Origin of the sequence: Aeromicrobium tamlense, assembly GCF_013408555.1 — a bacterium.
GTDB classification, from domain to species: domain Bacteria; phylum Actinomycetota; class Actinomycetes; order Propionibacteriales; family Nocardioidaceae; genus Aeromicrobium; species Aeromicrobium tamlense.
Map to the genome: position 1 here is coordinate 2978837 of NZ_JACBZN010000001.1, position 56520 is coordinate 3035356.

The 56520-nt window shown below is 71.7% G+C and carries 53 protein-coding genes and 1 riboswitch (1 of these 54 running past the window's edge); of the genes, 22 read left to right on the forward strand and 31 right to left on the reverse strand.

The window, feature by feature from the left end:
• Window positions 1–100: 100 nt before the first annotated feature.
• Window positions 101–925: an alpha/beta fold hydrolase gene (locus tag BJ975_RS14560; protein ID WP_179427212.1), complete on the forward strand. Its 825-nt coding sequence runs from the start codon at window positions 101–103 to the stop codon at window positions 923–925.
• A 106-nt stretch (window positions 926–1031) separates the two neighbouring features.
• Here the strand turns inward: BJ975_RS14560 and BJ975_RS14565 are convergent, their stop codons facing one another.
• Genes BJ975_RS14565 through BJ975_RS14575 form a run of 3 tightly spaced genes read right to left on the reverse strand, consistent with a single transcriptional unit; the run spans window position 1032 to window position 3491 of the window.
• The gene (locus BJ975_RS14565; RefSeq protein WP_179427214.1) at window positions 1032–1754 is read right to left on the reverse strand and encodes an amino acid ABC transporter ATP-binding protein; all 723 of its coding nucleotides are present in this window, start codon (window positions 1752–1754) and stop codon (window positions 1032–1034) included.
• The gene (locus tag BJ975_RS14570) at window positions 1754–2620 is read right to left on the reverse strand and encodes an amino acid ABC transporter permease (protein ID WP_269304568.1); all 867 of its coding nucleotides are present in this window, start codon (window positions 2618–2620) and stop codon (window positions 1754–1756) included. Before BJ975_RS14570 ends, BJ975_RS14565 begins: the two co-directional genes overlap by 1 nt.
• 4 nt (window positions 2621–2624) lie before the next feature.
• Window positions 2625–3491, reverse strand: coding sequence for an ABC transporter substrate-binding protein (locus tag BJ975_RS14575; protein WP_179427216.1), 867 nt, complete (start codon window positions 3489–3491; stop codon window positions 2625–2627).
• Window positions 3492–3586: 95 nt separating this feature from the next.
• On the opposite strand from BJ975_RS14575, the gene BJ975_RS14580 reads away from it, so the two are divergent.
• Entirely contained in the window at window positions 3587–4126 is a 540-nt protein-coding gene (locus BJ975_RS14580; protein ID WP_179427218.1) for a PadR family transcriptional regulator, read from the forward strand.
• Here BJ975_RS14580 and BJ975_RS14585 read toward each other — a convergent pair.
• Window positions 4095–4322 carry an SCO4848 family membrane protein gene (locus BJ975_RS14585; RefSeq protein WP_218845954.1) on the reverse strand — a complete coding sequence of 76 codons (228 nt, stop codon included), beginning with the start codon at window positions 4320–4322 and terminating at the stop codon, window positions 4095–4097. The two genes, BJ975_RS14580 and BJ975_RS14585, sit on opposite strands and share 32 nt — an antisense overlap.
• 33 nt (window positions 4323–4355) lie before the next feature.
• Here BJ975_RS14585 and BJ975_RS14590 point away from each other — a divergent pair, with 33 nt between their 5' ends.
• The 5 genes from BJ975_RS14590 to BJ975_RS14610 all read left to right on the forward strand — a co-directional run bounded on the left by BJ975_RS14590 (window position 4356) and on the right by BJ975_RS14610 (window position 8753).
• Entirely contained in the window at window positions 4356–4769 is a 414-nt protein-coding gene (locus tag BJ975_RS14590; protein ID WP_179427222.1) for a nuclear transport factor 2 family protein, read from the forward strand.
• A complete protein-coding gene (locus BJ975_RS14595; protein ID WP_179427224.1) occupies window positions 4766–6787 on the forward strand; it encodes an oxidoreductase in 2022 nt (673 codons plus the stop codon). Before BJ975_RS14590 ends, BJ975_RS14595 begins: the two co-directional genes overlap by 4 nt.
• Before the next feature lie 45 nt (window positions 6788–6832).
• Complete coding sequence (locus BJ975_RS14600; protein ID WP_179427226.1) at window positions 6833–7357, forward strand: DUF1697 domain-containing protein; 525 nt, start codon at window positions 6833–6835, stop codon at window positions 7355–7357.
• Window positions 7358–7428: 71 nt separating this feature from the next.
• On the forward strand, window positions 7429–7953 hold the full coding sequence (locus BJ975_RS14605) for a hypothetical protein (protein WP_179427228.1): 525 nt from the start codon (window positions 7429–7431) through the stop codon (window positions 7951–7953).
• A complete protein-coding gene (locus BJ975_RS14610; RefSeq protein WP_179427230.1) occupies window positions 7950–8753 on the forward strand; it encodes a Sir2 family NAD-dependent protein deacetylase in 804 nt (267 codons plus the stop codon). The genes BJ975_RS14605 and BJ975_RS14610 overlap by 4 nt, the downstream gene beginning before the upstream one ends.
• Here BJ975_RS14610 and serA read toward each other — a convergent pair.
• A complete protein-coding gene (serA, locus tag BJ975_RS14615; protein ID WP_179427233.1) occupies window positions 8746–9990 on the reverse strand; it encodes a phosphoglycerate dehydrogenase in 1245 nt (414 codons plus the stop codon). The genes BJ975_RS14610 and serA overlap by 8 nt on opposite strands.
• Window positions 9991–10041: 51 nt before the next feature.
• Window positions 10042–10129: riboswitch (ZMP/ZTP riboswitch) on the reverse strand.
• Between the two features lie 50 nt (window positions 10130–10179).
• A complete protein-coding gene (locus tag BJ975_RS14620; RefSeq protein ID WP_179427235.1) occupies window positions 10180–10608 on the reverse strand; it encodes a PaaI family thioesterase in 429 nt (142 codons plus the stop codon).
• A gap of 93 nt (window positions 10609–10701) precedes the next feature.
• Between BJ975_RS14620 and BJ975_RS14625 the strand changes: the two genes are divergently transcribed.
• From BJ975_RS14625 to BJ975_RS14655, 7 genes are all read left to right on the forward strand, one after another.
• Window positions 10702–10995 (forward strand): metal-sensitive transcriptional regulator, encoded by a 294-nt coding sequence (locus BJ975_RS14625; RefSeq protein ID WP_179427237.1) that lies wholly within the window; start codon window positions 10702–10704, stop codon window positions 10993–10995.
• A 5-nt stretch (window positions 10996–11000) separates the two neighbouring features.
• Window positions 11001–11228: a heavy-metal-associated domain-containing protein gene (locus tag BJ975_RS14630; RefSeq protein ID WP_179427239.1), complete on the forward strand. Its 228-nt coding sequence runs from the start codon at window positions 11001–11003 to the stop codon at window positions 11226–11228.
• The gene (locus BJ975_RS14635; RefSeq protein ID WP_179427241.1) at window positions 11228–13381 is read left to right on the forward strand and encodes a heavy metal translocating P-type ATPase; all 2154 of its coding nucleotides are present in this window, start codon (window positions 11228–11230) and stop codon (window positions 13379–13381) included. Before BJ975_RS14630 ends, BJ975_RS14635 begins: the two co-directional genes overlap by 1 nt.
• 148 nt (window positions 13382–13529) lie before the next feature.
• Window positions 13530–13943: a hypothetical protein gene (locus BJ975_RS14640; protein WP_179427243.1), complete on the forward strand. Its 414-nt coding sequence runs from the start codon at window positions 13530–13532 to the stop codon at window positions 13941–13943.
• Window positions 13944–14037: 94 nt separating this feature from the next.
• On the forward strand, window positions 14038–14328 hold the full coding sequence (locus BJ975_RS14645) for a YbaY family lipoprotein (RefSeq protein WP_179427245.1): 291 nt from the start codon (window positions 14038–14040) through the stop codon (window positions 14326–14328).
• A gap of 4 nt (window positions 14329–14332) precedes the next feature.
• Window positions 14333–16309, forward strand: coding sequence for an ABC transporter ATP-binding protein (locus BJ975_RS14650; RefSeq protein ID WP_317628260.1), 1977 nt, complete (start codon window positions 14333–14335; stop codon window positions 16307–16309).
• Between the two features lie 60 nt (window positions 16310–16369).
• Complete coding sequence (locus BJ975_RS14655; RefSeq protein ID WP_179427247.1) at window positions 16370–17713, forward strand: nitrogen regulation protein NR(II); 1344 nt, start codon at window positions 16370–16372, stop codon at window positions 17711–17713.
• 57 nt (window positions 17714–17770) lie between these two features.
• On the opposite strand, the gene BJ975_RS14660 is transcribed toward BJ975_RS14655, so the two are convergent.
• Window positions 17771–23803 carry an Ig-like domain-containing protein gene (locus BJ975_RS14660; RefSeq protein WP_179427249.1) on the reverse strand — a complete coding sequence of 2011 codons (6033 nt, stop codon included), beginning with the start codon at window positions 23801–23803 and terminating at the stop codon, window positions 17771–17773.
• Window positions 23804–24115: 312 nt separating this feature from the next.
• Window positions 24116–25513, reverse strand: a complete 1398-nt coding sequence (locus BJ975_RS14665; RefSeq protein WP_179427251.1) for an NAD-dependent succinate-semialdehyde dehydrogenase — start codon at window positions 25511–25513, stop codon at window positions 24116–24118.
• A 53-nt stretch (window positions 25514–25566) separates the two neighbouring features.
• Between BJ975_RS14665 and BJ975_RS14670 the strand changes: the two genes are divergently transcribed.
• Entirely contained in the window at window positions 25567–27243 is a 1677-nt protein-coding gene (locus BJ975_RS14670) for an alpha/beta hydrolase (RefSeq protein ID WP_179427253.1), read from the forward strand.
• A gap of 75 nt (window positions 27244–27318) precedes the next feature.
• On the opposite strand, the gene BJ975_RS14675 is transcribed toward BJ975_RS14670, so the two are convergent.
• Complete coding sequence (locus BJ975_RS14675; RefSeq protein WP_223303165.1) at window positions 27319–27960, reverse strand: DedA family protein; 642 nt, start codon at window positions 27958–27960, stop codon at window positions 27319–27321.
• Window positions 27961–28029: 69 nt separating this feature from the next.
• Between BJ975_RS14675 and BJ975_RS14680 the strand changes: the two genes are divergently transcribed.
• Complete coding sequence (locus BJ975_RS14680) at window positions 28030–29394, forward strand: hypothetical protein (RefSeq protein ID WP_179427257.1); 1365 nt, start codon at window positions 28030–28032, stop codon at window positions 29392–29394.
• A gap of 3 nt (window positions 29395–29397) precedes the next feature.
• Here the strand turns inward: BJ975_RS14680 and BJ975_RS14685 are convergent, their stop codons facing one another.
• From BJ975_RS14685 to BJ975_RS14705, 5 genes are all read right to left on the reverse strand, one after another.
• Window positions 29398–30528 (reverse strand): MalY/PatB family protein, encoded by a 1131-nt coding sequence (locus BJ975_RS14685; protein WP_218845956.1) that lies wholly within the window; start codon window positions 30526–30528, stop codon window positions 29398–29400.
• A gap of 19 nt (window positions 30529–30547) precedes the next feature.
• The gene (locus BJ975_RS14690; protein WP_179427259.1) at window positions 30548–31300 is read right to left on the reverse strand and encodes an MFS transporter; all 753 of its coding nucleotides are present in this window, start codon (window positions 31298–31300) and stop codon (window positions 30548–30550) included.
• A gap of 52 nt (window positions 31301–31352) precedes the next feature.
• Window positions 31353–31928 carry a uridine kinase family protein gene (locus BJ975_RS14695; protein WP_179427261.1) on the reverse strand — a complete coding sequence of 192 codons (576 nt, stop codon included), beginning with the start codon at window positions 31926–31928 and terminating at the stop codon, window positions 31353–31355.
• A 244-nt stretch (window positions 31929–32172) separates the two neighbouring features.
• Entirely contained in the window at window positions 32173–32832 is a 660-nt protein-coding gene (locus tag BJ975_RS14700) for a response regulator transcription factor (protein WP_179427263.1), read from the reverse strand.
• Entirely contained in the window at window positions 32829–34010 is a 1182-nt protein-coding gene (locus BJ975_RS14705; RefSeq protein WP_179427265.1) for a sensor histidine kinase, read from the reverse strand. The genes BJ975_RS14700 and BJ975_RS14705 overlap by 4 nt, the downstream gene beginning before the upstream one ends.
• A 66-nt stretch (window positions 34011–34076) precedes the next feature.
• Between BJ975_RS14705 and BJ975_RS14710 the strand changes: the two genes are divergently transcribed.
• A complete protein-coding gene (locus BJ975_RS14710) occupies window positions 34077–34919 on the forward strand; it encodes an MOSC domain-containing protein (RefSeq protein WP_179427267.1) in 843 nt (280 codons plus the stop codon).
• Between the two features lie 131 nt (window positions 34920–35050).
• Here the strand turns inward: BJ975_RS14710 and BJ975_RS14715 are convergent, their stop codons facing one another.
• From BJ975_RS14715 to BJ975_RS14730, 4 genes are read right to left on the reverse strand one after another with little or no spacing between them, the layout of a single operon-like run.
• Complete coding sequence (locus BJ975_RS14715; RefSeq protein ID WP_179427269.1) at window positions 35051–35737, reverse strand: NAD-dependent deacylase; 687 nt, start codon at window positions 35735–35737, stop codon at window positions 35051–35053.
• On the reverse strand, window positions 35734–36510 hold the full coding sequence (locus tag BJ975_RS14720) for an inositol monophosphatase family protein (RefSeq protein WP_179427271.1): 777 nt from the start codon (window positions 36508–36510) through the stop codon (window positions 35734–35736). The genes BJ975_RS14715 and BJ975_RS14720 overlap by 4 nt, the downstream gene beginning before the upstream one ends.
• 38 nt (window positions 36511–36548) lie before the next feature.
• Window positions 36549–37160, reverse strand: coding sequence for a GyrI-like domain-containing protein (locus BJ975_RS14725; RefSeq protein WP_179427273.1), 612 nt, complete (start codon window positions 37158–37160; stop codon window positions 36549–36551).
• 8 nt (window positions 37161–37168) lie between these two features.
• Complete coding sequence (locus BJ975_RS14730; protein ID WP_179427275.1) at window positions 37169–38341, reverse strand: helix-turn-helix domain-containing protein; 1173 nt, start codon at window positions 38339–38341, stop codon at window positions 37169–37171.
• 86 nt (window positions 38342–38427) lie between these two features.
• Here BJ975_RS14730 and BJ975_RS14735 point away from each other — a divergent pair, with 86 nt between their 5' ends.
• Complete coding sequence (locus BJ975_RS14735) at window positions 38428–40092, forward strand: FAD-binding dehydrogenase (protein WP_179427277.1); 1665 nt, start codon at window positions 38428–38430, stop codon at window positions 40090–40092.
• Window positions 40093–40264: 172 nt separating this feature from the next.
• Window positions 40265–41143 carry an SGNH hydrolase domain-containing protein gene (locus BJ975_RS14740; protein WP_179427279.1) on the forward strand — a complete coding sequence of 293 codons (879 nt, stop codon included), beginning with the start codon at window positions 40265–40267 and terminating at the stop codon, window positions 41141–41143.
• Here the strand turns inward: BJ975_RS14740 and chrA are convergent.
• On the reverse strand, window positions 41138–42334 hold the full coding sequence (gene chrA, locus BJ975_RS14745) for a chromate efflux transporter (RefSeq protein WP_179427281.1): 1197 nt from the start codon (window positions 42332–42334) through the stop codon (window positions 41138–41140). The genes BJ975_RS14740 and chrA overlap by 6 nt on opposite strands.
• 169 nt (window positions 42335–42503) lie before the next feature.
• Between chrA and BJ975_RS14750 the strand changes: the two genes are divergently transcribed.
• Window positions 42504–43313 (forward strand): cutinase family protein, encoded by an 810-nt coding sequence (locus BJ975_RS14750; protein WP_179427283.1) that lies wholly within the window; start codon window positions 42504–42506, stop codon window positions 43311–43313.
• 37 nt (window positions 43314–43350) lie between these two features.
• On the opposite strand, the gene BJ975_RS14755 is transcribed toward BJ975_RS14750, so the two are convergent.
• The 3 genes from BJ975_RS14755 to dnaB form a co-directional block, all read right to left on the reverse strand.
• Complete coding sequence (locus BJ975_RS14755) at window positions 43351–43998, reverse strand: class F sortase (RefSeq protein ID WP_179427285.1); 648 nt, start codon at window positions 43996–43998, stop codon at window positions 43351–43353.
• Between the two features lies 1 nt (window position 43999).
• Window positions 44000–44794, reverse strand: coding sequence for a hypothetical protein (locus BJ975_RS14760; RefSeq protein WP_179427287.1), 795 nt, complete (start codon window positions 44792–44794; stop codon window positions 44000–44002).
• A 206-nt stretch (window positions 44795–45000) separates the two neighbouring features.
• Entirely contained in the window at window positions 45001–46338 is a 1338-nt protein-coding gene (dnaB, locus tag BJ975_RS14765) for a replicative DNA helicase (RefSeq protein ID WP_179428345.1), read from the reverse strand.
• A 478-nt stretch (window positions 46339–46816) separates the two neighbouring features.
• Between dnaB and BJ975_RS14770 the strand changes: the two genes are divergently transcribed.
• Both BJ975_RS14770 and BJ975_RS14775 read left to right on the forward strand, forming a co-directional pair.
• Window positions 46817–48124 carry an MATE family efflux transporter gene (locus BJ975_RS14770; protein ID WP_317628258.1) on the forward strand — a complete coding sequence of 436 codons (1308 nt, stop codon included), beginning with the start codon at window positions 46817–46819 and terminating at the stop codon, window positions 48122–48124.
• A gap of 63 nt (window positions 48125–48187) precedes the next feature.
• Window positions 48188–48586: a hypothetical protein gene (locus tag BJ975_RS14775; RefSeq protein WP_179427289.1), complete on the forward strand. Its 399-nt coding sequence runs from the start codon at window positions 48188–48190 to the stop codon at window positions 48584–48586.
• Between the two features lie 79 nt (window positions 48587–48665).
• Here BJ975_RS14775 and BJ975_RS14780 read toward each other — a convergent pair whose 3' ends face one another.
• The 9 genes from BJ975_RS14780 to BJ975_RS14820 all read right to left on the reverse strand — a co-directional run.
• Window positions 48666–49445: a siderophore-interacting protein gene (locus tag BJ975_RS14780; protein WP_179427291.1), complete on the reverse strand. Its 780-nt coding sequence runs from the start codon at window positions 49443–49445 to the stop codon at window positions 48666–48668.
• On the reverse strand, window positions 49445–51142 hold the full coding sequence (locus BJ975_RS14785; RefSeq protein WP_179427293.1) for an ABC transporter family substrate-binding protein: 1698 nt from the start codon (window positions 51140–51142) through the stop codon (window positions 49445–49447). Before BJ975_RS14785 ends, BJ975_RS14780 begins: the two co-directional genes overlap by 1 nt.
• Window positions 51139–51585: a 50S ribosomal protein L9 gene (rplI, locus tag BJ975_RS14790; protein WP_179427295.1), complete on the reverse strand. Its 447-nt coding sequence runs from the start codon at window positions 51583–51585 to the stop codon at window positions 51139–51141. The genes BJ975_RS14785 and rplI overlap by 4 nt, the downstream gene beginning before the upstream one ends.
• 18 nt (window positions 51586–51603) lie before the next feature.
• Window positions 51604–51840, reverse strand: a complete 237-nt coding sequence (rpsR, locus tag BJ975_RS14795) for a 30S ribosomal protein S18 (RefSeq protein ID WP_067861076.1) — start codon at window positions 51838–51840, stop codon at window positions 51604–51606.
• A 36-nt stretch (window positions 51841–51876) separates the two neighbouring features.
• Window positions 51877–52452 carry a single-stranded DNA-binding protein gene (locus BJ975_RS14800; protein WP_179427297.1) on the reverse strand — a complete coding sequence of 192 codons (576 nt, stop codon included), beginning with the start codon at window positions 52450–52452 and terminating at the stop codon, window positions 51877–51879.
• A 76-nt stretch (window positions 52453–52528) separates the two neighbouring features.
• A complete protein-coding gene (gene rpsF, locus BJ975_RS14805) occupies window positions 52529–52822 on the reverse strand; it encodes a 30S ribosomal protein S6 (protein ID WP_179428349.1) in 294 nt (97 codons plus the stop codon).
• A gap of 128 nt (window positions 52823–52950) precedes the next feature.
• Window positions 52951–55509, reverse strand: coding sequence for an ABC transporter permease (locus BJ975_RS14810; protein ID WP_179427299.1), 2559 nt, complete (start codon window positions 55507–55509; stop codon window positions 52951–52953).
• Window position 55510: 1 nt separating this feature from the next.
• Window positions 55511–56254, reverse strand: a complete 744-nt coding sequence (locus tag BJ975_RS14815; protein ID WP_179427302.1) for an ABC transporter ATP-binding protein — start codon at window positions 56252–56254, stop codon at window positions 55511–55513.
• A 52-nt stretch (window positions 56255–56306) separates the two neighbouring features.
• Window positions 56307–56520, reverse strand: the final stretch of a protein-coding gene (locus tag BJ975_RS14820; protein WP_179427304.1) for an aldo/keto reductase. It continues 860 nt past the right edge of the window; the window shows 214 of its 1074 coding nt (coding positions 861–1074); the start codon falls outside the window, past its right edge — the gene reads right to left on this strand; its stop codon occupies window positions 56307–56309.

Here is a 56520-nt window from a genome sequence, read left to right on the forward strand (position 1 = left end):
GTGTGGCCCGGTTCACAGCGCGCGCGAACTGTGCGATGCTGCATGCGACATCGTGAGTGTCACATCGGTCGTGCCGGTGTGCGATCCCCCGAGGAGTCCCATGAAGTGCGAGCTGGCGTACACGCGACGCGGGCAGGGCGAGCCGCTCGTCCTCCTGCACGGCATCGGCCACCGGCGGGCTGCGTTCGACCCGGTGATCGACGAGCTGGCGCAGCACTACGACGTCATCGCGGTCGACCTGCCGGGCCTGGGCGACTCCCCCGCCCTGCCCGCCGGCACCGGCTACAGCGCCGAGAACGTCGTCTCGGTGCTCGCCGAGAACTTCGAGCGCTGGGGCGTGGACCGGCCGCACGTCGCGGGCAACTCACTCGGTGGCCTGATCTCGATCGCGCTCGCCCAGCACGGGCAGGTGCGCTCGGCCACCGGCCTGTCGCCGGCCGGCTACTTCCGGCCGTGGAGCCTGCTGCAGGCCACGCTGACGCTGCTGCCGCTCAAGCTCGGCTCGTACCTGCCGAAGCCGGTGCTGCGCCTCGCGGCGAGCGTTGCTATCGGACGCTTCCTCATCGGCTTCGTGCTCTACCGCCACCCGGGCCGGTACTCCGCCGAGCGCGTCTACGGCGACGCGCTGGCGATGAGGAGCGGCAAGGGCTTCTGGCGCTACTTCCTCCGGTGCGTCCCGCTGGGGTTCACCTCGCCCGCGGCGTTCCGCGGCTCGGCGAAGGTCCCGATCACGATCGCCTGGGGCGACCACGACCTCATCCTGCACCAGTCCCAGGCCAAGCTGGCCGCCAAGCGGATGCGAGGCGCCGAGTTCGTGACCCTGAAGGACTGCGGCCACGTCCCCATGGGCGACTCCCCCGAGCAGGTCGTGGCGGCCATCCGCCACACCACCGCCCGCGCCGCCGCGAGCGCCCCCGCCGCCTGACTCACGCCTCCGGCGCGCGAGATCTGTAGCGGTATCCACCGTTCTTCCGGTGGATCCGCCGAAAAGGCGTGGACAGCGCTACACATCTGGCGCCCCGGAGGGGCGGTCAGCGGTGACGGGCGAGGAAGGCCGCGGTCCGCGGGTCCTGCGGCGCGGTGAAGAGCTGCTCGGGCGGCCCGGCCTCCACGATGCGGCCCTCGGCGAGGAACACGATCCGGTCGGCGCACTCGCGGGCGAAGTCCATCTCGTGGGTGGCCATGACGATGGTGCGGCCCTCGTCCTTGAGCTGGCGGATGACGTCGAGCACCTCGGCCACGAGCAGCGGGTCGAGCGCCGACGTCACCTCGTCGAGGAGCAGCAGCTCGGGGTCCATCGCGACCGCGCGCACCAGCGCGACCCGCTGCTGCTGACCGCCGGACAGCGAGTCCGGGTAGGACCCCGCCTTCGCCTCCAGCCCCACGCGGGCCAGCAGCTCGTGGGCACGGCGCACGGCCTCGGCCTTCGAGACGCCCTTGACCCGGCGCGGCCCGAGCGTGAGGTTCTGCAGCACGCTCAGGTGCGGGAACAGGTTGAAGGCCTGGAACACCATCGCGATCCGGGCGCGGGTGGCGTTCTCGTCGATGGCCGGATCGGTCAGCTCGAGGTCGCCCAGGAAGATGTCGCCGTCGTCGGTCTGCTCGAGCAGGTCGATGCAGCGCAGCAGCGTGGACTTGCCCGAACCGGACGCGCCGATGAGGCAGACGACCTCACCCGGCTCGACGGTCAGGTCGATGCCGTCGAGGACGACGTGGTCGCCGAACGACTTGCGGACTCCTGCGACGCGCAGCATCAGCTGCCTCCCTGCCGGCGCATGGAGCGGATCGTGAGCCAGTCGGTGAACCGCGCCAGCGGGATCGTCACGACGATGAAGAACAGGGCGGCCACGCACAGCGAGGTCACGTTGAAGGTGCTGGCCTGGTAGACCGAGGCCGCGCGCAGCGCCTCGACGAGACCGATCGTGGACACCAGCGCGGTGTCCTTCTGCAAGGACACGAAGTCGTTCATCAGCGGCGGGGTCACGTTGCGGACGGCCTGCGGCAGGATCACGCGGGTCAGGGTCTGGCCGTAGCCGAGGCCGAGGGCGCGCCCGGCGGCCCACTGGGTGGGGTGCACCGAGAGGATGCCGGCGCGGATGACCTCGGCGACGTAGGCGCCGTAGCTCAGGGTCAGCGCGATGACGCCCAGCCAGAACAGGCTCGTGGGCACGCCCGCCAGGCCCAGCGCCGGGAAGCCGAAGCCGACGAGCATCACGACGAGGATGGTGGGGATGCCGCGGAACACGTCGGTGTACGCGGCGGCGAGGATCTTGAACGGCGCCATCGCGGGCGACGGGATGACGCGGACCACCGCGACCAGCAGCGCCAGCGGCAGCACGAGGGCCTCGACCGTGAGGAACAGCCGCACGTTGAGCCAGAAGGCGTCCCAGATCGCGGGGAAGGACTCGCGGGCGTGGTACCCGCTGAAGAAGGTCTCGCGGACGCGCGGCCAGCCGGGCGCCGACGTGATCACCCAGGCCAGCAGGCCGAGGACGACGAGGCTCGAGACGGTTCCCACCGCCGCGCGGCGCAGCGTGCGACGACGCCGGAAGGCGTTGCGCTGCTGCTGCCGCGCGGACAGCGGGGGTGGGCCGAGGGGCCCGGGGTCGGCGTGGGTCACCGGGTCACTTCAGGACGGGGACGTCCTGCGACTCGGCCAGCCACTCCTGCTCGAGGTCGGCGAGCGTGCCGTCCTCGGTCAGGGCCGTGACGGCCTCGTCGACACAGGAGGTCAGCTCGCTGCCCTTCTCCAGCAGGAGGCCGAACTGCTCGGGCTCGCCGCCGTCGAAGTCGAACTGACCCGCGATCGTCGCGTCCTCGAGCTCGGCGGCGACGAGGTAGAAGGCGCTGGGCAGGTCGGCCACGATGCCGTCGACCTGGCCGTTGGCCAGCGCGAGCGCGGCCTTGGTGGTGTCGTCGTAGACCAGCGGGGCGTCCTGCGTCTCGAGCGACTCGATCGCCTTGAGCGACGTGGTGCCGATCTGTGCGCCCAGGCTCGCGGTGCGGAAGTCGTCGAGGCTCTTGGCATCGGCGAACTTCGAGTCCGAGCGCACGATGATCGCCTGCGCGGCCGAGTAGTACGGCTTGCTGAAGTCGACGGCCTGCTGGCGGTCCTTCGTGATCGAGATCTGGTTGATGTCGAAGTCGAAGGCCTTCTTGCCGGGCTGGTACGAGGTGTTGAACGGCACCTTGGTCCACGCGACCTGGTCGGGCTCGAAGCCCATCTGCTCGGCCACGGCGTAGGCGACGGCGGACTCGAAGCCCTTGCCGTTGCTGGGGTCGTTGTCGACGAACCACGGCTCGAAGGCGGGGTCGTCGGTGGCGATCGTGAGGGTGCCGGACTTGACGAGCGGCAGCTGGTCGACCGCGCAGTCGGCGGTCGCGCCGGCGGTGGAGTCCGAGGACGCGTCGTCGGAGTCGTCGGCCGGGCCGCAGGCGGCCGCGACGGAGAGGAGGAGCGCCAGGGGGACGGCGAGCAGGGAACGCTTCATGGTGCCCATCGTAATGTGCGTGAGACCCGGTCTTGCCCAGCGGACTCTTATGAACCTCGTTGCATATGGGCGTTGGGCGCCCTAGGCTCCCGCCCATGGCCCTGGACCACGCGATCCTCGTGTCGCTCACCGAGCGCGCCGCGAGCGGCTACGACCTCGCCCGGCGCTTCGACGCGTCCATCGGCTTCTTCTGGCCCGCCAGCCACCAGCAGATCTACAAGGTGCTGGCGCGGATGCAGGAGGCCGGCTGGGTCGAGGGCACGCTCCAGGAGCAGGACGGCCGGCCCGACAAGCGCACCTACGCGATCACCGCCGCCGGCGAGGCCGAGCTCGACCGCTGGGCCGCCGAGCGCAGCGGTCGCGAAGCCCTCCGCAGCGACTTCGCCGTCAAGCTGCGGGCCTTCCGCGACCCCGAGGCGATCCTGGCCGACACCCGCGACCGCCGCGCCGCCCACGTGGAGCGGCTCGCCGAGTACGAGGCGAGCGAGGCCCGCTTCTACCCCGACCCCTCCGCCCTCGAGGGCGCCGACCTCGGCTCGTGGCTCGCGCTGCGCGGCGGCATCGTCGGCGAGCACCAGGGCATCGCGTGGTGCGACGAGATCCTCACTGCCCTCGAAGGGCGCGAATCCCGATGACCAGCACGATCACGCCCAGCGTCATCGCCGTGCCGATCAGCACGAGGTGCACCCAGAAGAACGACGTCGGCTCCTGCCACCTCGCCCCGCCCCACGCACGGTCGTCGTCGACGATCGCCTTGAAGAACCGGGGCCAGATGACGACGTTGAAGACGCCGGCCGCGATGAGCAGCCAGGACGCGAGCTTTCCGATCACCACCCCATCCTCCCAACCGAAGGGAAACCGCCCATGAAGGCCTTCCGCGAGCTCGTCGAGAGCAGCATCGAGTCCGGCTCACTGGCCGGCGTCGAGGACCTGCTGGCCGACGACGTCGTCTTCCGCAGCCCTGTCGCGCACAAGCCGTACCCCGGCAAGGCGATCACCACGGCGATCCTGAACGGGGTCGCGCGGGTCTTCGAGGACCTCCACTACGTCAGCTCCATCGAGGAGGGCAACCGCAGCGCCCTCGTCTTCGAGACGCGGATCGGCGACACCACCATCAACGGGTGTGACTTCATCACGACGAACGACGAGGGCCTCATCACCGAGTTCACCGTGATGGTCCGCCCGATGAAGGGCGCCACCGCCCTCATGGAGGCGATGGCCGCGCAGTTCCCGCAGATCGAGGCCGACGCGATCGCGTTCACGGAGCGGCAGCGGTGAGTGAGTTCCCGCACCTGCTGAGCCCGCTCGACCTGGGCTTCACCACGCTGCGCAACCGCGTGGTCATGGGCTCGATGCACACGGGCCTGGAGGACCACGCGAAGGACATCCCGAAGCTCGCGGCCTACTTCGCCGAGCGCGCCAAGGGCGGCGTCGCGCTGTCGGTCACGGGCGGCTTCGCGCCCAGCTGGCGAGGCTGGCTGCTGCCGTTCGGCTCGGAGATGTCGCGCAAGCGCCATGCCGACAAGCACCGGCTCGTCACCGACTCGGTGCACGAGCACGGCGGCAAGATCGCGCTGCAGGTCCTGCACGCCGGGCGCTACGGCTACTCCCCCTTCAAGAAGGGCGTGTCGTCGGTGAAGTCGCCGATCACGCCGTTCAAGGTCTCGCCGATGTCGACGCGCGAGGTCGACCGCACCGTCAGCGACTTCGCTCGGACGGCGGCGCTGGCCCAGCGCGCCGGCTACGACGGCGTCGAGATCATGGGCTCCGAGGGCTACCTCATCAACCAGTTCCTCACCGCGCGCACGAACGACCGCACCGACGCGTGGGGCGGTTCGGCCGCGAAGCGGATGCGCTTCCCGATCGAGATCGTGCGCCGCACGCGCGAGCTCGTCGGCGAGGACTTCATCGTGCAGTACCGCATCAGCCTGCTCGACCTCGTCGACCAGGCGCAGACGTGGGAGGAGACCGTCGAGCTCGCGCAGGCGCTGGAGGCCGAGGGCGTCACGATCTTCAACACCGGCATCGGCTGGCACGAGGCGCGCATCCCCACGATCGTCACGAGCGTGCCGCGCGGCGCCTTCACGTGGGTCACGGCGAAGCTGCGGGCCGAGGTGGGCGTGCCCGTCGTGGCGTCCAACCGGATCAACACCCCCGAACAGGCCGAGGCGATCCTGGCCGCCGGCGAGGCCGACCTCATCTCGATGGCGCGGCCGCTGCTCGCCGACGCCGACTTCGTCAACAAGGCCGCCGAGGGCCGCTCCGACGAGATCATCACGTGCATCGCCTGCAACCAGGCCTGCCTGGACCACACGTTCAAGAACCAGCGCGCGAGCTGCATGCTCAACCCGCGCGCCGGCCACGAGACCGAGCTCGTGCTGCTCCCGACGCGGAGCGCGAAGCGCGTGGCGGTCGTCGGCGCGGGTCCGGCCGGGCTCGCCGCCGCGGTCGAGCTCGCGGGTCGCGGTCACGAGGTCGAGCTGTTCGAGGCGCTGCCCGAGATCGGCGGCCAGTTCCGGCTCGCGATGCAGATCCCCGGCAAGGAGGACTTCGCCGAGACCGTCCGCTACTACTCGGTGATGCTCGAGCGCCGCGGCGTGACGGTGCACTTGGGCCGACGGGCGTCCGTCGAGGACCTCAGCGGCTTCGACGAGGTCGTCCTCGCCACCGGTGTCGAGCCGCGCGTTCCCGAGATCCCGGGCGTCGACCACCCCTCGGTGGTGACGTACCAGCAGCTGATCCGCGAGCAGGTCGTCGCGGGCGAGCGCGTGGCGGTCCTCGGCGCCGGAGGCATCGGCTACGACGTGTCGGAGTTCCTGCTGCACGAGCCCGGCGAGTCGCTCGAGCACTGGATGGGCCGCTGGGGCGTCACCGATCCCGCCCTCGAGCGCGGCGGCCTGGCCACGAAGACGGCGGCCCCGCCGCGGCGCGCCGTCACCCTGCTGCAGCGCAAGAGCAGCACGTTCGGCAAGGACCTGGGCAAGACGACCGGCTGGGTGCACCGCACGACGCTGAAGGACTCCGGCGTCGAGTTCGTCGGCGGCGTCCGGTACGACCGGATCGACGACGAGGGCCTCCACGTGACGATCGGCGCCGACGGGGACTCCCCCGCGTCGCGCGTCATCCCCGCCGACACGATCGTGCTGTGCACCGGGCAGGAGTCCGTGCGCGACCTCGTCGAGCCCCTCGAGGCCGCCGGCGTCACCGTCCACGTCATCGGCGGCGCCGACGTCGCCGCCGAGCTCGACGCCAAGCGGGCCATCAAGCAGGCCACCGAGCTGGCGGCCCGGGTCTGACGGCTTCCCCGGGAATCTGTCCACCGCCGACGGCACACTGAGGGCATGACGAGGCGCGTGGTGCTGCTGCGGGCGGTGAACGTCGGGGGCGCGAAGCTGCCGATGGCCGAGCTGCGTGAGGTCGCCGAGGGGCTCGGGGCGCGCGACGTCTCCACCTACATCGCCTCGGGGAACCTGCTGGTCGACGTCGAGGACCCGGCGGCGTTCGACCGCGCGCTCGAGCAGGCCGTCGAGGAGCGCTTCGGGTTCTTCCGCGAGGCGATCAGCCGTTCGCCCGCGGAGCTGCGCGCGGCTCTGGAGGCGCATCCGTTCGAGGTGGTCGAGAAGCGGTTCTCCTACGTCACGTTCCTCGCCGCAGAGCCGACGGCCGCCGCGATCGCGAAGGCGCGGACCTTCGAGACCCGCGACGACCGCTGGGAGGTCATCGGCCGCGAGCTGCACATCCGGTACGCCGACGGCGCCGGGCGACCCCAGATGAAGGACGCCTCCATCGGGCGCGCGCTCGCGGTGCCCGGCACCGCCCGCAACCTCAACACCGTGGAGAAGCTGATCGGGCTCACCGAGGGCTGATCCTGTGGACGACGGGATGCGCCGGGCCCTCGCGGGCTGACATCGTCACCGGCACCCGTCACACTGGAGGAGTGCCCGTCATGGACCTGGAGTCGACCATCACCTGGGTGGGATTCGCCGCGTTCGCCGTCGCGCTGTTCGGCTACCTCGCCACGATGAAGCGCGACCTGCGGGCCGAGATGGTCACGATCGCGCAGGGGCTCGAGGTGCGGACCGACACCCGCTTCACGGCGGCCGACCGTCGTCTCGACGACGTCGTGGCACGGTTCGACGCGCGGTTCGATGCCTCCGACACCCGATTCGACCGGCTTGGGAACAGGTTCGACCGCCTGGAGATTAGGTTCGACGGCCTGGAGGAGCGCTTCGACCACCTCGAGAACAGGTTCGACCGGTTCGAGGAGCGGTTCGATGCCTCGGAGGCGCGTGCCGACACCCGCTTCGCGGGGATGGACGCGCGGTTCGACGCGCTCGACCGGCGCGTGTCCGACCTGCGCGACGACGTGCGCGCCGGGTTCGCGGCCACCGACCTGCGGCTCACGACGCTCGAGCAGCGCACCTTCGACATCGGTGCCCGGCGCCGCCCGGGGGCCGGGTGAGCGACTGGTTCGACCGACGCTGGCTGGTGCTGACCGGGGCCGGCGTCAGCACCGACTCGGGCATCCCGGACTACCGGGGTCCCGACGCCGTCCCGCGCCAGCCGATGACCTACCAGGACTTCATCGCCACGCCCGCCCATCGCCAGCGCTACTGGGCGCGCGCCCACCTCGGCTGGAGCCGGATGGGCGGCGCCGAGCCGAACGTCACGCACCGCTTCCTCGCCGAGCACCAGGACCGCCTGGTCGGCCTCATCACCCAGAACGTCGACGGCCTGCACGAGAAGGCGGGCTCGCTCGACGTCGTCGACCTGCACGGCCGGCTCGACCGGGTGATCTGCCTCGACTGCGGCGACGTCACCAGCCGCGCCGAGGTGCAGGCCCGGCTCGACGCCCTCAACCCCGGCTGGACCGATCAGGAGGTCACGATCGCGCCCGACGGCGACGTCGACCTCGAGGACACGGCCGGGTTCGTCGTCGCCGACTGCACCCAGTGCGGCGGCCGGCTCAAGCCCGACGTCGTCTTCTTCGGCGAGTCGGTGCCCAAGCCCAAGGTCAACCACTGCTTCGACCTCGTCGAGCGCGCCGGTCGCGAGGGCGCCGCGCTCGTGGTGCTGGGCTCGTCGCTGCAAGTGATGAGCGGGCTGCGGTTCGTCCGGCGCGCGGCGAAGGACGGCACCGAGATCGTCATCATCAACCGCGGCCCCACCCGGGGCGACGAGCTCGCTGACGTGCGCATCGACGACGGCGTCGCCGAGACGCTGCAGCGGCTGTCGCTCCGGGCCGGGGAGCGGCTCAGCTGAGCTGGCGCAGGCGCACGGTCTCGGGCAGCGCGGCGAGCTCCTTGAGCACGTCGGCGCCGACCTCGGCCGAGACGTCGGTGACCACGTAGCCGAGCTCGCCGCGGGTGGCGAGCTGCTGGCCCTCGATGTTGACGCCGTGGTCGCCCAGGATCGTGTTGATCGTGGCGAGCACGCCGGGCGCGTTGTGGTGCACGTGCGCGAGGCGGTGACGGGCCGGGTCGCTCGGCAGGTTGAGCTCGGGGAACGTCACCGACAGGTTCGTCGTGCCGGCCTTGGCGTAGGCGCGCAGCTTCGAGGCGACGAAGCGGCCGATGTCCTGCTGCGCCTCCTCGGTGGAGCCGCCGACGTGCGGCGTGAGGATGACGTTCGGGACGCCCCGCAGCTCACTCTCGAACGGGTCGCCCTGGGCCTTCGGCTCGACCGGGAACACGTCGAGCGCGGCGCCCGCGATGTGGCCCGACTCGAGGTGCTGGCGCAGGGCCGCGGTGTCGACCGCGATGCCGCGCGACAGGTTGAGGAACAGCGAGCGCGGCTTCATCGCACGCATCTGCTCGTCGCCGAACAGGCCCGCGTTGCCGGGACGGCCGTCGACGTGCAGCGAGACCACGTCGGCGATCGCCAGCAGCTCGTCGATCGTCGCGCACTTCTTGGCGTTGCCGAGCGCGAGCTTGTCGTCGATGTCGTAGAACACGACCGACAGGCCGAGGGCCTCGGCGATCACCGAGAGCTGGCTGCCGATGTTGCCGTAGCCGACGATGCCGAGCGTGCGGCCGCGCACCTCGTGGCTGCCCGCGGCCGACTTGTTCCAGACGCCGTGGTGCATGGCGGTGGACTTCTCGTGCAGGCGGCGGGCGAGCGAGATGATCTCGGCGATCGCCAGCTCGACGACGCTGCGCGTGTTGGAGTACGGCGCGTTGAAGACGGCGACGCCGTGGCGCTTCGTGGCCGCGAGGTCGATCTGGTTGGTGCCGATGCAGAAGGCGCCGATCGCGAGCAGGTCGGGAGCGTTCTCCAGGACCTTCTCGGTGATGTAGGTCGTCGAGCGGATGCCGAGCAGGTGGACGCCCTTGATCGCCTCGATGAGCTCGTCCTCGGTGAGCGCGGCGCTGCGCGTCTCGACCTGGTAGCCCTTGTTGCGCAGGAAGTCCGCGCCGTCGGCGTGGATGTTCTCGAGGAGCAGGACCTTGACGTCCTGGTCGTCGATCGTGGTCAGCGGTTCGTGAACGTCGAAGCTCATGCTCATCATCGTCATCGTGTGTGGCCTCCGGGTCAGCGGTCGATCGGGCTGACGCGGGGCCCAGGCGAACGGTCCCGTAAGTCGTGCTGCCCGCGGCTCCCTGGTGGTAGCCACCTCAACGCCAGTCGCGCGCGGACCTCTCCATCCTAGCGGCTCGGGCCAGTCGGCCCGATCGCGTCCGGGAGGCGGTCAGTCCTTCAGGTTGCCCTGCATGGCCGCGACGGCCTCCGGCGGGACCTCCTGGTCGAGGTTCGCCAGGCGGACCTGCCCCTGCGCGATCAGCCTCCCGTCCTGGTTGACCGAGTCCAGGTGCCACAGCTGCTGCGTGCGGCCGCGGTGGATCGGCGTGGCGGTGGTGGTGATCGTGTCGCCGTTGCGGGCCTGGCGCAGGAAGTCGGTGGAGTTGTTCGTGCCGACGACGACGCCCTTCGTGCCCAGCCAGATCTGCCCGGCCATGCTGGCGGTGGACTCGTGCACCGCGCAGTAGATGCCGCCGTGCGGGATGCCGAACGGCTGCAGGTGGTCGTCGGTGATCGTGAAGCGGACGACCACCTTGTCGGGGGTCAGCTCGACGTGCTCGACGCCGAGCACTCCGTCCAGGCCGGGGATGTCGCTCATGGTCCGGACTCTAGCCAGACCGACTCGCACCGCGTCACCGAGTGGCGCATACTCGGGCTTGATACGGGTACCCCCTAGGGGTATGTTGAAGCCATGAGCCACGAGCACCCCGGATACGCCGACGACAAGGCGGCCGTCCTCAAGCGACTGGCGCGGATCGAGGGACAGGTCCGCGGCATCAACCGAATGGTCGAGTCCGACACCTACTGCATCGACGTGCTGACCCAGATCAGCGCGACCACGAAGGCCCTCGAGGCCGTCGCCCTGAAGCTGCTCGACGAGCACCTCGCCCACTGCGTCGCGGACGCCGCGGCCAAGGGCGGACCCGAGGCCGACCAGAAGATCAAGGAAGCATCCGACGCCATCGCGCGTCTGGTGAGGAGCTGAGAGCCATGACCACCACCACCTACACCGTCACCGGCATGACCTGCGGCCACTGCGCCGCGGCCGTCACGCAGGAGATCACCGCGCTCGACGGCGTCGAGGACGTCGCGGTCGACGTGGCGTCGGGCGCCGTCACGGTCACCAGCCAGGGTCCGCTCGACGAGGCGCAGGTCGCGTCCGCGGTGGACGAGGCCGGCTACGCGCTGGCGGGTCCGCGCGACCTGCCGCTGGTCTGATGACCACGCACGAGACCGAGGCGGACCCCACCACCACCTACCGCCTCGACATCGGCGGAATGAGCTGCACCTCGTGCGCGATGCGCATCGAGAAGAAGCTGAACCGCCTCGAAGGCGTGGAGGCGAGCGTCAACTACGCCACCGAGAAGGCCACGGTGCACGCCCACCACGGGGTCGACCCGCAGGCGCTCGTCGAGACCGTGGAGAAGACCGGCTACACCGCGCAGGTCCACGACCCGCACGCCGGCCACGAGGGTCACGCCGCCCACGGCGGCCTCCACTCGGCCGAGTCGATGCGGAAGCGCCTCCTGGTCGCGACGATCCTGAGCGTGCCCGTGACGGCCATCTCGATGATCCCGGCGCTGCAGTTCGCCGGCTGGCCGTGGGTCGTGCTGGCGCTGACCACGCCAGTGGTGCTGTGGGCCGCCTACCCGTTCCACTGGTCGGCCGCGCTGAACGCGCGCCACGGCGCCGCCACGATGGACACCCTCGTCAGCATCGGCGTGGGCGCGGCCTACGTGTGGTCGCTCGTCCAGCTGTGGCTCGGCGTGACCGGCCACGGGGTCGAGCACGGCCACTACTACTTCGAGACCGCGGCGGTCGTGACGACGTTCATCCTCGCCGGCCACTACCTCGAGGCGAACGCGAAGCGCCGCTCGAGCGCCGCCCTGCGCACCCTGATGGACCTCGGTGCGAAGCACGTCGCGGTGCTGCGCGACGGCCGTGAGGTCGAGGTCCCGATCGAGGAGCTGCACGCCGGCGACGTGTTCGTCGTGCGTCCCGGCGAGAAGGTCGCCACCGACGGCGAGGTCGTCGAGGGCGGGTCGGCCGTGGACGAGTCGATGCTCACCGGCGAGTCGGTGCCCGTCGACGTCACGGTCGGCGACACCGTCACGGGCGCCACGGTGAACCAGTCCGGACGACTCGTCGTGCGCGCCACGGCCGTCGGCCAGGACACGCAGCTGGCCCAGATGGCCCGCCTCGTCGAGGAGGCCCAGGAGGGCAAGGCGGAGGTGCAGCGGCTGGCCGACCGCATCTCGGCGTGGTTCGTGCCGGGCGTCCTCGTCCTGGCCGCGCTGACGCTGCTGGTGTGGCTGCTGGTCGCGCCGGGCATCGCCGCGTTCGAGGCCGCCGTCGCGGTGCTGATCATCGCCTGCCCGTGTGCCCTCGGCCTGGCCACGCCCACCGCGCTCATGGTCGGCACGGGCCGCGGCGCCCAGCTGGGCATCCTGATCAAGGGGCCGCAGATCCTCGAGTCCACGCGGACGATCGACACGATCGTGCTGGACAAGACGGGCACCATCACGACCGGCACGATGAGCGTCGCGCACGTCGATCCCGAGTCCGGGGTCGAGGCCGACGAGCTGCGCCGTCTGGCCGCCTCGGTCGAGTCCGCCTCGGAGCACCCGGTGGCACGCGCGATCGCGACGCTGGCCGACCCGCTCCCGGTGTCGGAGTTCCGCAACCACGCGGGGCAGGGCGTCGAGGCGACCGTCGAAGGGCACGTCGTCCGCGCGGGCCGTCCCGCTTGGATCGGCGCCGCCGACCGTCCCGACCGCACGGGCACCGTCATCGCCGTCTCGCGCGACGGGCAGGTGCTCGGCACGATCACCGTGGCCGACCGGGTCAAGGACTCGTCACGGCAGGCGGTGGCCGACCTGCGCCGGCTGGGCCTCGAGCCGATCCTGCTGACGGGCGACAACGAGCGCGTGGCCACGGCGGTCGCCGCCGAGGTGGGCATCGACCGGGTGCACGCCGAGGTGACGCCCGAGGACAAGCTCGACGTCGTCCGCGAGCTGCGCGAGCAGGGCCGCGTCGTGGCGATGGTCGGCGACGGGGTGAACGACGCCGCCGCGCTGGCCGGTGCCGACCTCGGCATCGCGATGGGCACCGGCACCGACGTGGCGATCGCCGCGAGCGACCTCACGCTCGTGCACGGCGACCTCGCCACCGCGGTGACCGCCGTCGAGCTGTCGCGCGCGACGCTGCGCACGATCAAGGGCAACCTGTTCTGGGCCTTCGCCTACAACGTGGCCGCGATCCCGCTCGCCGCACTGGGCTTCCTCAGCCCGATGATCGCGGGCTTCGCGATGGCCGCCAGCTCGGTGTTCGTGGTGACGAACTCGCTGCGGCTGCGGCGCTTCGCGCGCTGAGCCGCTCCCCCGCCGCCATCCCCCCGATTCCGGGGGGATGGTGGCGTTTCGGGCAGGCCCACGGCGCGCCCGTGCGCCGCGCATGACACGATCGTCGGTGAAACGCGGCCGCCGCATCGGGTCGGTGCCGCACCGACGAGGGGGACACATGAACGTTCGCAAGCCTGCCGCCGCACTCGCCGCCGCGGTCCTGACCCTGGGACTCTCCGCCTGTGGTGGCGGCCAGTCCGTCGAGGACGCCTGCAAGGTGGCCGAGAAGGAGGTCAAGGACGCGATGGGTGACCTGAGCGGCATCGACCCCACCGACAGCGACAAGGCGACCGACACGATCGCCTCGATGGCCGACGCGCTGAAGAAGACGCAGAAGGACCTGGAGAACAAGGAGGTCAAGGACGCCATCGGCGATCTGTCGGCCGAGTTCGACAAGCTCGAGGGCGCCTTCGCCGACCTCAAGGCCGCCGGCCAGGACACCGAGAAGCTGCAGGAGGTGTCGCAGGAGATGAGCACGCTCTCCACCGACATCCAGGCCAAGGGCGAGAAGCTCGACGAGCTCTGCGGCTGAGCAGCACCAGACGACGCCGCGGTGTCCCCTCGGGGGCTCCGCGGCGTCGTCGTCCGTGGCGGCGTGTGTCGGCGCTCCGGACTACGCTGGCGGCATGCCCCTGCTGACCGTCTCCGGTTCCCTGTCCGTGCGCGAGAAGATCGCCATCCCGCCCGGCGGGGTCGCCACGGTCAAGGTCGTCGACGCCGACGGCGAGGTGCTGGCCGCCACGGCGCTCGAGGCCGAGCACGTGCCGCTGGGCTTCGAGGTCGCGATCGACCCCGAGGTCGTCTCGGGCGACCTGTTCGTGTGGGCGCTGCTGCGCACCGACGTGGGCGCCTGGGGCACCCTCGAGCTCGTCCCGGCCGACCTGGAGACCATCGACCTGACCCGGATCGGGGACTGACGCCGTGCCCCGACCGGGCCCGGCCGTCACGCATCTGAGCGATGCCGAGATCGCCGCGAACAACCGCCCGGTCCTGCGCCGCATCGCCGCCCTGCTGCGGCCCTACCGCTCCAAGATGGCCGCCGTCGCGGTCATCGTCGTCCTGTCGGCGCTGCTGACCTCGATCGTCCCGTTCCTGACCCAGGCGGTCTTCGACGACGCCCTGTTCGGCGAGGGCGGCCCCGACCTCGGCCTGCTCGGCTGGCTCGTCGCCGGCATGTGCGCCCTGCCGATCCTGGCCTCCACGCTCAACATCGCGCAGAACTGGCTGACCTCCACGATCGGCAACTCGGCGATGGCCGACCTGCGCAGCGAGCTCTTCGCGCACCTGCAGAAGATGGAGCTGGCGTTCTTCACCACCACGAAGACCGGCGCCATCCAGTCGCGCCTGGCCAACGACGTGGCCGGCGTCCGCACGGTGCTCACCGACACCGCCACCTCGATCCTGCAGAACACCGTCACCGTCACGGCGGCGTTCATCTCGATGGTGATCCTGTCGTGGGAGCTGACGATCCTCACGCTGATCCTCATGCCGCTGTTCGTGTGGCTGCAGCTGAAGGTCGGCCGGCGCCGCCAGCAGCTGGCCCGACGCACGCAGGAGTCGCTCTCGGAGATGACCGCGATCACCGAGGAGTCGCTCAGCGTCTCGGGCATCCTGCTGGCCAAGGTGTTCAACCGCAGCCGCTCCGAGGCCGAGCGCTACCGCGACGCGAACCTCGAGCAGACCCGCCTGCAGGTCGAGCAGGCGATGACCGGCCGGCTGTTCTTCGCCACCGTGCAGACGTTCTTCGCCATCACCCCGGCGATCATCTACCTCTTCGCCGGCTTCATCATCGCGGGTCGGATCCCCGGCGACTCCGCGTCGCTCACGGCCGGCACCCTCGTCGCCTTCACCACGGTGCAGGCGCGGCTGCAGATGCCCTTGCTCCAGCTGATGCGGGTCTCGCTCGACGTCCAGACCTCGCTGGCGCTGTTCCGCCGCATCTTCGAGTACCTCGACCTCGAGCCCGCCATCGTCGACCGGCCCGGCGCGCGCGACGTGAAGCCGTCCGAGCTGGAGGGCCGGATCGAGTTCCGCGACGTGTGGTTCCGCTACCCCGAGCCGCGCGCGCTCACCGGCGAGACGGCCAGGGACCGCTTCGGCGACTCCTCCGGCGAGATCGAGGCCACGTCCACGGCGCAGGCCGACGCGTGGGCGCTGTCCGCGCTGTCGCTCACGATCGAGGGCGGTCAGTTGGCCGCGATCGTGGGGCCCTCGGGGTCGGGCAAGACCACCGCCACGTACCTCGTGCCGCGCTTCTACGACGTCGACCGCGGCCAGGTGCTGATCGACGGGATCGACGTCCGCGACATCACGCTGTCGTCGCTGGCCGACTGCGTGGGCATGGTGACGCAGGAGCCCTACCTGTTCCACGGCACGATCCGCGAGAACATCGCCTACGCCAAGCCCGGGGCCACGCCCGACGAGATCGTCGCGGCCGCCACCGACGCCAACATCCACGACCGGATCATGGGCTTCCCGGACGGCTACGACACCGTCACGGGCGAGCGCGGCTACCGGCTGTCCGGCGGCGAGAAGCAGCGCATCGCGATCGCGCGCGTGCTGCTCAAGAACCCGCGCATCCTCATCCTCGACGAGGCCACCAGCGCCCTCGACAACGAGACCGAGCGGCTCGTGCAGGAGGCGCTGGAGCGCGCCACCACGGGCCGCACCACGCTCGCGATCGCGCACCGGCTCAGCACGATCCAGAACGCCGACGTGATCTTCGGCCTGGTCGACGGCCAGGTCGTCGAGCGGGGCACCCACGCCGAGCTGGTCGACGACGAGGCCGGACTGTACGGCCGGCTCTACCGCGAGCAGTTCTCCACGCACCGTCCCGCACCCGCCGCGGCACGTCCGCTGGGAGCCGTGGGGCACCTGCGTGCGGATGTCTCCCTCTGATTCCAGCGGGACGGACCAAAGTCGTGGCCACGGCCACCGCGGACTGCCAGAATCCACTCCATGACCGCCACCTACCTGGTGACCTCGGCACTGCTGGTGCTGTCGGTCCTGGCGGTACGGCACCACCGGCCGTCGGTGTCGGTCCCGGTGGTCGTCCTCGTGCTGGCGACGGCCGCGTGGAACGTCCTGCGGGCGATGCGCGGCCCCGGCGACACCGACCCGAGCGTCCTGGTGGCCGCGAACATCGTCGTCGTCCAGGTCTGCGCCGTGGCCTTCTACGTCGCGTGCCGGCGCCTGGTCCAGGGCCGGTGGCTGGTCTCGCCGTGGCTGTGGATCGGCGCCGTCTGGATCGCAGCGGTGAGCTTCATCGGCATGGTGCCGGCGGTGGGCATCACCGACGGCGACCACTACTACGACAGCCCGGTCTACGTCGTCCACCTGGCGTACTCGTTCACCCTGCTCGGCGGCGGCGTGCTCACGCTCAGCACCCGCCAGCACGACCCGTCGCGGCACGTCCGCCGGGTCGTCGTGGCCGCCGAGGTCGCGGCCGTCCTCATCATCACCTTCCAGGTCCTGCGCCCCACCCTCACCCCGCTGGCGATCTCGGGCCTGGCGTTCGTGATGGTCTGGACGACGGGCCACATCGCCGCGTGGTCGCGGTCGGCGTCGCGCGCCGACCGCCTGATGGACTCGATCGGCGTCTTCATCTTCGTGATCGACCGTGCCGGGATGCTCCAGGACTGGAACGGCCCGGCCGCGAGCCTGCTGCGCCTCATGGGCCGCACCGCCTCGCACGGGATGGACCTCGCCCAGGCGCTGTCGATGCCCTCGCACTTCTCCGACGGATCCACGGTGTCGCTGCACGTGCAGGGCGCCGAGCTGCGCACGGCGCTGTCGGTCCACGCGGTCGACCCGCTCGCCCGCGGCGGCGACCTCGTCCTGATGTTCCGGCCCGTGCGCTCGTCGCTGGAGAGCTCGTCCTTCCCCACCGTGTCCGGTGTGCTCAAGGGCCACGACCCGGCCACGCAGACCCTCGGCCGCAAGGCGGCGCTGGAGACCGTGCGGGCGGCCGCCGTCGACGGCACCCCGGTGATCCGCGTCGTCGTGGTGCCGCGCGGCCCGCGACGCGCCGACGAGGCGATGTTCCTCATCGCGCGACGCCTGGAGGCGCGCGCCGCCGATCGCGGCTTCCCCGACGTCGAGTGGGCCCGCCTCGACACGTGGACCTTCGTCTCGCCGCTCATCGACGAGAGCTTCGAGGTGCTGACGGTGACGGTGCCCGTCGACGACCTCGGGCTCGACATGGAGGTGACCCTCCACGAGCCGGTGCCCGGCGAGTCCCCCGCCGCGTTCGTGCGCCGCGTGTCCGACGCCTACGGCCACGACACCGCCCAGGGCAGCTGAGTCCCCCGCACACGACGAAGCCCGCCACGACCGAGGTCGTGACGGGCTCCGTGCGGCTCAGGCGGACTCGCCCCTGCGGCGGCGTGCGGCGCCGGTGAGGCCGAGGCCCAGACCCAGCGCGACGACGCCCAGGGCGGCGATCGCGGCGGTGGGACCGCCCGTGTCGGCCAGCGCGTCCTGGTCGCGGTCGGTGCCGGCGCCGTCCTCGTCACCGTCGTCGTCGCCACGGCTGTCGTCGCCACCGTCGGTCGCGCCGTCGGTGTCGTCGCCGTCCTGGTCCACCGCATCGGGATCGGCGGTGACGTCGACCGTGACGGTGGCCGTGTCGCAGACCGGGGTCGGCGTGGAGTCGTCGCAGCGCTCGTACTCGAACGAGTCCGTGCCGACGAAGCCCTTGGCCGGCGTGTAGCGCACCGTGCCGTCCGCCAGGACCTCCGCGACGCCGTGCTCGGGCTGCGTGGTGATCCGCGCGGCCGTGAGCGGGCGACCCGTCCGGCTGGTGTCGTTGTCCTCGACCGCGATGACGACCGGGCGACCCGTGATGGTCGTGGCCTTGTCGTCACCCGTCTCGACGGCGTTGACCCGGACGGTCACGGGGATCGTGACCGTGTGGCACTGCGTGGGACGCGAGGCGTCGCACACCTCCAGGTCGAACGCGTCGCTGCCGGAGTAGCTGTCGTTCGGCGTGTAGGTCACGGCACCGGTCTCCGGGTCGACGGCGACCTCACCGTGGGCCGGACGCCCGACGACACCCACCGAGCGGGGATCCAGCGCCGCGCCCTCGGAGGTCACGATGTCGGCCAGCGGGACCGTCAGCGCCTCGTCCTGGTCGGTCTCGGCACCCTCGGCGGCGACCGGCTGGTTGGTGAACGCGTTCGTGACGGTCACCGTCACCGTGGCGGTGTCGCACACGGCGGTCGGCGTGGACGTGTCGCACACCCGGTACTCGAACGTGTCCTCGCCCGAGAAGCCGCGCTCCGGCGTGTAGGCGATGCGGCCGTCGGCCTCGACGCGCGTCTCGCCGTGAGCCGGGGCCGTGATGACCACCGGGTCCGCGAGCGCCTGGCCGGAGGCCGAGTCGTCGTTCTCCTTCACGTCGACGAGCACCTCGGTGGCGAGCGTCGTCGTGGCCGAGTCGTTCGCCGCGGCGACCGCGTTCTCGGACACCTCGACCACGATGGTCACGGTGGTGCACTGGGCCGGGACCGAGGTGTCGCAGACGCGGACCTCGAACTCGTCCGTGCCCGAGTAGCCCGGGTCCGGCGTGTAGGTCAGCTCGCCCGTGGTCGGGTCGACCGTCACGTCACCGTGCTCGGGATCCTTCGGGATCGTGACCGTGGTCGGGTCGAGCGGCTTGCCCGAGGGATCCACGACGTCGCCCAGCGGGATGTCCTTCGGCGTGTTCTGCGGCGTGGCGACGCCGTCCTCGACCGCGGTCTCCGGGGCGAAGACGTTGTCGACCGTGACCGTCACCGTGGCGGTGTCGCACACCGCGGTCGGCGTGGACGTGTCGCAGACCCGGTACTCGAACGTGTCCTCGCCCGAGAAGCCGTCCTCCGGCGTGTAGGTGATCCGGCCGTCGGACTCCACCACGGCCGAGCCGTGAGCGGGATCCGTCGTCACGGTCGGCGCCGCGAGCGACTGGCCCGACTCGCTGTCGTCGTTCGACCGGACGTCGATCGTGCGGGGCGTCTCGACGGACGTCGAGGCCTCGTCGGCGGCGGCCGTGACCGTGTTCGCGCCGACCGTCACCGTGACGGTGACCAGCGTGCACTGCACCGGGCTCGAGGTGTCGCACACGCGGACCTCGAACTCGTCGGCACCGGTGTAGCCGGCGGCCGGCGTGTAGGTGAGCTCGCCCGTCGTCGGGTCGACCGTGACGGTCCCGTGCGAGGGAGCGCCGGGGACGGTCACGCGCGTCGGGTCCAGCGGACGGCCCGAGCTGGAGACGACGTCGTCCAGGTCGATCGTCTTCGCGGTGTTGTGCGGCGTCGAGACGCCGTCCTCGGCCGCGGTCCCGTCGGTGAAGACGTTGTCGACGGTCACCGTGACGGTGGCGGTGTCGCACACGGCGGTCGGCGTGGACGTGTCGCAGACGCGGTACTCGAAGGTGTCCTCGCCCGAGAAGCCGTCGGCCGGCGTGTAGGTGATCCGGCCGTCGGACTCCACCACGGCCGAGCCGTGGGCGGGATCCGTCGTCACGGTCGGCGCCGCGAGCGACTGGCCCGAGGCGGTGGTGTCGTTGCTGCGGACGTTGATCATCCGCGGCGTCTCGACCGTCGTCCTGGCGGTGTCGTCGTCAGCGGTGACCGTGTTCGCGCCCACCGTGACGGAGATCGTGACGGTGGTGCACTGGACGGGGTCGGACGTGTCGCACACGCGGACGTCGAACGCGTCGTCGCCGGTGTAGCCGTCGTCCGGCGTGTAGGTCAGCTCGCCCGTGGTCGGGTCGACCGTGACCTCACCGTGGGACGGCTCGTCCGAGACGGTGACCTTGGTCGGGTCGAGCGGCTGGCCGGTCGCGGAGACCACGTCGGCCGGTGGGATGTCCTTGGCCGTGTTCTGCGGCGTGGTCACGCCGTCCTCGACGGCCGTCTCGCCGGCGAACACGTTCGTGACCGTGACCGTGACCGAAGCGGTGTCGCACACCGCGGTCGGCGTCGAGGTGTCGCACACGCGGTACTCGAACGTGTCCTCGCCCGAGAAGCCGGCGTCCGGGGTGTAGACGACGCGGCCGTCGATCGTGACCGAGGTCGTGCCGTGCTCGGGCTCCGAGGTCACGGACGGCAGGGCGAGCGCCTGGCCCGAGGCCGAGGTGTCGTTCTGGCGCACCAGCACCGGCACGGAGGTGCCGACCGACGTGGTCGCGGTGTCGTCGACCGCGCCCACGGTGTTGGCCGAGACCGTCACCGTGATCGTGACCGTGGTGCACTGCGAGGGGCTCGACGTGTCACACACGCGGACGTCGAACTCGTCGTCACCGGAGTAGCCCGGATCCGGGGTGTAGGTCAGCTCGCCCGTGACCGGGTCGACCGTCACGTCACCGTGCGCGGGGGCGCCGGGGACGGTGACCTTGGTCGGGTCCAGGGGACGGCCCGTCGCCGACGCGACGTCGTCGAGCGGGATGTCCTTGGCGGTGTTCTGCGGCGTGGTCACGCCGTCCTCGACGGCGGTCTCGTCCACGAAGACGTTGTCGACCGTGACGGTCACCGTGGCCGTGTCGCAGGCGGCGGTCGGCGTCGTGGTGTCGCAGACGCGGTACTCGAACGTGTCCACGCCGGAGAAGCCGTCGGCCGGCGTGTACGTGATCCGGCCGTCGGACTCCACCACCGCGGAGCCGTGGCCCGGCGCGGTCGTGACCGTCGGCGCCGCGAACGGCTGGCCCGAGGCGCTGGTGTCGTTGGTCCGGACGTTGATCGTCCGCGGCGTCTCGACGGACGTCGTGGCCTCGTCGTCGACGGCCGTCACCGTGTTGGCGGTGACCGTGACGGAGATCGTGACGGTGGTGCACTGCGCGGGGTCCGAGGTGTCGCAGACGCGCACCCGGAACTCGTCGGCACCGACGTAGCCGGGCTCCGGCGTGTAGGTCAGCTCGCCCGTGGTCTCGTCGACCGTCACCTCACCGCGGGCGGGCTGGTTCGCGACGGTGACCGTCGTCGGGTCGATCGGCTTGCCGGTCGCGGAGACCACGTCATCGAGCGGGATGTCCTTCGGCGTGTTCTGGCGCGTCGTGACGCCGTCCTCGGCCGCGGTCTCCTCGGCGAAGACGTTCGTCACCGTGACGGTCACCGTGGCGGTGTCACAGATCGCCGTCGGGGTCGACGTGTCGCAGACGCGGTACTCGAACGTGTCCACGCCCGAGAAGCCCGCGGCGGGCGTAAAGGTGATCCGGCCGTCGGACTCCACCACGGCCGACCCGTGGGCGGGATCCGTCGTCACGGTCGGCGCCGCGAAGGGCTGGCCCGAGGCGCTGGTGTCGTTGGTCCGGACGTTGATCGTCCGCGGCGTCTCGACGGACGTCGTGGCCGAGTCGTCCTCGGCGGTCACGACGTTCGGGGTCACCGTGACGGCGATCGTGACGGTGGTGCACTGGGCCGGGTCCGAGGTGTCGCACACGCGCGCCTCGAACTCGTCGTCGCCGATGAAGCCGGCGGCGGGCGTGTAGGTGAGCTCGCCCGTCGTCGGGTTCACGCTGACGGTGCCGTGCGCCGGACCGCTGGGGATCGTCACGCGGGTCGGGTCGAGCGGGCGGCCCGACGCGGAGACCAGGTCGGCCAGCGGGATCCGCTTCGGCGTGTTCTGCGGCGTCGTGACGCCGTCCTCGACCGCGCTCTCGTCGCTGAAGACGTTCGCGACCGTGATGGTGATCGTCTGGGTGACGTCCTGGCCGGAGGCGTCGCGGAGCGTGTACGTGAAGCTGCCGGTGCCGGAGAACCCGGCGGTCGGGCGGAAGGTCACGACGCCCGCGTCGAGGCTGACGGTGCCGTTCTGGGCGCCGCCCACGGCGTGCAGCGTGAGGCCCGAGCCCTGGCCGAGCGCCTCGAGGGCGCCCGCCGTGATCGTCACCGGGGTGCCGACGGTCGTGGACCGGCTGTCCGGGTCCGCCTCGGGCGTGACGTTGATGATGACGGTCACGAGCGTGCCGTCCGAGGTCCGGTAGGTGAAGGAGTCGGGTCCGGAGTAGCCCGCCGGGGGCGTGTACGTGTAGCGACCGCCGGCGTAGGCGATCGTGCCGCCCTGGACCGAGGTGCGGTCGTACGTGCCGTTCGAGCTGTCGGTGACCGTGGCCGGGACGTCGACCTGCGTCGCGATGACGACCTGGGTCTCGGCCGAGGTCGGCGGCGCGGGATCGGGATCCTCGTTGCCGATCGCGTAGGCGCGGTTGATCAGCGGGCCGGGGGTCGAGGGCGCGGTGGCGCGCACGGTGACGACCGCCTCCTGGCCGACCTCGAGGTAGCCGCCGTTGCAGGTCGCGATCTTCTGCGTCGTGCCGGTCACGACGCACGACGTGTCCGTGCTGGTGACGGAGAGGTTGGCGAGGTCGTTCGGGAGGATGTCGTTGAGGACGAAGCCCGACGTGTTGCCCGGGCCCTCGTTCTTCACGACGACGCGCCACGTGATCGGGTTGCCGACGACGACCGTGGCCGGGCCGGTCTTCGTCACGCTGAGCTTGGACGGGAGCGCGGTGGAGCAGTTCGTCGCGTCGCTGCGCTGGTTGGCCGGCGCGGTGACGCGGCTGATCAGCTCGAAGGTGGGCGACGCCTGGTCGGCGTTCCGGATCGCGATCTGGTACATGAAGCCGTTGGTCGCGATGAGGGCGAGGTTGCCGTTCGTCATCGTGAACGCCGAGCCGTAGGAGTTCGTCGGCATGACCGCGGTCGGGACGGCGAAGCTCGTGACCGCACCCGTGGTCGGGTTGATCCGGTAGAGCGTGGAGGACTGGCCGTAGTTCGCGGCCCACAGGTAGCCCTTGAGGAACGTCAGGTCGGCGAAGCGGATGCTCTGCGACAGCGTGATCGTGGTGCGCGTCGGGCGCGGGGTGCTCGTGGCGCTCGTGACGTTCTTCAGGCCGGCGATCTTCTGGATCGTGGTGGTGCCGGCGTTGCCCGAGGCCACGTAGTAGTTGCCGTCGGCGTCGAACTCGCCGCTGTCCCACAGGGTGCTGGGAGGTGCGCCCAGGGCGGTGTTCGCATCGCCGAGCGGCGTCACGACGCCCGAGCGGTTGATGCGCGCGAACGAGCCGCGGATGTTGGTGCCCGAGGTCTGGCCGTAGAACGTGCCGTAGAGGTATTCGTCGGTGGGGTTGAACGCCAGACCGTTGAACACGTTCTGACCGGTGAAGTTCGACCCGATCTGGCTCCACTGCGAGCCGCCGGTGGTCGTGTACGAGCCGGAGTTGAGCTTCACCGTGCCGACCGGCTCCTCCGCCTGGGCGAAGAAGCGCGGGACCGTGCAGTCGAACGCCGGCGCCGGCGCCGCCTCCGCGGCCGGTGCGGGCGCCAGGACCGTCATGGTCCCGGCGAGGCTGAGGGCGATCAGCATGAAGGCTGAGGCACAGGTGAGCAGTCGGCTGCGCAGGCGGAACGCCATGGACATACGAGACCTCTCGGGCGGGAGATGCAGAGCACGCAGGAAGGCGCGAGATCGCACCGTCCGGCGCGACCTGGACCGTCATTGCCGCGGCCCCGAAGGAGCGCGATCCGACTCCCTCAGGATCCGCTCGCCCGGGACGCTACCTGTGACAGAGGGTGCTGATGGTGTTTTCGGGGCGCGGTCGGCGAAGACCATCCTCAAAGGGTCCCAAAGAACTACACCATCAGGACCAAAGTGTCATGACGCACACCACACGAGTCACAGGAGGCGCACTCAGAACCACCCGTCGCGTGTCGGCGACGCTGGCGGCTACGGCGCGAGACCCACGTACTTCGTCTCGAGGTACTCCTCGATGCCCTCGTCGCCACCCTCGCGACCGAAGCCCGAGGCCTTCATCCCGCCGAACGGCGCGGCCGGGTTAGACACGACGCCCTGGTTGATCCCGACCATGCCGGTCTCGAGGCCCTCGTAGACCTTGATGGCGCGCGAGTAGCTCTGCGTGAACGCGTAGGCCACGAGGCCGAACTCGGTGTCGTTCGCCATCCGCAGCGCCTCGTCGTCGTCGGTGAACGTGAAGATCGGCGCGACCGGGCCGAAGATCTCCTCGCGCCAGACGCGGGCCTCGGTCGGGACGCCGGTGAGCACCGTCGGCGGGTAGAAGTAGCCCGCGCCGGCCGGCACCTCGCCGCCCGTGAGCACCTGCGCACCGTGCTCCTTCGCGTCGTCGACGAGCTCGGCCACCTTGTCGCGCTGCTTCGCCTCGACCAGCGGACCGACCTCGGCCTGCTCCATCCGCTCGGCGAAGCGCCGCGAGAACTCCTCGGCCAGCGACTCGTGCACGATGAAGCGGTTGGCCGCGGTGCAGGCCTCGCCGATGTTGCGCATCTTGGCCAGCATGGCGCCGTCGACCGCCTTCTCCAGGTCGGCGTCCTCGAAGACCAGGAACGGGGCGTTGCCGCCGAGCTCCATCGAGACGCGCAGCACGCCCTCGGCCGCCTGCTCGATCAGGGTGCGGCCCACCTCGGTGGAGCCGGTGAAGGTCAGCTTGCGCAGCCGCGGGTCACGGATGATCGGCTCCATCACCTCGCCCGTGCTCTTCGTGGTGACGATGTTGAGGACGCCGTCGGGCAGGCCCGCCTCGGTGAGGATCTCGCCCAGGGTCAGCATCGTGAGCGGCGTGAGCGACGCCGGCTTGACCACCATCGTGCAGCCGGCCGCGATCGCCGGGCCGATCTTGCGGGTGCCCATCGCCAGCGGGAAGTTCCACGGCGTGATCATGAGGCACGGCCCGACCGGCTGCTTGAGCGTGAGCAGGCGGGTGGCGCCGTTCGGCGCGACCGAGTGCCGGCCCGCGATCCGCACGGACTCCTCGGCGAACCAGCGGAAGAACTCGGCGCCGTAGGCGATCTCGGCCTTGGACTCGCTGACGGGCTTGCCCATCTCGGCGGTCATCTGCTCGGCCAGCTCGTCGGTGCGCTCGGTGATGATCTCGAACGCCCGCCGCAGGATCTCGCCACGATCACGCGGGGCCGTGCGCGCCCAGTCGGCCTGCGCGGCCACGGCGGCGTCGAGCGCGGCCCGGCCGTCGGCGGCCGAGGCGTCGGCCACCGTGGCCAGCGTCTCCCCCGTCGCCGGGTTCTCGACCTCGAACGTCGCGCCGCCCTCGGCGTCGCGCCACTGTCCTGCGATGAAGAGCTGGTGGGTCATGTGTCGACGCTACCCCGCACGCGAGAACCCTTCGACCTGTCAGAATGCGGACCGTGCTCGACACCTTGCGGGGGGTGCTGCGTCCGACCCTCCCGGGTCTGGTCGGCGCCCTCGTCTTCGCCCTGCTCTCGCTGACCCCTTCGCTGCTGCCTCGCCCGGCGCTGTTCCAGGGGCTCGTCACCGGCATCACGGCGGTGATCGGCTACGGGCTGGCGGTCGCCCTGGCGTGGGTCTGGCGCGCGTTCGCCGACCGCGAGGCGCGCCGGCCGTCGCGACGTGCGTGGCTCTGGACCGTGGGCGTCGGCGTGATCGCCCTCGGCGTCGCCGACATCGTCAGCGTCCGCCAGCAGGACCGGGTGCGCGAGCTCATGGGCATGGGCGACGCGAGCGCCTGGCGGTTCGTGACCGTGCCGCTCGTGGCGGTCGTCGTGTTCTGCCTGCTGCTCGCCGCCGGGCGTGGCCTGCGCCGTGCCGCCCGGTGGCTGTCGGACCTGCTCGCCCGGCGCATCGGTGCGCAGGCCGCGCGGGCCACCGGCTTCGTGGTGGTGGCCGCCCTGACGTTCTTCACGCTGAGCGGCGTCGTCTACGACAACGTCATCGCCGCCGTGGACTCCTCGTTCGCGCTCGGCGACCAGCAGGTCTCCTCGCGCCTCGACCCGCCCGAGAGCCCGCTGCGGTCGGGCAGCCCGGAGTCCGAGCTGGCGTGGGAGGACCTCGGCCGGCAGGGTCGTCGCTTCGTGGCGCGGGGGCCCAGCGGCGACGAGATCGCCGCGTTCACCGGCCGGCCGGCGCTCGACCCCATCCGCGCGTACGCCGGCACCGCGAACGCCGAGGACGTCGAGGAGCGGGCGCGGCTCGCCGTGGACGACCTCGAGCGGGCCGGCGGCTTCGAGCGGGCGAACCTGCTGGTGGCCGGCACGACCGGCTCGGGCTTCATCGAGCCGAGCGCCTCGAACTCCTTCGAGTACCTGACCGGCGGCGACTCCGCGATCGTGTCGATGCAGTACTCGCACCTGCCGTCGTGGGTGTCCTTCTTGGTCGACCAGCGCGCCGCGCGCAACGCCGGGCGCGCGCTGTTCGACGCGGTCTACGAGCGCTGGAGCGCGCTGCCCGCCGACTCCCGGCCGCGGCTGTACCTCTTCGGCGAGAGCCTCGGCTCGTTCGCGCTCGAGACCGCATTCAGCGGCGAGGCCGACCTGCGCAACCGCACCTCGGGCGGCCTGTTCGTCGGACCGCCCGGATTCAACTCGCTCTACACCGAGTTCCGCGAGCAGCGCGATCCCGGCAGCCGCGAGATCGAGCCGATCTTCCGCGACGGCCGCACCGTGCGGTTCACGAACGACCCGTGGGGGCCGACGATCCCGCTGACGCGACCGTGGGACGGGCCGCACGTGCTGTACCTCGTGCACGCGTCGGACCCGATCACGTGGTGGAGCCCCGACCTGATCTGGAGCAAGCCGGACTGGCTGTCCGAACCGCGCGGCTCGGACGTCGCGAGCGCGATGCGCTGGTACCCGATCATCACGTTCTGGCAGACCTCGGCGGACATGGCCGTGGGGATGGCCGTGCCGTCGGGCCACGGTCACGACTTCGTCGGCGAGCACGTCGCCGGCTGGGCCTCGGTGCTCCAGCCCGAGGGCTGGACGTCGGCCGACCTGCGCCGCCTCCAGCAGCAGATCGTCGACGCCGACACCGAGAACGCGGGCGTCCCCCCGTCGCTGCGCGACTGAACGAGGTTTCCTGTCACTTCACGTGGTTCGCAAACCTCGTGAAGTGACAGTTTCCCCGGTTAACCGGGGAAACTGTCAGCGCTCGCGCGGGTCGCGGAGCTCACGGACGCGCGTGACGACGAACCAGCCGCAGACGACGAGGACCGCGAGGATCACGAGGCGCTGGAACCAGTCGGCGTAGGGCTCGATGACGTGCCAGTTCTCGCCGAGGGTGTACCCGGCGCCGACGAAGATCGAGTTCCAGAGGAGGCTGCCGAGCGTGGTCAGCAGGAAGAAGATGCCGAAGGGCATCCGCTCGACGCCGGCCGGGATCGAGATGAGGCTGCGGAAGATCGGCACCATCCGGCCGAAGAAGACCGCCTTCGTGCCGTGCTTGGCGAACCAGGCCTCGGTGACCTCGAGGTCGCGGACCTTCAGCAGCGGCGTCTTGGCGAACACCAAGGCCGTGCGGTCGCGGCCGAAGGCCCGCCCGAGCCAGTACATGATGCACGCGCCGATGACCGATCCCGCCGTGGTGGCGAAGAGCGCGCCCGCGAGCGTGAAGCGACCCTGGCTGGCCGCGAGGCCCGCCATCGGCAGCACGATCTCGCTGGGAATCGGGGGGAAGAGGTTGTCCAGACCCACGGCGAGGGCGGCTCCGAGCAGGCCCATGCGGTCCATCAGGTCGACCATGAACCCTGCCAGTCCATCGATCTGCTGGTCGCCCGCCTGCGTCATCACCCGGCAGAGCATAACGAGCGGTGCACAGCGTGTCGCCGTTCAGACGCGGCGGGTACCGTCGCCCGGGTGCACCTGATCCGCAGAGCCCTCGCCACCGCCGGTGCGGCGGTCCTGCTGACCACCGTGCTGGCCGCCTGCGAGGGCGGACCTCCCGACGCCGAGCAGGTGACCGCCGCGGAGCCCGACGGACTCACCGCCGCCTCGGCCGACGACGTCGTCGCCGTCTCCCGCTTCCTGCTCGACTCCGCGTCCGCCGTCGTCCTCGTGCCCGAGCGGGAGTCCGACGAGGCGTTCGCGCGCGCCCGCGATCTGGGCGTCCCGGCGCTGCCCGACACCGAGGAGGGCCGCGCGGAGGCCGAGCGCCTCGGCGCCCGGATCCTCGGCCCGGACGAGGACGCCGGCGCGGAGGCCGAGCCGGTGGAGCGCTCGGAGGACGTCACCGTCGCCACCACCCGCAGCCCGTCACGCGCGCTGGTCGACCTCGTCGCACTCGGTGGCGCGACGCTCGTCCGGATCGCCTCCGACCCCCGCCGCCACGCGCCGTCCGCGCGGCTGCTCCGGAGCGACCCCGACGGACCGCTGCTGACCCTCGGTGCCTCGGGCTACGCGGTCCGCGTCGTCCGCGCGAACGCCGAGGCGGTCGGCGGCGGCTGGTTCGCCACGCGCGGCAAGCACCTGCTGGCGATGTACGGCCATCCCTCGGGCCCGGCGCTCGGCGTGCTGGGCGAGCAGGGCACAAAGGCGTCGGTGGCGCGCGTCGAGCGACTCGTGCGCAAGTACCGCAAGGTCGCGCCCGACGAGCACTTCGTCCCCGCCTTCGAGATCATCACCACCGTCGCGGCCGGGGAGAAGGGCCCGCGCGGCGACTACTCCGCCCGCACGTCCGTGAAGGACCTCGAGCCGCTCGTCGACGCCGCCGAGAAGGCCGGCATCGTGGTGATCCTCGACCTCCAGCCCGGCCGCTCCGACTTCCTCTCGCAGGCCAAGGAGTACGAGTCCCTGCTGCGCCGGCCCCACGTCGGCCTCGCCCTCGACCCGGAGTGGAGGCTCGGCCCGAAGGGCAAGCCGCTGCAGCGGATCGGCCACGTGCAGGCGCGCGAGATCAACCGCACGTCGGCGTGGCTGGCCGAGCTGACCCGCCGACACACCCTGCCGCAGAAGGTCTTCGTGCTGCACCAGTTCCAGACCCAGATGATCCGCGACCGCGAGAAGGTCCGCACCGATCACCCCGAGCTCTCGACCGTGATCCACGTCGACGGCCAGGGCAGTCCGGGCGCCAAGTTCGGCACGTGGGGCGTCATCCGCAGCGACGCGCCGAAGAACGTCTCGTGGGGCTGGAAGAACTTCGTCGACGAGGACGAGCCGATGCTCGACGTGGCCCAGACCTGGAACCGCGTGCGCCCTCACCCGGCGCTCATCACCTACCAGTGACGGTCAGAGCGTCGACGAGATCCGCTCGAGGACCTGCGCGAGACGCTCGGGACTCGTGCCGAAGTTGAGCCGCGCGTACGTCGAGGAGTCCAGCGGCGTGTGCGCCGTGAAGTCGGGCCCGGCCGAGAGCCGCACCCGTCCGCGCTCGAGGATCGCGCCCGCCGGGTCCGCGGCGACCGACGTGCCCGCGAAGTCCAGCCACGCGAGGTAGGTGGCCTCGGCAGGCACGACGCCGACACCCACCTCGCCGGCCCACGCGGTGATCGTGTCGCGGTTGCGCTGCAGCACCTCGACGAGGCCGGCGAGCCACGGGTCGCCCTCGGTCCAGGCCGCCACCGCGGCCGCGCGCGACAGGGTGCTCACGCCGCCGAGGTAGGCGAACGGCAGCGCCGCGAGCGGCTCGCGCACCCGCGCCGGGCCGAGGTGGGCGACGGCGCAGTGCAGGCCGGCGAGGTTGAACGCCTTCGACGCCGAGGTCACCGTGACGGTGCGGTCCTCGACGTCGGTGCCGAGCGACGCGAACGGCACGTGCCGCCGGCCGTCGAAGGCGAGGTCGGCGTGGATCTCGTCGGCGAGGACGACGAGGTCGAGCTCGGCCGCCGCATCCGCGACGGGCCGCAGCTCGTCGGCGTCGAGCATCCGGCCCAGCGGGTTGTGGGGGTTGACCACGACCACCAGCCGGACGCGCTCGCGCTGCCAGGTCTCGACGAGCTCGTCGGCGGTGGCGCCGAACGGGATCGGCACGACGCGACGGCCCGTGTCGTGGACCGACTCGAGGAACACCGGGTACGCCGGCACGTGCAGCGCGATCCCGTCACCGGGCTCGGTGAGGAGGTCGGTCAGCACCTGGAACGCCTGGATCACGTCCGTGAACAGCCGACCGCCGCCGCCGGCGGGCGTCCAGCCATGGCGCTCGGCCATCCGCGTCTCGAAGGCCGCCACGAGGGGGTCGGGCGCCTCGAAGTCGGGGTAGCCGACGTCGCCGCGGGCCAGCTGCTCGTGGACGCGGCGCGTCACCACCTCGGGGACCGCCACGTCCATGTCGGCGACCCACGCGGGGATCACCCCGGCGGGGGTCGTCGTCCACTTCAGGTTGTCGCGGTCGCGCAGCGCCTCGTCAGTCCGGTCGAACACGGCTCGAGTCTGCCTGACGTCAGTCGGCGAGGGCGCGCTTGGACTGCCATACCGTCTGCACCACCAGCAGCACGATCGCGACGATCGCGATCACGAGTGCCAGGGTCGACTCGCCCGCGACGGACGCGATGATCCCGATCAGCGCCCACACGACCGCAGCCGCGTAGAAGGGGCTGCGCGGCAGCTGAGCGTTCACGCCCAGGGCGAAGAGCGCGGCGCCGGCGAGCAGTGCCAGCTGCCAGCCGTGCTGGGCGGGCTGGGCGAGGTCGAGCTCGATCACGCCGGTGCCGAGGTTGAGGAACACTGCCGCGCTCACCCAGCCGGCGTAGACGCCCGACGTCGCGCGGGCGAGCCACGTGGTCCAAGCGGGGTCGTGCAGTCGGGCGCGAGCCGCCAGGCGTGCGGCGTCGATCGCGACGACCGTCATGAACGCCAGGACGAGGAACGTGGCCCAGCTGATCCCCGCCGCCGAGACGGCGATCCACACCGCCGCGCCGAGGTACAGCGCGATGAAGTCGCCGACGAAGCGGCGGCTGCCCACCCCGTCGCCCTTCCACAGCGTGACGACGGCGTGCGCCAGGGCGAGTCCGTAGATCAGGCTCCAGATCGAGAAGGCCCAGCCCGCGGGGGTGATGAGCAGGTCGTCGCTGCCGTCGCCGGGCTGCGACACGTCGGCCAGCGCCTGCACGACCGGGGCGGCGATCTGCGCGATGGCCGCCGCGAGCAGTGCCCAGCCGAGGCGTCGGTCGGTGTGCACGTCCGTGGAGGTCATGCCCTCCACGCTAGGCGCGGCCCACCGGCCCTGCATGGTGGCGAGGAGCGGCTCAGTCCCTCGGGAAGAGCACGTCGGCGACGTCCCGCGGCGCGAAGCGCTCCTCGAAGTCGCGCTCGTTGGGCTCCCAGACCTCGGACCACACGCGGTCGTGGTCGTTGCCCTCGGCGCGGTCGCGCAGGATCCCCCGCTGGGTCGCGGTCCACAGGTCGAGGTCGCACCAGACGGTCAGGTCCAGCAGCGGCAGCGTGACGGGGTGGAAGAGCCCCACGAGGTCGACCACCAGCACGTCGGCGCGCGGTACCGGCTCGGGATCGGACAGCCGGCCGAGGTTCCAGTCGTAGCGCCGGAACTCGCCCGGCACGCCGTCGCGGAAGGGACGCAGCACGTCCTCGACGAGCCGCTCCCGCTCGACGCCGTCCCAGTCCGGCGAGCGCCGATGGACGCGGGCGGGGTCGAGGAAGTCGTCGCCGCGCAGCCGCACGGCGTCGGGCAGGGCCGAGACGAGGGTGCGCGCCAGCGTGGACTTCCCGGAGCCGCCGTAGCCGGAGATGCCGACCACGATCGGCCGGGCGAGCTCTCGCCGTCGCTGCAGCACGACGTGGGCCAGCTCGTCCAGATCGCTCATCGTCGTCCAGCCTCACCGGGCCGGGCGGACGGCGCAACCTCGGGCACGCATCGGCCGGGACGTGCAGCGCGCGTCCCGGTCGATGCGTCCCCCCGAGTAGGTCCCTCCCGAAGATTCGGGCGTGCCGCGGAGTGGTCCGACACCATGCAAGGTCGTCCCGACCGGAGCGAGCCCCGGCGTCTCCACAGACCCGGTTCCATCCTCACCGGGTCCCACCGTGCGCGAAACCCCCGGAACCGGGGGGTCACTCCTCGTCGAGGACGTCTCCCGGGGCCAGGCCCACGGCACGCTCGATGTCGCCGGGGCTCGTGTGCTGGAGGTAGTCGCGCAGCTTGCGGCAGGCCACGCGGTAGTGCTCGCGGGCCGTGTCCTCGGTGATGTAGAGGGTCGAGGCGATGTCCGCCCAGTGCCGGCCGCGGGCGCGACCCGAGATCACCTGGCGCTGGCGCGCGCTGAGGTCGAGCTTGGCGCCGCGACGGTCGAGCAGCTCGGTGAGCCCGACGAGCGACTGCGTGACCACGACACGGTCGGCGTGCACGTCCTGCACCGCCTGCATCGTCACGTGGGGCGGGTCGGCCTTGTGGACCACGCCCTGCGCGCCGGCCCGCAGGCACAGCGCCAGCACGATCGGTCGCCGCTCGTCGGTGTAGAGGCAGACCTTGAGGCCCCGCTCGCGCAGCGCCCGGATCGCCGCGCGGCCCTGCTTGGTCGTGGTCGAGGTCGCGCGCTGCGGTCCGCGCAGCAGCAGGTCGAGCACGACGACGTCGCAGTCGACGCCGGAGGCCTCGAAGTCCTCCACGGTCGGGAACGTCGCGACGACGTCGAGGTCGGGGTGCACCGTGGCGAAGCCGCCCCGGATCACCGTGCTGTCGTCGATCACGACCACGCGGATCCGCTCGGTCATCGGTCCTCCTCGTGCACCGGGCCGGTGATGGTCACCGAGGTCCCGCGGCCGGGCGCCGAGCGCAGGTCGACCGAGACGCCGACGTCGCGCAGCGCCTGTCCCACCTGCGTGTCGAGGCCGAAGCCGAGTGGCTGGCTGTCCTGGTCGAAGCCCACCCCGTCGTCGGACACGACGACCTCCCACGTCTCGCCGTCGGTGTCGGCGTGCACGACCACCTGGTGCGCCCGGGCGTGCAGGCGGACGTTGTGCAGGACCGTCGTGACGGCGCGGCCGGCGGCGACCCAGACGTCCTCGTCCAGCTCGACGTGGGCGCCGAGCGCGACCGCCGGCTCGAGAGGGAGGTCGTCGAAGCCCTCGAGCGCCGTGGCCAGCATCGCGCCCACCGTACGCACGGCGGGGTGCGCGGGTGCGGACTCGGCGCCGAGGTAGGTGCGCAGCCGCTTCGCCTCGCGATCGGCCTGCACGCGCAGCCCCGGCAGCACCTCGGCGGGCGTGTCCTCGTCGGACAGCAGGCGCAGGATGCTCGAGGCGTCGTGGACGGTGAGCTGGTAGCGCTCCAGCTCCAGCGCGCGGGTCGCCGCCACGGCGTCCTCGCGCGAGCGGTCGGCGTCGCGGGCGAGCGCGCGCAGGTAGTAGGTCAGCAGCGCGACGACCGCGGCGTAGCCGGGCACCGTGAGGGCGTTGCTGAGGTTGGTCTCCCACGAGGTCGTCCCGGCCGCGGAGGTCCAGACCAGGTACCAGCCGCCGAGCGCGAGGCCGTGCCCCACCGCCACGGCGGGTCGCATCCAGGCTGCGGCGAGCGCGGCGACGTTGATCGCGAAGCCCGACGCCCACGCCTCCCACGTGCCCACGACGTGCGAGCCGGGCAGCAGCAGGTTCATCGCCGGGATCGCGATCCACGCGAGCAGCACGTCGGGCCCGTGCCACAGGCCGCGACGGACCGTTCCGGTGACGAGGCACTGGGTCATCAGCAGCACCGAGACGGCGATGACGCACAGGGACAGCACCCAGTACGCCACCGCGTGCACCGAGATGCTCGCGCCGGACGTGACGCTGAGCAGGATCTGCACCACCACGATCGCCCGCATCGTGGGCGCGACGAGCGCGATGCCCCACTCCGCACGGCGCGCGGAGGATCGTGACGACGCGCGGCTCAGCGCCTCGGATCGACTGCCCACGCCTGCCATCGTCGCAGACCGGCACGGCGCGGTCGTTCACTCCCGTCCCACCCGTAGCCTGTTGCGGTGCGACTGACCTCCCTGCACCGCTACCCCGTGAAGTCAGCCCGGGTCGAGGACCTGGCGACGGCCGAGGTCGAGCCGTGGGGCCTGGCCGGCGACCGGCGCTGGATGGTGGTGGACGAGCGCGGCCACTTCATCTCGGCGCGCGAGTCGCACCGGCTGCTGACCGTGCACCCGCGTCTGGACGGGTCCGGCCTGCAGCTCAGCGCGCCCGGGGTGGAGTCGATCGAGGTCGCGCCGCCCGACCCGGCACGGCAGGTCCCGGTCACGCTGTGGAAGACCTCCTTCACGGCCGCGGAGGCCACCGACGCGACCGTGTGGCTCAGTGAGCTCCTCGGCGGCGCCGTGCGACTGGTGCACCTCGACGACCCGACGCGCCGGCCGATCACCGGCTTCGGCCGACCCGACGACCGGGTCAGCCTCGCCGACGGCTATCCGCTCCTCGTGACCACCGAGGCCTCGCTGACCGCGCTGAACGAGGCGATCGTCGACGGCGGCGGCGAGCCCGTGCCGATGGAGCGCATGCGCCCGAACCTCGTCGTCGACGGCGACCTGTCGTGGGCGGAGGACGACTGGCGCGTGCTGCGCGTCGGCGACGCGGTCTTCCGCGCGGTCAAGGGCTGCGCGCGCTGCGTCATCACGACCCTCGAGGCCGACCACGCGTCCGGTGCCGTCGCCGGCGGCAAGGAGCCGCTGCGCACGCTCGCCCGGATCCGCCGCTTCGACCGCAAGGCCTGGTTCGGGGTCAACCTCATCCCGGACACCCCCGGCGCCGTCGTCCGCGTGGGCGACGAGGTCGAGGTGCTCGAGGCCGCCCCGCCCGGCGGCGGCCCCCTCCGCGCCTGACCGCGTCCCTGGGTCTCCCGCCTCCGGCGGGCGAGATGTGTAGCGGTATCCACCCTTTTTCCGGTGGATCGGCCGAAAAACGGTGGAGAGCGCTACAGATCTGGCGCTCGGAGAGCGACCCCGGCGGAGGCCTAGGAGAGCAGGTGGTCGACCCAGCGCGGGACGACCTCGGTGGCGGGGCCCTCGTAGACCCTGTGGAAGTCGCCCTGCGGCGTGGGCACGAGGTTGAGCTCGACCGTGGTGGCGCCGGAGGCGTGCGCGTAGTCGACGAACCCGGCCGCCGGGTAGACCACGCCCGAGGTGCCGATCGCGGCGAACACGTCCACCTCGCTGAGCGCCTCGTGGATCTCGTCCATGCCGTGCGGGTACTCGCCGAACCAGACGATGTCGGGGCGCAGCGCACGGCGACGGTTGCAGGCCGGGCAGCGCGGCTCGTCGGCGAGGGTGCCGGTCCACTCGTGCCGCACGTCGCACTTCAGGCAGCGGACGCGGCGCAGCTCGCCGTGCATGTGCAGCACGCGCCGCGAGCCGCCGCGCTCGTGCAGGTCGTCGACGTTCTGGGTGACCAGCAGGAGGTCGTCGCCGAGCGCCTCCTCCAGCCGGGCGAGCGCCTCGTGCGCGGCGTTCGGGCGCACCCGGGCGAGCGAGGCGCGGCGCTCGTCGTAGAACCGCTGCACGAGCGAGCGGTCGCGCCGGAAGGCCTCCGGGGTGGCGACGTCCTCGGGCCGGTGCCCCTCCCACAGTCCGTCGGCGTCGCGGAAGGTCGCCAGCCCGCTCTCGGCGGAGATGCCGGCGCCGGTGAGGACGACGACCTTCATGCCTCGCCCCTCAGGGCGGCGCTCAGCTCGCGCACGGCGGTGGGCGGGCCGGCCACCGACCACGTCAGTCCGTGGGCGTCGAGGCGCTCCGCGGCACCACCGAGGCCGGCCACGAGCGCCGTGCCGGGCAGCCAGTCCCAGTCGGGCGTCGAGTGCTGGAACCAGCAGCCGAGCCGTCCGGTGGCGACGCCGACGAGGTCCATCGAGCCCGAGCCGAGCATCCGGATCGTGGCGGGCAGGGAGGCGGCGCGGGCCCACGCGTCGTAGCCGGGACCGCTGCCGATGAAGGCCGGGTGGGCGTACGTGGCGGCGCCGAGGCCGGCCAGCGGCGCGTCGGCGATCGGCGCGAGCGGCTCGCCGTTGCGGGTCGTGGGAACGTCTGGCCCGCCCACCAGCACGGTGCCGGAGGCGTGGTGAGCGACCGCGCCCAGCAGGACCTCGTCCCCCTCGGCCAGCGCGATCGCCGAGCACCAGTAGTCCGAGCCCGTGGCGAAGTTGTAGGTGCCGTCGACGGGGTCGATCACCCAGCGGCGCCCCGACGTGCCCTCGCGCGCCGTGCCCTCCTCGCCCAGCAGCCCGTCCCCGGGGCGGTCCCGGTCGAGCCGCTCCACCACGAGGGCTTCGGCGGCGAGGTCGGCCTCGGTGACGACGTCGGACACGTTGGTCTTGGCGCGGGTCGCGAGGTCGCCGGTGTCACGGATCCGGGCGGCGAGCGCCGCGGCCTCCACGACGAGGTCTCGGGCCAGGGTCACGTCGTCGGGTGTCACGCTCACGCCTCCACCGTAGGAGGTCGCCCGAGTCCCGCGCCCCGTCAGGCCTCGGCCACCGGCTGGCGCAGGATCGTGCGGAGCCTCTCGGGCGCGGCCCGCCGCGGATCGCTGAGGTAGATCTCGTGGTGCCGGCCGGTGCGCACGAGCCCGCGAGCCGGGATGACCTCGTCGTGCATCCGCTCCAGCACCGGGCCCTCGGCGTCGTACGGACCGAGGTGCAGGGTCTGCACGCAGAGGCCCTCGTCGAGCGTCTCGACCCGCAGCGCGTCGAGCCTCGGTGCGCCCTTGCGCGCCACCGCCGCGCGCGCCGCCTCCACGTGCGCGTCCTCGATCCAGTCCGGGACGAGGCTCAGCACCGTCCAGTCCCACTGCGACGTGTCGCGCGCCGTCGTGAACGCCGCCATGTCCTGTGCCCACCACAGCGCCTCGAGCGGCGGCACCACGTAGTCGCGTTCCAGCTCGTTCTTGCTGAGGAACTTCAGCGCGTAGGCCATCGGGTAGAGCGTGGTCAGCGAGGCCTCGTACTCGGCGGCCACGTTCGGGTCGCCGTGGCCGTCGATCATCAGGTAGCGCAGCGGCGGCACGGTGACGACCTCGAACTCGCCGTGCCGCGCGGAGTACGTGGGGACCAGCCGCTTGAGGTCGACCTTCATCCGTCCTCCTACGCGCCGGCGCCCGCCGCCATCAGCGCGGTCTGGAAAACGTAGCGGTTCCACGGGTCACGAGGATCGCGCCCGGTCGCTTCGGCCAGGCGGCGCAGCCGGTATCGCACGGTCTGCGGGTGCAGGTGCAGTCGCGCCGCAGCGGGCGCGGCACCGCCGGCCTGCAGCACCGCGTCGAGGGTGGCCAGGGCGTCCCCGTCGGTGGACACCGGGCCCAGGACCGAGGCGGCGACGCGCGCCGGGTCGGCGTCGGCGTGGCCGGCCGCGAGGGCAATGACCTCGAGGTCGCCGTCGTTCAGGACCGGGCGCGTCCAGGCGAACTCGGGCGCGTGCGAGACGGCGTGCAGGGCGAGACGGTGCGCCCGGGGCGCGAGGCGCGGGGAGACGCCGCGCTGGTGGGCGGCCCGCAGGCCGTGGCGCTCCAGCTCCGCGCGCAGGTCGGCGTCGTCCGCGTGCGCCAGCAGCACCACCCCGACCCCGTCCATCACGGTGTGGATCGAGGAGACCAGCGGGCCGTCGGCCTGCTCGCGCACGCCCGCGATCGCGGCGGCGGCCTCCGCGGCATCGAGGCCGCCGGGGCGGACGACGACGAGGTCGAACGTGGGCGGCAGCTGCGCCTCGAGCTCGCGCAGCCGGCCCGCGAGCGTGCCCGCATGGCTCTGCCGGCCGAGCAGCAGGTCGGACAGCAGCTGGCGCAGCGAGCTCTCGCGGTCGGCGCCCAGCACCCGACCGGTGGCCTCGTACCCGTCGTAGATCGCCTCGGACAGCTCGTCGAGGACGGCGAACCAGACCCGCACGAGCGAGGTCACGTCGTCGATCGACACGTCGTCGCGGAAGTGGTCGGAGACCTGGTCGAGGAAGACGGTGGCGGCCACGCGGTAGGCCCGCAGCACGGCCGAGAGCGGGCGCCCGTCGCGCGCGCGGACCGCGCCGACACCGCGGAACAGCCGGATGTCCTCCTCGGTGAGCGAGCCCTCCTCGGCCCAGAGGTCCAGCACGCGACGCAGCGTCCACACGATGATCGAGCGGACCTCCTGCAGCTGCCGCTCGTCGAGCGTGGCGTACGCCGGGATCTCGCGCGAGATCGTGGCGAGGAAGGTCTCGGCCAGCGGGCCCTCGTCCTCCATGAGGACGGCCGCGATCGCGCGGCGTCGGTCGGTGGACGGTGGCATGGCTCCTCGACGGTCCTGACAACGTTCGTTGTCACCTGGGCACAAACGTACTGGTCTCGTGGCGCTCCGTGGGCGACCGTGTTCCCATGTCCTTCACGCCCGATGTCATCGTCGTCGGCGCCGGCCTCGCCGGTCTCGTCGCCACCCACGAGCTCGCCCAGGCCGGCAAGCGCGTCCTGGTCGTCGAGCAGGAGAACCGCAAGAACCTCGGCGGCCAGGCGTTCTGGTCGCTCGGTGGACTGTTCTTCGTCGACAGCCCCGAGCAGCGCCGCACGGGCATCAAGGACTCCCCCGAGCTGGCGATCCAGGACTGGCTCGGCTCGGCCGGCTTCGACCGCCTCGACGACGAGGACGTGTGGGGCCGCCGCTGGGCCGAGGCCTACGTGGCCTGGGCCGCGGGCGGCAAGCGCGAGTACCTGCGCGAGCTCGGCCACCGCGTCATGCCGATGGTCGGCTGGGCCGAGCGCGGCGACGGCTCCGCCACCGGCCACGGCAACTCGGTGCCGCGCTTCCACATCACGTGGGGCACGGGCCCGCGCCTGGTCGAGACGTTCGCCGACCCCGTGCTCGCGGCCGAGACCGGCGGCCTCGTGCAGTTCGCGTTCCGCCACCAGGTCGACGAGCTGGTCGTCGAGGACGGTGCGGTCGTCGGCATCCGCGGCTCGGTCCTCGAGCCCGACGAGTCCGAGCGGGGCGTGAAGTCCTCGCGCACCGTCGTGGGCGAGTTCGAGCACCGCGCCGGCGCCGTCGTGGTGACCTCGGGCGGCATCGGCCACAACCACGACCTCATGCGCGCCAACTGGCCCACCGAGCGGATCGGCGCCGCGCCCGACCACCTGATCTCGGGCGTGCCCGCGCACGTCGACGGCCGCATGCTGCAGATCTCCGAGCAGGCTGGCGGCCGCATCGTGAACCGCGACCGCCTCTGGTCGTACACCGAGGGCATCACCAACTGGGACCCGATCTGGCCCGACCACGGCATCCGCATCCTGCCCGGCCCGTCGTCGATGTGGTTCGACGCGAACGGCCGGCGCCTGCAGGGCATGTCGGGCGTGCCCGGCGCCGACACGAACGGCGCGATGAAGCAGATCCTCGCGACCGGCCACGACTACTCGTGGTTCGTGCTGACGCAGTCGATCATCGAGAAGGAGTTCGCGCTCTCGGGCTCGGAGCAGAACCCCGACATGACCGGTCGTGACATCAAGTTCCTGCTCAAGAGCCGTCTCGCGAAGGGCGCCCCCGGCCCGGTCGAGAAGTTCAAGCAGCACGGCGTGGACTTCGTGGTGGCGTCGTCGCTCGACGACCTCGTCGTGGGCATGAACGAGATCGCCCGCGGACCGCAGCTCGACCCGACGCTCCTCGAGCGGCAGATCGTGGCCCGCGACCGCGAGTTCGACAACCCGTTCACCAAGGACGTGCAGGTCATGGCGATCCACAACGCGCGGCGCTCGCGGATGGACAGGATCGTGCGCGTGGCCAAGCCGCACCGGATCCTCGACCCCACGAAGGGTCCGCTCATCGCCGTGCGGCTCAACATCCTGTCGCGCAAGACCCTCGGCGGCCTCCAGACCAACCTCGACTCGCAGGTCCTCGGCCAGGACGGCGCTCCGGTGCCCGGGCTCTACGCGGCGGGCGAGGTCGCCGGCTTCGGCGGTGGCGGCGTGCACGGCTACAACGCCCTCGAGGGCACGTTCCTGGGCGGCTGCATCTTCTCCGGCCGCGCGGCCGGGCTCGCGCTCGCCCGCGCCTGACCCTTCGGGGTCCCCCGAACCAGATGTGTAGCGGTATCCACGGAATTCCGGCGTCACCGGAGTCGAGAGGGTGGATACCGCTACACATCTTGCGCCGTGCCTCCGGTGCCTCCCCGCGCGCGGAGCGTCGATCGCGGGCCCGGGGCGTGCCACCCTGAGGGCGGGAGGTCCCATGCGCGCTCGGTTCGTCGTCGTCCTTGCCCTCGCGGCGCTGGTGCTCGGCACCGCGCCGGCCCTCGCCGAGGACCCGCCGCGCCTGTCGAGCATCGCCGCGGCCGAGCGCGACATCGCGCCCGGCACCCGCGCCTGCTTCTCCGGCGCCGAGTCGGGCCAGACCAAGGCGCTCACCTGCCACTACGGCCGGAAGGGCCCACGCCTGCTGCTCATCGGCGACTCGCACATGCGCGCGCTCTCGCCCGCGTTCCGACGACTCGCCGAGGCCGGCACGATCCGCGTCACCCTCCTCATCCGGTCGCGGTGCGGATGGTCGTCGCGCCCGATCAAGAACCTCAAGGCCTGGGTCCGTGACGACTGCCAGACCTGGCGGGCGAACGTGACCCGCTACGTCCGGCGCCAGAAGAACGTCAGCGCGATCGTCACGCACCATCGCGCCTCGACGATGCCCGGCACGAAGGCCCAGCGCGGACCGGACACGGTGCGGTCGTGGAAGGTCGCGCTCGACCGGCGCATCCCCGTGATCGCTGTGTCCGACTCGCCGAACTGGGTCCTCACGCGTCCCTCCCCCACCCAGTGCCTGCGCAAGAACTCCGCGCCCCGCGAGTGGCGCCGGTGCTCCGCCGACGTCGGCGACGTCATGTGGTTCGACTGGACCGTGCCGTCGGTGCAGCTCGCGCGGAAGAGGTACGGGGCACGCGCGGCGTTCCGGATCTCGATGAAGGAGACCTTCTGCCCGAAGCGCCGCTGCCGCGTGGTCACGCCGCGCGGTCAGATCATGTTCCGTGACCACCAGCACCTCACCGCGACCTACACGCGCTCGCTGGCGCCCCTGTTCGAGCGACGGCTGCGCAGCCTCGGCGTGCTGCCGTCATAGGAGCAGCTGACCGAGGACCCCGGCCGCCACGACCGCGAGCCAGATGGGGACGCGGCCCCACCACTGGGAGACGAACACCGCCACGGCCACCGCGAGCGTGCCCCACGAGATGATCCCCTGGGTGATCACCGGGTCGTAGAGGGCGGCCGCGAGGATCCCGACGACGGCCGCGTTGACGCCCATCACCACGCGGCGCGCGGTGGGCGCCTGGCGCAGCCGATCCCAGAACGGCAGCACGCCCACCACCAGCAGACCGGCCGGCAGGAAGACCGCCACGAGCGCGATCGAGGCTCCGAGCACGCCGCTCGGACCGGACTCCATGCTGGCGCCGAGGTAGGCCGAGAAGGTGAACAACGGCCCCGGCACCGCCTGCGCGGCGCCGTAGCCGGCGAGGAACGTGTCGGCGTCGACGAGTCCGGCCTGCACGGTCTGCGCCTCCAGCAGCGGCAGGACCACGTGGCCGCCGCCGAAGACCAGCGCGCCGGTCCGGTAGAAGATGTCGGCCAGCCGCAGGGTCGGGTCGTTCGTGAGGGCGACGAGGATCGGAAGCGACACCAGCAGCACCGCGAACAGGACCAGCGCGACGATGCCGCTGCGGTGCGAGACGCGGGCGAGGTCGCGCACGGTCTCGGGCTGGTCGGCGCGCAGCCAGAGCCAGCCGATGAGGCCGCCCAGCACGATCACGCCGACCTGCGCCACCGGACTCGCGACCACGAGGAGGACCGCCACCCCCACCGCGGCGATCACGATGCGCTTGAGGTCGGGGGTCAGCGTGCGGGCCATCTGGATCACGGCCTGCGCGACCACCGCGACCGCGGCGGCCTTCACACCGTGCAGCCAGCCCGCGTCCGCGACGTCGCCGAACGCCGCGACCCCGTACGCGAACGCCACCAGCAGGATCGCCGAGGGCAGCGTGAACGCGACCCAGGCGGCGAGCAGGCCGGCGGGGCCCGCGCGACGCAGGCCGATCACCATCCCGACCTGGCTGGACCCCGGACCGGGCAGGAACTGGCACAGCGCGACGAGGTCGGCGTAGGCCGCGTCGGTCAGCCAGCGGCGGCGCTCGACGAACGCCTCGCGGAAGTACGCCAGGTGCGCCACCGGCCCACCGAACGAGGTCAGTCCCAGGCGCAGGAACACCCAGAACACCTCGGCGACCGAGCCGCCGCGCGCCGTCCCCGTTCCGGTCATCGCGACCATCATGACCGGTCGCGGCGACGGACCGCGCGCCGAGGGCGAGCCGGCACCGGTCCGGCTCGCGTTCAGCCCCCGTTTGCGGGGGTATTCGCCGGATCCGTCCGGCCCGATCGTGGGGTCATCGGGTCCTCGACGACGCGGGCCCTCGGCGGAAGGACCCACCATGACCACCTCCCGAACCCTGCGCGGCGGCGCCATCGCCGGCGCGGCGGCCGTGCTCGGCCTGACGATGCTCGCCGCCCCACCGAGCCAGGCCGCGGCCTCGTCCTCCCTGTGCTCGAACGTCATCACGGTCGTCGTCCGCGGCAGCGACGAGGCCGCCGGCACGACCAACACGGCCACCACCAACACCGCGCTGTACGCCTACCGCACCGGCATGGGCCGGCCCGGCCCCGTGGCGGGTGACCTCCAGACGGTGAGCAAGAAGACCGTCTACATCTCCGGGTTGAAGTACGCGGCGGCCATCGGCTGGGTCGGGCTGGCGTACAACAACAGCCGGCACGGCGGGGTGGTCGCCCTGCAGAAGTCCCTCAACTACCTCGCCACGCAGTGCCCGAACTCCAAGACCGCACTGATCGGGTTCTCCCAGGGTGCGCACGTCATCGGCGACGCCCTCTCTGCCAGCAGCGGGGTCCGCCCGAACGCCACCGCACGCGGCAAGATCGCCGCGGTCGTGCTCTACGGCGACCCGATGTACAACCCCACCGAGCCGTTCGTCGCCACCAAGGGACTGACGAAGTTCGGCATGCTCGGCACGCGGGCGACGGGCGACCTCAAGGCCTTCGAGGGTCGCCTCAAGTCGTACTGCTACTCCGGCGACCCGGCCTGCCAGGGCTCGACCAAGCGCGGCGGCCAGAACCTGACGGCCCTCAACAACAACCCGACGGGCCTGACGATCCACCGCTCGTACTTCACCGCGCGCTCGACCCCGCGGGTCGGCGGGGTCAACTTCATCGCCGGCAAGACCGGCTGAGCCGGGGAGCCGGCCCGGTCACCCGGGCCGGCTCTCCTCAGGCGGGCTCGGCGAGGACGACGGTGTTCCTCGCGTAGGCACCGAGGCGATAGTGGCTGCACGTCACCAGCGCGAGCCGCCCGTCGGAGTCCTGGGAGAACAGCTCGTGGGCGTCCTTCCCGACCTGCTCCTTCGTCAGGTCGGAGACCTCCGTGACGCGGTACGCGACCCATCCCTCCGACGTCCTCACCCGGACGACGTCGCCGGCCTCGAGCTGGTCGAGGTCGTCGAAGACCCCACCGCCGGCGTGGACCGTGTGACCCGCGATGAGCGTCGTCCCTGCCGTGCTGCCAGGGAGCGCGCTTCTGGACCACCAGCCGGTCTGCGTGACGTCGGCCGGCGGGACCAGCGTCTCGTCGGCGCTCAGGGAGATCGGCACGACGGTCGCATCGACGTCGATCGACGGAATCACGAGGCGCACCGGCTCGCCCCGAGCGGGGTCCGGCGTCGGGCTCGCGGCTTCCTCGGTGCACGTCATCGGCTCGGTGGTGACGGTGACCGTCGGCTGGGCCGTCACGGACGAGGGGGCCGGGTCGGGCCCGCCCACGACGCAGGCACCCAGCAGCGCGAGCAGCACCAGCGCGAGGAACGCCGCGAGGGTCCGGCGCTGAGGTGCCGGACCCCGCGTGCGCGGGACGCGCGTCATGTCAGCGGTCCTCGAACCGCCTGGCGCCCACGACGATGCCGCCCGAGCTCAGGACGAGCGCGCTGCCGCCGCCGACCAGGCCCGCGCCCCACAGCGTGGACGCGTCCGTGGTGACACCGGCGTCGATGCGGCGCGGCACCGCTTCGGTGGACGGGCTCGCGGTGGCGTCGTCGGCGTCCTGGTCAGGAGCCTGCTCCTGCCCGTCGGTGTCGTCCCGCGACTCGTTCGACGGATCGTGGGTGACATCGTCGCTCGGCTGGCTCGGCTCGTCCGAGGGCTCGGTGCCCGGGTCCGTCGGCTCGTCCGTGGGCTCCTCGGTCGGCGGAGTCGTCGGATCCTCGGTCGGCTCCTCGGTCGGCGGGGTCGTCGGATCCTCGGTGGGCGGAGTCGTCGGGTCCTCGGTCGGCGTGCTCGTGTCGAGACACTGCCGCGCGGCGATCTCGTCCTCGTGCGCGTAGTAGTCGAGCCTCAGGTCGCCGGCGGCGTGGGCGACGCCTCGCCAGCTGCCCTCGCTCTTCCAGGTGACCTGCTGGTGGTGCTGCGACCCGGTCCCGGTGATGTGCCCGTTGGCCTCGGCGGCCGGCACCTCGAGATAGACGTAGGGGTTCGACTCCGACGCCGTGCGGTGGCAGACGCCGATCTTCTCCTGACCGTTGCCGGGAGTGGCGCTGGCCGTCTCCCCACTGACCAGGACGACGCCGCCGGCGCCGGCGGTCAGCACTCCGACGACCGCCAGGGACGTGGCCAGTCGAAGCCATTTGCGTGTGGTGTTCCCTCCCGATGCCTGCGTGGACATGGCCCTCCTTCGCCTCGTGTCCTACGGCCGGCACTCGCCGCCCGCATCATCCACGTTATGTCGCGTCCGAGCGGCACCGAAGGGGCGAGGACTGTGAAGATGCAGACAGCGACGAAACTGGAATCGGTCTGCGATGCGAGCGAAAATGGAGGAATGCGCACGCCGCCACGGACGGGGTTCGTGCGATGCGGTGCGACGGCCTCGCGTCAGGCGAAGTCGGCCCCCGAGGCGCCGCCGGAGGCGCTCTCGGGCTCGCGCGCCATCGGCGTGAAGCGCGAGTAGTGACCCTGGAACGAGACGGCCACCTTGTTGACCGGGCCCGAGCGGTTCTTGGCCACGATGATGTCGGCCTCGCCGGGACGCTCGGACTCGCCGGCGCCGTGGGCGTCGGGGCGGTTGAGCAGCAGGACGATGTCGGCGTCCTGCTCGATCGAGCCGGACTCGCGCAGGTCGGAGATCTGCGGCGTCTTGTCGGTGCGCTGCTCCGAGCCTCGGTTCAGCTGGCTGATCGCGACGACCGGGACGCCGAGCTCCTTCGCCAGCAGCTTGATCTGACGGGAGAACTCCGAGACCTCGACCTGACGGTTCTCGACCTTCTTGCCCGAGGTCATCAGCTGCAGGTAGTCGAGGACGACGAAGTCGAGGCCGTGTTGCTTCTTGATGCGGCGGGCCTTCGAGCGGATCTCGGGCATCGTCATGTTGGGGCTGTCGTCGATCACGATCGGCGCGGCCTGCACCGTGGCCATGGCGCGACCGATCGCGTCCCAGTCGCGGCTGGACATCGAGCCGGCACGCATGTGGTGGATCGCGACCTTCGCCTCGGCCGACAGCAGACGCATCGCGATCTCCGAGCCGGTCATCTCCAGGCTGAAGATCGCCGAGGTCATGCCCTGGCGGATCGAGGCGTTGCGCACGAAGTCGAGCCCCAGCGTGGACTTGCCGACACCGGGTCGGGCCGCGACGACGATCATCTGACCCGGCTTGAAGCCCGTGGTGAGACGGTCGAGGTCGGGGAAGCCCGACATGACGCCGTGCACCTCGCCGGAGCGCGTCTCGAGCTCCTCCAGCTCGTCGATCGTGGAGGACATGAGGTCGGACAGGACGTTGTAGTCCTCGCCCGACTTGGTGCCGTCGACGTCGAGGACGGCCTTCTGGGCGCGGTCGACGATGTCCTGGATCTCGCCGGTGCCCGCCTGGCCCAGCTGGGCGACCTGCTGGCCGACCTCGACGAGGCGCCGCAGCACGGCCTTCTCGTGGACGATCTCGGCGTAGTAGTCGACGTTGGCCGCGATCGGCACGCCCTGGACGAGGTCGTGCAGATAGGCGGCGCCGCCGATGCGGCCGATCTCGCCGCGGCGGGTGAGCTCGGCCGCGACGGTGATCGCGTCGGCCGGCTCGCCGCGTCCGGACAGGTCGGTGATGACGTCGAAGATCAGCTCGTGGGCGGGACGGTAGAAGTCGCGGCTCTCGAGCAGGTCGGTGGCCGGGTCGATCGCGTTCTTCGACAGCAGCATCGCGCCGAGGACGCTCTGCTCGGCCGCCATGTCCTGGGGCGGAACGTAGCCCGACGCCGCGGAGTCCGAAGGTCGCTCGGACTCGTACAGATCGGTAACGCTCACGGCACTCCTCGACGTGATCGGCAGCTGGATTGGAGGCTACGCAGTCCCACCGACAGTCCTGCCGATCACCGGCTCCCCCCGGCGCGGGACATCCACCTCGGGTGACCTTACGGGCCGGTAGGAGCAGGGTCGAGACAGCGGTGCACAGGGGGTGTGAAGAACTGCGGCAAAGCTGTGGAAAACGCCGGGGGCGAGTGTGCACAGTCGGTGGACGAATCTGTGGAAAGACGTGTGTGGCACGCGTCACACAGGGCTCTGACCTGCGGAAACGTGAGTCACACGGTGTGGAGCGAGGAATCCGGGGTGTGATTTTCACGGCCGAGGTTTTCCACGGGCGCTAGCACGCCGAGCACCGACATGTCGATAAATCCACCACATTCGTCACAGGAGTATCGTCGCCCGCGTGCCGATCCCCTCTCTCGACCGCCGGATCCTGGCCATCACCCTCCCCGCCTTCGCCGCGCTGATCTGCGAGCCCCTCATGCTGATGGCCGACACGGCCATCGTCGGACACCTCGGACGGGCCGAGCTGGCGGCCCTCGGAGCGGCCTCCACGATCCTGACGACCATCGTCGGACTGTGCGTCTTCCTGGCCTACGGCAGCACCGCGACGGTCGCGCGGCACCAGGGCGCCGGCGAGCCGCGGCGGGCTCTCGAGTCCGCGCTCGGCGGCGTCTGGCTGGCTCTGCTCATCGGCGTCGTCCTGGGCGTCCTCGCCGCGCTCACCGCCGGGCCGCTCGGCGGGGCGCTGGCCAGCTCGGCGCAGGTCGCCGACCTCACCACCCAGTACCTGACGATCGCCGCCGCGAGCATCCCCGCCGTGCTGCTCGTCCTGGCCGCCACGGGCGCGCTGCGCGGCGTGCTGGACCTGCGCACCCCACTGATGGTGATGATCGCCGCGAACGTCCTCAACGTCGTGCTGACCGTGGCGCTGGTCTACGGCGCCGACCTCGGTATCCGCGGCGCGGCACTCGGCCTCGTGCTGGCGCAGTGGGCGGCGGCACTCGCCCTGGTGGGACAGGTCGTCCGGCGCAGCCGTGCCGCCCAGGCCTCTGCGCGGCTGCAGTGGGCCGACGTCGTCCGCGCCGGCCACGACGGGGTGCCACTGCTGCTGCGCACCCTCAGCCTGCGCGCCGTGCTGCTCCTCGCGACCCTCGTGGCCGCCGGCTTCGGCGACGCCTCCCTGGCCGCCCACCAGATCGCGACCACGATCGTCATGCTGCTGGCGTTCGCCCTCGACGCGTTCGCGATCGCGGCCCAGACCCTCACGGGCCACTCCCTCGGCGCGGGCGACGCGGAGGGCACCCGCCACGTCACCCGCCGCGTGATCGCGTGGGGTCTCGGCTTCGGCATCGTGTCGGGCGTGCTGCTGGCCGTCACCTCACCGTGGGTCGCTCGCGCCTTCACCCCCGACGCCGACGTGCGCGCGGCCGCGATCCCCGCCCTGCTCATCGTGGCGCTCATCCAGCCCGTGTCCGGCGTCGTCTTCGTCCTCGACGGCGTGCTGATCGGCGCGGGCGACGGCGTCTACCTCGCGTGGGCCGGACTCGTCACGCTGCTCGTCTACACGCCGGTGGCCCTGCTGATCCGCGAGACCGAGGCCGGATTCACGTGGCTGTGGGCGGCCTACGCGCTGTTCCAGGCCACGCGCTGGGTGACCCTCTGGCTGCGCCAGCGCGGCGACCGGTGGCTCGTCCTCGGCGCGCGCTGAGATCCCGCCGAACGTTCACGTGCGTTTCAGCCCACTGACAGGTTCGCCCGCTGAGGTGGAGACATGAGCCTTCCCGTCATCGACGCCCTCCGGGGCCCGCGCTCACGTCGCGACCGCATCGGCCGCGTCTACGTCGTCTCCACCTCCGAGCTCGACTCGGTGCTGCGGCACCTCGGGCCGCACGAGGTCGTCTCGCACGAGGGACTGGCCAGCCACGTGGTCCGCGGGACCACACGACCCGTCGGCTGGCTGCGTCTCGTCGGGCGTCCGCGTCACGTGCCGTGCGGCGATGTCGACCGCACCGAGATCGACCTCCCGAACGGCCGCGCCTGGATCGACCGCGAGCTCGGCACCCAGCGGGTCGTCGTGCGCACGTGGGCCCCGCGCGACGGCTCCGAGCTCGACCACACGCTGTGGTGGCAGGGCCACTCGGTGGCCGCCCGTCAGCTCCACGCGGCCTGACTGAACGAGGTTTCCTGTCACTTCACGTGGTCCGCAAACCTCGTGAAGTGACAGTTTCCCCGGTTAACCGGGGAAACCGTCAGCGCCGCCAGTACCCGGTGGCATCGAGGCAGTCGCGCGGGACGGCGCGGTCGTCGGCGAGGTGGCGGCGCACCTGGCGCACGGCCCCGGACTCGCCCGCGACCCAGCAGAACGTGGGCACGTCGGACCACGGCAGGTCGCGCACGGCCTCTACCCAGGCGTCGGCGCCGTGCACCCACCGCACCGTGACGCCGGGCCGCTCGGGCAGGTCCTGGATGCCGGCGGGCGAGGCGACCTCGACCACGACGTCGGCGGTCATCGTGCCCGGCCAGGCGTCGAGCAGCCGAGCGATGGCCGGCAGCGCGGTCTCGTCGCCCGCCAGCACCATCCGCTCGACCCCCTCGGGCAGCAGCAGCGACCGGGTGGGGCCGACGATCCACGCCGGGTCGCCCGGAGCGGCCCGACGCGCCCAGCCCGCCGCGAAGCCGCCCTCGTGCAGCACGAAGTCGAGGTCGAGCTCGCCGTCGGCGAACCGTCGCGGTGTGTAGTCCTTGGCCACGGGACGGCCGCCCGCACCACCCCACTCGAGACGATCGGGGCCCTGCACCGGCAGCGGCGGGCGATCGGTGCCGTCGAGCGGCACGAGCAGCTTCACATGGTCGTCGAAGCCCTCGGAGCGGAACGGCGCGGCGGTGCCGCCGGCGACCTCGAACTCCTCCAGCTGCTCGCCGGCCAGGGTGACTCGGCGCGTGGACTCGGTGACGTCGGCGACCCGCACGACACGCAGCTCGCGCAGGATCGTGGGCCAGGCCACCGCCCGGCGCCGGGTGCGGGCCATCAGTCGCCCTTCTTCTTCGCCGCGAACCCGACCTCGGTCCAGTCCGTGTCGGCCAGCGCCGCGGGGCCGTAGTTGCGCACCGTGGGGTCGACCGCCAGCACCTGCGGGACGACCGCGAGCGGCATGATCGACGCCTGCGCCCGCGCGACCTCGTCGATCTCGGCCACCTGGCGGGCCCGGGCGTCGTCGTCGAGCTCGGCGATCGCGTCGTCGAACGCCTGGCCGATCGCCTTGGACGCCTTGCCGGTGAAGTTCATCGGGCTGTCGATCGGGGTGAACAGGCGCCGCGTGTCGGCGAGTTCGAACGGCCGCACGCCCCACGCGAACGTGGTGAGGTCGAAGTCCAGCGGGATGACGACCTTCTCGAAGAACGTGGGGCCCGGCACCGTGGTGACCTTCACGCGGATGCCGATCTCGGCGAGGTCCTCGGCGATCGCCTCGGCCCGCTGCACGGCGCCCGAACGGGTGTCGGGCACGGGCAGGCTGAGGGTGAGGGGCTTGCCCTTGCGCAGCGCGGGGCCGGCGCCGTCCTTGCGCCGCCACCCGGCCTTCGCGAGCAGCTTCTCGGCGCGGGCGAGGTCGCGGGCCACCGGCTGGCCGGCCGGGGCGCCGACCTGGCCCGGCAGCAGCACGACCGAGTCCATCGCCACCGCCTCGACGCCGTAGCGCTTCGAGGTGTCGTCGACGATTCCGGGCCCATCGACCGCGAGCATGACGGCCCGCCGGACGTCGGCGTCGGCGAGCGCGCCGGTGCCGCCGTTGATCGTCAGGTGAGACCACTCCGAGCCGAGCGCCGAGCGCACGTCGGCTTTCGCGAGGGCCTCGCGGTTCGCCGGGGTCACCGGCGCGGACTCGAGCTCACCGGCGGTGAACGCCTGGGCGAGCACGTCCTCGTCGCCGATCCGCCACACGATCGAGTCGAGCCGGCCCGGCTCGCCCCACCATCGCGGGTTGCGCTCGAGGGTGATCGTGCCGGTGCGGCGCTCGATCTCGGCGACCACGTACGGGCCGTTCGCCGAGGGCGCCTTCGTGGCAAGGCCGCGGTTGAACGTCTTCGCCGACTTCGTGTACGCCTTCGGCAGCGTGGGGTAGACCGCCGCCGGCCAGTCGGCGGTGGGCTCCTCGAACTCGACCTCGTACGCGAACTTCCCGTCGGGCTCGACCGAGTCGACGAGGTCGTAGACGGGCGGCGGCGCGGCGGCGAACTCGTCGTCCTGCATCGCGTCGACCCAGGCGACCATGTCGGCCGAGGTGATGGAGGTGCCGCCCTGCCAGACGGCGCGGCGGTTGAGCTCGACGCGGACGGTCAGCGGGTCCTTGTCGACGACCTCGACGCTGCTGGCGTAGTCGGTGTCGACCGACCACGAGCCGTCCGGGCCCACCCGCACGGCGCTGCCGAGGGTGGGCTCGAGGATCTGGGGCGCGGTGCTGGCGACGCCGTCGGTGTGCACCGGGTTGAACTGCGCGGGGAACGAGGTGATGCCCAGGCGCAGGGTGCCGCCGTCGCGGACGTCGGCCCGCTCGGCCGCGTGCACGTCGGCCATCGGCAGCGACGTGTCCTCCTCCGCGGCGGTCTTCTCGCCGGAGGAGTCGTCTCCCCCGCCGCCGAGGCAGCCGGCGAGCAGCAGGCCCGCCAGTGCCCCGACAGCAAGGCGCCGGGCCCCGCGTGAAGCGGGACCCGGCGTCTTGAGGATCACTTGGAGGCGACGACGTTCAGCTTGACCGTCGCGACGACCTCGGGGTGCACGCGGACGGAGACCGTGTGCGCGCCGAGGCTCTTGATCGGGTTGCCGACCTCGATACGACGCTTGTCGACCTTCGCGCCGGCCTGGGCCAGCGCGTCGGCGATGTCGGTGACGGTGACGGCGCCGAACAGGCGGCCGCCCTCACCGGCGTGGGCCGGGACGTTGATCGGCGACGACTCGAGGTTGCCCTTGATCGACTGGGCGGTCTCGAGGTCGTGCACGGCGCGCGCGTCACGCGCGGCCTTGATCGACTCGACCTGCTTGGCCGCGCCCTTCGTCCAACGGATGGCGAAGTTGCGGGGCAGCAGGAAGTTGCGGCCGTAGCCGTCCTTGACCTCGACGATGTCGCCGGGCTGGCCGAGGTTGCTGACCTCGTGCGTGAGGATGAGCTTCATCTGTCTCGTGCTCCTGACTCAGCGACCGCTGGACGTGTAGGGCAGCAGCGCCATCTCGCGCGCGTTCTTGATCGCCTTGGCGATCTGGCGCTGCTCCTGGACGGAGACGCCGGTGACGCGACGGGCGCGGATCTTGCCGCGGTCGGAGATGAACTTGCGCAGCAGCGCAGTGTCCTTGTAGTCGATGGTGGTGACGCCGGCGGCCGCGAGCGGGTTGCTCTTCTTCTTCGGCTTCCGGACAACGGGCTTGGCCATGATGCTCCTGGAAATGTTCTTGCTACGTGTGATGGATCAGAAGGGAGGCTCGTCGCTGGAGCCGGATCCGCCGCCCCAGGGGTCGTTGCCCCCGGAAGGCGCCTGCGGCGCCGAGGGCTGGGCCCACGCGCTCGCATCGGACTGCTGACCGGGCTGCTGGCCACCGAAGCCGCCGGAGTTGCCACCGGCGTTGCCGCCGAAGCCTCCGGAGTTGCCCCCGCCGAAGCCGCCCTGGCCACCGCCGCCACCCGACGTGCGGGTGACCTGTGCGGTGGCGTTGCGCAGCGACGGGCCGACCTCGTCGACCGTCATCTCGACGCTCGTGCCGCGGCCGCCGTCCTGGCGCTCGTACTCACGGACCTTCAGGGCGCCGGTCACGATGACGCGGGTGCCCTTGGTCAGCGAGCCGGCGACGTTCTCGGCCAGCTGGCGCCAGGCCGAGCAGCGGATGAACAGCGTGTCGCCGTCCTTCCACTCGTTCGTCTGACGGTCGAACGTGCGCGCGGTGGACGCGACGGTGAAGTCGGCGACGGCCGCGCCCGACGGCGTGAACCGCAGTTCGGGATCGCGGGTCAGGTTGCCGACGAGGGTGATGGTGGTTTCGCCTGCCATGGATCAGCCTTCTCTCGAGGTGCTCTTCGCGACGAGTCTGTCGGATTCGGGAGACGGAATCACTCCGTCCACAGAATCACTTCGCGTCGGGACGCGTGACCTTCGTGCGGACGACGGACTCGTTCAGCGAGAGCTGGCGATCCAGCTCCTTGACCGAGTCGGGACCGGCGGACAGACCGATGACGGCGTAGATGCCCTCGGACTTCTTGTTGATCTCGTAGGCAAGACGGCGCTTGCCCCAGACGTCGATGTTGTCGACCGAGCCACCGTCGGCGACGATCGTGTTGTTGAGGTAGGTCGAGAGGCTCTTCTCGACGGAACGCTCATCGATGTCGGCATCGAGGATGACCATGACTTCGTACTTGCGCAGTGCCACTGCGGGTTCTCCTTTGGACTGAGCGGTGACGGGCTTTCCGTCACAGGAGGGTGTCGCCTCGAACGGCAACCTCACGAGTCTAGCAGCGGGCCGTCGTTCCGGACGAATCCGCCGATGCCCGGCTACTCGCCCGTGATCGCGCGCAGCACGTCGAGCCGCGCCGCGCGCCGGGCGGGCAGCACCGCGGCGAGCACGCCCACGAACGCCGAGACCACGACGAACACGGCGAGCGAGCCCGCCGGGATCGCGAGGTCGCTGATGCCGTCGTCGGCGAAGGAGCGCTGCAGCGCGACCCCGAACAGCAGGCCCGCCCCGATGCCCAGCACGGCGCCGAGGATCGCGATGGCGACCGACTCCAGGCGCACCATCCGACGCAGCTGCGGCCGGGTGAGACCGACCGCGCGCAGCAGGCCGATCTCGCGGGTGCGCTCGATGACGCTCAGCGCGAGCGTGTTCACGATGCCCAGCACCGCGATCACGATGGCCAGGCCCAGGAGCGCGTAGATGAGGTAGAGCAGCGTGTTCACCTGGGCCCGCTGCGCCTCGGCGTAGCTCTCCTTGTCCTGCACGACGATCGTGGGGTTGTCGCCGACGGCGCGCTCGAGGTTCGCGCGCACCGTGCCCGTGCCGGTGCCGGGGGCGGCGTTGACTGCAAGCGTGGTGTCGCCGCGCTGGATGCCGGCGGTGGTGACCGTGGACAGCGGCACTACCGCCTGCCCGACGATGTTGCTGTCGGCGAAGACGCCCGTGACCGTGGCCGGCACCTTGCCGGTGGTGAACGAGAGCTCGACCGTGTCGCCGGTGGTCTTGCCGAGGGACTCGGCCAGCGACTCGCTCAGCGCGATCGTGTCGTCTGCGGCGGGTGCCTGACCGGAGACGTAGTCGAGGTCGAAGACCTCGCCGAACCGCGCCGGGTCGGTGGCCGACCCGAACACCTGGCTGCCGTCGGCGCGGAACACGATCGCCTGGACCGGCGACACGGCGGCGACGCCCGGGACCTCGCTGACGCTCTTCGAGATGCCCGGCGAGAAGGCCTGACCGCTGACGTTCTGGATGACGAAGTCCGCCGAGAACTCGCGCTCGACCCCGGCGTCGATCGACTTATTGATGGAGGCGCCCAGGATCGACATCGTCGTGACCAGCGCGAGGCCGATCATGAGGGCGGAGGCGGTGGCGGCCGTGCGACGCGGGTTGCGGCGCGCGTTCTGGGCCGCGAGCAGGCCCACCGAGCGGTAGACCGTGCGGTAGAGCGCGCCGAAGACCGCGAGCACGGGCGTGGCGATGATCGGGCTGCCCAGCGCCACGGCCATCAGCACGCCGAAGATGCCGGCGCCCACCCAGATGATCGGTCGCGGCACGTCGAGCCACGACCCGGCGGCCATCGCGCCGGCACCGACGAGGCCGAACAGCAGCGCGATCACGAGGCGCCAGCGCAGCGAGGACTCCGGCATCGCGACCTCGTCGCGCATCGCGGCCACCGGCGGGACCCGCGCGGCACGCCGGGCGGGGATCCACGCCGCGAGCATCGTCACCAGCACGCCCACGACGTAGGACAGCACGACGGTGCGCAGGCGGAAGACCAACGACGTGCCCGACAGGTCGAGGCCGAAGTTGCTGAACAGCACCTTCAGCAGCATCGCCAGGCCGAAGCCCAGCGCCAGGCCGAGCGTGGACCCGATGACGCCGATGACGAAGGCCTCGGTGAGCACCGAGCGGCTGACCTGGCGGCGCGAGGCACCGAGGGCCCGCAGCAGCGCGAGCTCGCGGCTGCGCTGGGCCACCAGGATCGAGAACGTGTTGACGATGAGGAACGTGCCCACCACGAGCGCGATCCCGGCGAAGACCAGCAGGAACGTGTTGAGGAAGCCGAGCAGCTGGTCGAAGAGGTCCTTGGACTCCTCGGCGACGGCGTCGCCCGTGACCGCCTCGGTCCCCTCGGGGATGACCTTCGCGACCTCGTCGGCGACCTGCTGCTGCGTCGCGCCGGGTGCGGCCTCGACCTGGATGACGCTGTACGCGTCCTCTCCGCCGAGGAAGTACTGCTGCGCGCTCGCGTCGTCGAACATCACGAGGGTCGCGCCGGCGAGTCCACCGGAGGTGAAGTCGAAGAGGCCGACGAGCTTGGCCTTGAGGATCGGCGGGTCCGCCGGCAGCGCGATCTTGACAGTGTCGCCGACCCGGTAGCCCGCGACCTCGGCCGAGCGCGTGTCGAGCGCGACCTCGCCCTCCGCCGCCGGGGGACGGCCGCGCTCCCAGCTCAGCATCTGCTGGCCTGCGGCGTTGGGGATCGGGTCGGCAGGCCCGGCGTTGAGTGCGATCGTCGGGGCGCCGGTGCCGCCGAGCAGCTTGTTGTTCTTCTTCACCACGAAGAGGCCACCGCCGTTGACGGCACCCTCGGCACGCGCCACGTCGGGCAGTGCCGCGACATCGTCCACGACGGAAGCCGGGATCGTGCGCGCCTCGCGGTTGACGCTCATCGCGATGGCGTCGCCGTCTCCGGTGACCGGCCGCACGGCGACGTCGGTGACCGTGCCGTACGCGATCTGGTCGAAGCTCCGGCCGATCGTGTCGGTGAACACCAGCGAGCCGGACAGGAACGCGATCCCCAGCACGATCGCGAAGGCGCTCAGGAGCAGGCGGACCTTGCGGGCGACGAGGTTGCGCCAGGTGACCCGTCGCACGTCACGCGCCGATCCGGCGCTGCACCGCGCTCATGCGCTCGAGGACCTTCTCGGCGGTGGGCTCGCGCAGCTCGGACACGACGCGGCCGTCGGCGAGGTAGACGACCCGGTCGGTGTAGCTCGCGGCGTGGGGGTCGTGCGTGACCATGACGATCGTCTGGCCGAACTCGTCCACGCTGCGGCGCAGGAACGAGAGGACCTCGGCGCCCGAGGTGGAGTCGAGGTTGCCGGTGGGCTCGTCGGCGAACACGATCGACGGCCGACTGACCAGCGCCCGCGCGCACGCGACGCGCTGCTGCTGCCCGCCCGACATCTCGTTCGGGCGGTGCTTGAGGCGGTCGGCGAGGCCGACGGCGTCGATGACGTTGCGGTACCAGGTGGGGTCGGGCTTGCGGTTCGCGATCGACAGCGGCAGCAGGATGTTCTCCTCGGCCGTGAGGGTGGGCACGAGGTTGAACGCCTGGAAGACGAACCCGATCTTCTCGCGGCGCATCACCGTGAGCGCCTTGTCGTCGAGCTTGGCCAGGGTGGTGGGGCCGATCGTGACCCGGCCGGAGTCGGGGGTGTCCAGCGCGGCCATGCAGTGCATGAGCGTGGACTTGCCCGAGCCGGACGGTCCCATCACGGCGGTGAACTCGCCCTCGTAGATCTCGAGCGAGACGCCGTCCAGCGCTCGGACCTGGGCGTCGCCCTTGCCGTAGGTCTTCGTGAGCTCGTGCGCGTGCGCCGCGACGGTCTTCTCCATGGCGGAGAGCCTAGGCGAGAAACGCCCAGAATCCATGCGGTGTCACTCAGAGTTACACGATGTGAGCAGAACCACCCCAGAGGTCGACCCGCGCATCGGCGTCGTGGCCGACCAGCTCGTCGATCCTCTCGAGCTCCTCGGCGGTGAAGTCCGTGCTGCTCGCGGCGGCCACGTTCTCGTCGAGCTGGCGGGTGCTGGAGGCGCCGATCAGGGCTGACGTGGCCGCGCCCGGACGCAGCACCCAGGCGATCGCGAGCTGGGCCAGG

Bases quoted from the DNA above. Each gene is read 5' to 3' on its own strand.
- BJ975_RS14640 (WP_179427243.1), top strand. From the start codon at position 13,530: ATGAACGTTCGCAAGCCTGCCGCCGCACTCGCCGCCGCGGTCCTGACC.
- BJ975_RS14560 (WP_179427212.1), top strand. From the start codon at position 101: ATGAAGTGCGAGCTGGCGTACACGCGACGCGGGCAGGGCGAGCCGCTC.
- BJ975_RS14635 (WP_179427241.1), top strand. From the start codon at position 11,228: ATGACCACGCACGAGACCGAGGCGGACCCCACCACCACCTACCGCCTC.
- chrA (WP_179427281.1), bottom strand. From the start codon at position 42,334: ATGACCGGAACGGGGACGGCGCGCGGCGGCTCGGTCGCCGAGGTGTTC.
- BJ975_RS14620 (WP_179427235.1), bottom strand. From the start codon at position 10,608: ATGAGCGACATCCCCGGCCTGGACGGAGTGCTCGGCGTCGAGCACGTC.
- BJ975_RS14645 (WP_179427245.1), top strand. From the start codon at position 14,038: ATGCCCCTGCTGACCGTCTCCGGTTCCCTGTCCGTGCGCGAGAAGATC.
- BJ975_RS14590 (WP_179427222.1), top strand. From the start codon at position 4,356: ATGAAGGCCTTCCGCGAGCTCGTCGAGAGCAGCATCGAGTCCGGCTCA.
- BJ975_RS14575 (WP_179427216.1), bottom strand. From the start codon at position 3,491: ATGAAGCGTTCCCTGCTCGCCGTCCCCCTGGCGCTCCTCCTCTCCGTC.
- BJ975_RS14775 (WP_179427289.1), top strand. From the start codon at position 48,188: ATGAGCCTTCCCGTCATCGACGCCCTCCGGGGCCCGCGCTCACGTCGC.
- BJ975_RS14665 (WP_179427251.1), bottom strand. From the start codon at position 25,513: ATGACCCACCAGCTCTTCATCGCAGGACAGTGGCGCGACGCCGAGGGC.
- BJ975_RS14755 (WP_179427285.1), bottom strand. From the start codon at position 43,998: ATGACGCGCGTCCCGCGCACGCGGGGTCCGGCACCTCAGCGCCGGACC.
- BJ975_RS14600 (WP_179427226.1), top strand. From the start codon at position 6,833: ATGACGAGGCGCGTGGTGCTGCTGCGGGCGGTGAACGTCGGGGGCGCG.
- BJ975_RS14740 (WP_179427279.1), top strand. From the start codon at position 40,265: ATGCGCGCTCGGTTCGTCGTCGTCCTTGCCCTCGCGGCGCTGGTGCTC.
- rplI (WP_179427295.1), bottom strand. From the start codon at position 51,585: ATGAAGCTCATCCTCACGCACGAGGTCAGCAACCTCGGCCAGCCCGGC.
- BJ975_RS14780 (WP_179427291.1), bottom strand. From the start codon at position 49,445: ATGGCCCGCACCCGGCGCCGGGCGGTGGCCTGGCCCACGATCCTGCGC.
- BJ975_RS14655 (WP_179427247.1), top strand. From the start codon at position 16,370: ATGACCGCCACCTACCTGGTGACCTCGGCACTGCTGGTGCTGTCGGTC.
- dnaB (WP_179428345.1), bottom strand. From the start codon at position 46,338: ATGGCGGCCGAGCAGAGCGTCCTCGGCGCGATGCTGCTGTCGAAGAAC.
- BJ975_RS14730 (WP_179427275.1), bottom strand. From the start codon at position 38,341: ATGCCACCGTCCACCGACCGACGCCGCGCGATCGCGGCCGTCCTCATG.
- BJ975_RS14565 (WP_179427214.1), bottom strand. From the start codon at position 1,754: ATGCTGCGCGTCGCAGGAGTCCGCAAGTCGTTCGGCGACCACGTCGTC.
- BJ975_RS14760 (WP_179427287.1), bottom strand. From the start codon at position 44,794: ATGTCCACGCAGGCATCGGGAGGGAACACCACACGCAAATGGCTTCGA.
- BJ975_RS14675 (WP_223303165.1), bottom strand. From the start codon at position 27,960: ATGACGCAGGCGGGCGACCAGCAGATCGATGGACTGGCAGGGTTCATG.
- BJ975_RS14660 (WP_179427249.1), bottom strand. From the start codon at position 23,803: ATGGCGTTCCGCCTGCGCAGCCGACTGCTCACCTGTGCCTCAGCCTTC.
- BJ975_RS14700 (WP_179427263.1), bottom strand. From the start codon at position 32,832: ATGACCGAGCGGATCCGCGTGGTCGTGATCGACGACAGCACGGTGATC.
- BJ975_RS14800 (WP_179427297.1), bottom strand. From the start codon at position 52,452: ATGGCAGGCGAAACCACCATCACCCTCGTCGGCAACCTGACCCGCGAT.
- BJ975_RS14690 (WP_179427259.1), bottom strand. From the start codon at position 31,300: ATGACCTCCACGGACGTGCACACCGACCGACGCCTCGGCTGGGCACTG.
- BJ975_RS14695 (WP_179427261.1), bottom strand. From the start codon at position 31,928: ATGAGCGATCTGGACGAGCTGGCCCACGTCGTGCTGCAGCGACGGCGA.
- BJ975_RS14750 (WP_179427283.1), top strand. From the start codon at position 42,504: ATGACCACCTCCCGAACCCTGCGCGGCGGCGCCATCGCCGGCGCGGCG.
- rpsR (WP_067861076.1), bottom strand. From the start codon at position 51,840: ATGGCCAAGCCCGTTGTCCGGAAGCCGAAGAAGAAGAGCAACCCGCTC.
- BJ975_RS14735 (WP_179427277.1), top strand. From the start codon at position 38,428: ATGTCCTTCACGCCCGATGTCATCGTCGTCGGCGCCGGCCTCGCCGGT.
- serA (WP_179427233.1), bottom strand. From the start codon at position 9,990: ATGAGCTTCGACGTTCACGAACCGCTGACCACGATCGACGACCAGGAC.
- BJ975_RS14815 (WP_179427302.1), bottom strand. From the start codon at position 56,254: ATGGAGAAGACCGTCGCGGCGCACGCGCACGAGCTCACGAAGACCTAC.
- BJ975_RS14625 (WP_179427237.1), top strand. From the start codon at position 10,702: ATGAGCCACGAGCACCCCGGATACGCCGACGACAAGGCGGCCGTCCTC.
- BJ975_RS14725 (WP_179427273.1), bottom strand. From the start codon at position 37,160: ATGAAGGTCGACCTCAAGCGGCTGGTCCCCACGTACTCCGCGCGGCAC.
- BJ975_RS14715 (WP_179427269.1), bottom strand. From the start codon at position 35,737: ATGAAGGTCGTCGTCCTCACCGGCGCCGGCATCTCCGCCGAGAGCGGG.
- BJ975_RS14580 (WP_179427218.1), top strand. From the start codon at position 3,587: ATGGCCCTGGACCACGCGATCCTCGTGTCGCTCACCGAGCGCGCCGCG.
- BJ975_RS14630 (WP_179427239.1), top strand. From the start codon at position 11,001: ATGACCACCACCACCTACACCGTCACCGGCATGACCTGCGGCCACTGC.